General features: G+C 72.8%; 55 protein-coding genes and 2 tRNA genes (2 of these 57 only partly in view). 33 read left to right on the top strand and 24 right to left on the bottom strand.

All coding sequences use genetic code 11. The annotated features are described in order from the left end of the window. From HOP40_RS07005 to HOP40_RS06990, 4 genes are all read right to left on the bottom strand, one after another. Positions 1–479, bottom strand: partial view of a dienelactone hydrolase family protein gene (locus HOP40_RS07005; protein ID WP_172167996.1) — the 5' portion only. Its footprint begins 250 nt before the window's first position; the window shows 479 of its 729 coding nt (coding positions 1–479); it begins with the start codon at positions 477–479; the stop codon falls past the left edge of the window. A 60-nt stretch (positions 480–539) separates the two neighbouring features. After that, positions 540–3,152 carry a rifamycin-inactivating phosphotransferase gene (gene rph / locus HOP40_RS07000; protein ID WP_172155792.1) on the bottom strand — a complete coding sequence of 871 codons (2,613 nt, stop codon included), beginning with the start codon at positions 3,150–3,152 and terminating at the stop codon, positions 540–542. Positions 3,153–3,263: 111 nt separating this feature from the next. Next, a complete protein-coding gene (locus tag HOP40_RS06995; RefSeq protein ID WP_205347117.1) occupies positions 3,264–3,758 on the bottom strand; it encodes a GNAT family N-acetyltransferase in 495 nt (164 codons plus the stop codon). A gap of 14 nt (positions 3,759–3,772) precedes the next feature. Next, on the bottom strand, positions 3,773–4,375 hold the full coding sequence (locus HOP40_RS06990; RefSeq protein ID WP_172155790.1) for a QsdR family transcriptional regulator: 603 nt from the start codon (positions 4,373–4,375) through the stop codon (positions 3,773–3,775). Between the two features lie 140 nt (positions 4,376–4,515). Between HOP40_RS06990 and HOP40_RS06985 the strand changes: the two genes are divergently transcribed. Then, positions 4,516–5,631, top strand: coding sequence for a lipase family alpha/beta hydrolase (locus HOP40_RS06985; protein ID WP_240157558.1), 1,116 nt, complete (start codon positions 4,516–4,518; stop codon positions 5,629–5,631). Here the strand turns inward: HOP40_RS06985 and HOP40_RS06980 are convergent. Further along, positions 5,613–6,533: an EamA family transporter gene (locus HOP40_RS06980; protein ID WP_240157557.1), complete on the bottom strand. Its 921-nt coding sequence runs from the start codon at positions 6,531–6,533 to the stop codon at positions 5,613–5,615. The genes HOP40_RS06985 and HOP40_RS06980 overlap by 19 nt on opposite strands. 73 nt (positions 6,534–6,606) lie before the next feature. Here HOP40_RS06980 and HOP40_RS06975 point away from each other — a divergent pair, with 73 nt between their 5' ends. From HOP40_RS06975 to HOP40_RS06955, 5 genes are read left to right on the top strand one after another with little or no spacing between them, the layout of a single operon-like run. Next, a complete protein-coding gene (locus HOP40_RS06975; RefSeq protein WP_172155788.1) occupies positions 6,607–7,506 on the top strand; it encodes a LysR family transcriptional regulator in 900 nt (299 codons plus the stop codon). 10 nt (positions 7,507–7,516) lie between these two features. After that, positions 7,517–7,879, top strand: coding sequence for an ArsR/SmtB family transcription factor (locus HOP40_RS06970; RefSeq protein WP_172155786.1), 363 nt, complete (start codon positions 7,517–7,519; stop codon positions 7,877–7,879). Next, the gene (locus HOP40_RS06965) at positions 7,876–8,433 is read left to right on the top strand and encodes an SRPBCC domain-containing protein (protein ID WP_172155783.1); all 558 of its coding nucleotides are present in this window, start codon (positions 7,876–7,878) and stop codon (positions 8,431–8,433) included. The genes HOP40_RS06970 and HOP40_RS06965 overlap by 4 nt, the downstream gene beginning before the upstream one ends. After that, positions 8,430–8,699, top strand: a complete 270-nt coding sequence (locus HOP40_RS06960; RefSeq protein WP_172155781.1) for a YciI family protein — start codon at positions 8,430–8,432, stop codon at positions 8,697–8,699. The genes HOP40_RS06965 and HOP40_RS06960 overlap by 4 nt, the downstream gene beginning before the upstream one ends. A gap of 59 nt (positions 8,700–8,758) precedes the next feature. After that, on the top strand, positions 8,759–9,364 hold the full coding sequence (locus HOP40_RS06955) for a class I SAM-dependent methyltransferase (protein ID WP_172155779.1): 606 nt from the start codon (positions 8,759–8,761) through the stop codon (positions 9,362–9,364). Here HOP40_RS06955 and HOP40_RS06950 read toward each other — a convergent pair. Genes HOP40_RS06950 through HOP40_RS06940 form a run of 3 tightly spaced genes read right to left on the bottom strand, consistent with a single transcriptional unit; the run spans position 9,361 to position 12,073 of the window. Beyond that, a complete protein-coding gene (locus tag HOP40_RS06950; RefSeq protein ID WP_275691341.1) occupies positions 9,361–10,752 on the bottom strand; it encodes an amidase in 1,392 nt (463 codons plus the stop codon). The two genes, HOP40_RS06955 and HOP40_RS06950, sit on opposite strands and share 4 nt — an antisense overlap. Then, positions 10,753–11,310, bottom strand: a complete 558-nt coding sequence (locus tag HOP40_RS06945; RefSeq protein WP_172155777.1) for a hypothetical protein — start codon at positions 11,308–11,310, stop codon at positions 10,753–10,755. It abuts the gene before it with no gap. A gap of 7 nt (positions 11,311–11,317) precedes the next feature. After that, complete coding sequence (locus tag HOP40_RS06940) at positions 11,318–12,073, bottom strand: response regulator (RefSeq protein WP_205347116.1); 756 nt, start codon at positions 12,071–12,073, stop codon at positions 11,318–11,320. Between the two features lie 353 nt (positions 12,074–12,426). Here HOP40_RS06940 and HOP40_RS06935 point away from each other — a divergent pair, with 353 nt between their 5' ends. Continuing rightward, positions 12,427–13,548, top strand: coding sequence for an MFS transporter (locus HOP40_RS06935; protein ID WP_240157556.1), 1,122 nt, complete (start codon positions 12,427–12,429; stop codon positions 13,546–13,548). Here the strand turns inward: HOP40_RS06935 and HOP40_RS06930 are convergent. The 4 genes from HOP40_RS06930 to HOP40_RS06915 all read right to left on the bottom strand — a co-directional run bounded on the left by HOP40_RS06930 (position 13,538) and on the right by HOP40_RS06915 (position 16,474). After that, positions 13,538–14,359, bottom strand: a complete 822-nt coding sequence (locus HOP40_RS06930; protein ID WP_172155773.1) for an oxygenase MpaB family protein — start codon at positions 14,357–14,359, stop codon at positions 13,538–13,540. The two genes, HOP40_RS06935 and HOP40_RS06930, sit on opposite strands and share 11 nt — an antisense overlap. Positions 14,360–14,387: 28 nt before the next feature. Next, positions 14,388–14,720 carry an ArsR/SmtB family transcription factor gene (locus HOP40_RS06925; RefSeq protein ID WP_172155771.1) on the bottom strand — a complete coding sequence of 111 codons (333 nt, stop codon included), beginning with the start codon at positions 14,718–14,720 and terminating at the stop codon, positions 14,388–14,390. Then, positions 14,717–15,136, bottom strand: a complete 420-nt coding sequence (locus HOP40_RS06920) for an SRPBCC domain-containing protein (protein WP_172155769.1) — start codon at positions 15,134–15,136, stop codon at positions 14,717–14,719. Before HOP40_RS06920 ends, HOP40_RS06925 begins: the two co-directional genes overlap by 4 nt. A gap of 69 nt (positions 15,137–15,205) precedes the next feature. Next, complete coding sequence (locus HOP40_RS06915) at positions 15,206–16,474, bottom strand: M18 family aminopeptidase (protein WP_172155767.1); 1,269 nt, start codon at positions 16,472–16,474, stop codon at positions 15,206–15,208. A gap of 9 nt (positions 16,475–16,483) precedes the next feature. Here HOP40_RS06915 and HOP40_RS06910 point away from each other — a divergent pair, with 9 nt between their 5' ends. Then, positions 16,484–17,806 (top strand): GMC family oxidoreductase, encoded by a 1,323-nt coding sequence (locus tag HOP40_RS06910; RefSeq protein WP_172155765.1) that lies wholly within the window; start codon positions 16,484–16,486, stop codon positions 17,804–17,806. 98 nt (positions 17,807–17,904) lie between these two features. Here the strand turns inward: HOP40_RS06910 and HOP40_RS06905 are convergent, their stop codons facing one another. After that, the gene (locus tag HOP40_RS06905) at positions 17,905–18,297 is read right to left on the bottom strand and encodes a nucleotide triphosphate diphosphatase NUDT15 (RefSeq protein ID WP_172155763.1); all 393 of its coding nucleotides are present in this window, start codon (positions 18,295–18,297) and stop codon (positions 17,905–17,907) included. A gap of 33 nt (positions 18,298–18,330) precedes the next feature. Between HOP40_RS06905 and HOP40_RS06900 the strand changes: the two genes are divergently transcribed. Beyond that, positions 18,331–20,316: a M3 family metallopeptidase gene (locus HOP40_RS06900; protein WP_172155761.1), complete on the top strand. Its 1,986-nt coding sequence runs from the start codon at positions 18,331–18,333 to the stop codon at positions 20,314–20,316. A gap of 48 nt (positions 20,317–20,364) precedes the next feature. Further along, positions 20,365–20,916 carry a TIGR03086 family metal-binding protein gene (locus HOP40_RS06895; RefSeq protein ID WP_172155759.1) on the top strand — a complete coding sequence of 184 codons (552 nt, stop codon included), beginning with the start codon at positions 20,365–20,367 and terminating at the stop codon, positions 20,914–20,916. A 51-nt stretch (positions 20,917–20,967) separates the two neighbouring features. Here HOP40_RS06895 and HOP40_RS06890 read toward each other — a convergent pair whose 3' ends face one another. Continuing rightward, entirely contained in the window at positions 20,968–22,116 is a 1,149-nt protein-coding gene (locus HOP40_RS06890) for a benzoate/H(+) symporter BenE family transporter (protein ID WP_172155757.1), read from the bottom strand. 50 nt (positions 22,117–22,166) lie between these two features. Here HOP40_RS06890 and HOP40_RS06885 point away from each other — a divergent pair, with 50 nt between their 5' ends. After that, entirely contained in the window at positions 22,167–22,718 is a 552-nt protein-coding gene (locus tag HOP40_RS06885) for a helix-turn-helix domain-containing protein (RefSeq protein WP_172155755.1), read from the top strand. 114 nt (positions 22,719–22,832) lie between these two features. Here the strand turns inward: HOP40_RS06885 and HOP40_RS06880 are convergent, their stop codons facing one another. Next, positions 22,833–23,804 carry an MsnO8 family LLM class oxidoreductase gene (locus tag HOP40_RS06880; protein ID WP_172155753.1) on the bottom strand — a complete coding sequence of 324 codons (972 nt, stop codon included), beginning with the start codon at positions 23,802–23,804 and terminating at the stop codon, positions 22,833–22,835. Between the two features lie 197 nt (positions 23,805–24,001). On the opposite strand from HOP40_RS06880, the gene HOP40_RS06875 reads away from it, so the two are divergent. The 3 genes from HOP40_RS06875 to HOP40_RS06865 all read left to right on the top strand — a co-directional run bounded on the left by HOP40_RS06875 (position 24,002) and on the right by HOP40_RS06865 (position 26,482). Next, positions 24,002–25,420 carry an APC family permease gene (locus HOP40_RS06875; RefSeq protein ID WP_240157555.1) on the top strand — a complete coding sequence of 473 codons (1,419 nt, stop codon included), beginning with the start codon at positions 24,002–24,004 and terminating at the stop codon, positions 25,418–25,420. Beyond that, positions 25,417–26,163 (top strand): IclR family transcriptional regulator, encoded by a 747-nt coding sequence (locus HOP40_RS06870; RefSeq protein WP_172155751.1) that lies wholly within the window; start codon positions 25,417–25,419, stop codon positions 26,161–26,163. Before HOP40_RS06875 ends, HOP40_RS06870 begins: the two co-directional genes overlap by 4 nt. Before the next feature lie 112 nt (positions 26,164–26,275). After that, the gene (locus tag HOP40_RS06865; RefSeq protein WP_172155749.1) at positions 26,276–26,482 is read left to right on the top strand and encodes a hypothetical protein; all 207 of its coding nucleotides are present in this window, start codon (positions 26,276–26,278) and stop codon (positions 26,480–26,482) included. Positions 26,483–26,532: 50 nt separating this feature from the next. Here the strand turns inward: HOP40_RS06865 and HOP40_RS06860 are convergent, their stop codons facing one another. Continuing rightward, entirely contained in the window at positions 26,533–27,291 is a 759-nt protein-coding gene (locus HOP40_RS06860) for a hypothetical protein (RefSeq protein ID WP_172155747.1), read from the bottom strand. Positions 27,292–27,597: 306 nt separating this feature from the next. On the opposite strand from HOP40_RS06860, the gene HOP40_RS06855 reads away from it, so the two are divergent. After that, the gene (locus HOP40_RS06855; protein WP_240157554.1) at positions 27,598–28,266 is read left to right on the top strand and encodes a response regulator transcription factor; all 669 of its coding nucleotides are present in this window, start codon (positions 27,598–27,600) and stop codon (positions 28,264–28,266) included. Positions 28,267–28,487: 221 nt separating this feature from the next. Continuing rightward, entirely contained in the window at positions 28,488–28,763 is a 276-nt protein-coding gene (locus tag HOP40_RS06850) for a GlsB/YeaQ/YmgE family stress response membrane protein (protein ID WP_172155743.1), read from the top strand. A gap of 131 nt (positions 28,764–28,894) precedes the next feature. On the opposite strand, the gene HOP40_RS06845 is transcribed toward HOP40_RS06850, so the two are convergent. Both HOP40_RS06845 and hisC read right to left on the bottom strand, forming a co-directional pair. Further along, positions 28,895–29,296 (bottom strand): DUF4870 domain-containing protein, encoded by a 402-nt coding sequence (locus HOP40_RS06845; protein ID WP_240157553.1) that lies wholly within the window; start codon positions 29,294–29,296, stop codon positions 28,895–28,897. Positions 29,297–29,333: 37 nt separating this feature from the next. Then, positions 29,334–30,398 (bottom strand): histidinol-phosphate transaminase, encoded by a 1,065-nt coding sequence (hisC, locus tag HOP40_RS06840; protein WP_172155741.1) that lies wholly within the window; start codon positions 30,396–30,398, stop codon positions 29,334–29,336. Positions 30,399–30,446: 48 nt separating this feature from the next. On the opposite strand from hisC, the gene HOP40_RS06835 reads away from it, so the two are divergent. The 7 genes from HOP40_RS06835 to HOP40_RS06805 all read left to right on the top strand — a co-directional run bounded on the left by HOP40_RS06835 (position 30,447) and on the right by HOP40_RS06805 (position 37,129). Then, positions 30,447–31,145, top strand: coding sequence for a dienelactone hydrolase family protein (locus tag HOP40_RS06835; protein WP_172155739.1), 699 nt, complete (start codon positions 30,447–30,449; stop codon positions 31,143–31,145). A 129-nt stretch (positions 31,146–31,274) separates the two neighbouring features. After that, on the top strand, positions 31,275–33,239 hold the full coding sequence (locus HOP40_RS06830; RefSeq protein ID WP_240157552.1) for an acetoacetate--CoA ligase: 1,965 nt from the start codon (positions 31,275–31,277) through the stop codon (positions 33,237–33,239). 44 nt (positions 33,240–33,283) lie between these two features. Beyond that, positions 33,284–33,373, top strand: a tRNA-Ser gene (locus HOP40_RS06825). 45 nt (positions 33,374–33,418) lie between these two features. Further along, positions 33,419–33,494: transfer RNA gene (locus tag HOP40_RS06820), tRNA-Arg, on the top strand. Positions 33,495–33,605: 111 nt separating this feature from the next. Further along, a complete protein-coding gene (locus tag HOP40_RS06815; RefSeq protein ID WP_172155735.1) occupies positions 33,606–34,910 on the top strand; it encodes a site-specific integrase in 1,305 nt (434 codons plus the stop codon). A gap of 82 nt (positions 34,911–34,992) precedes the next feature. Further along, positions 34,993–35,904 (top strand): phosphotransferase family protein, encoded by a 912-nt coding sequence (locus HOP40_RS06810; protein ID WP_172155733.1) that lies wholly within the window; start codon positions 34,993–34,995, stop codon positions 35,902–35,904. A gap of 610 nt (positions 35,905–36,514) precedes the next feature. Then, positions 36,515–37,129: a hypothetical protein gene (locus tag HOP40_RS06805; RefSeq protein WP_172155731.1), complete on the top strand. Its 615-nt coding sequence runs from the start codon at positions 36,515–36,517 to the stop codon at positions 37,127–37,129. Positions 37,130–37,230: 101 nt separating this feature from the next. On the opposite strand, the gene HOP40_RS06800 is transcribed toward HOP40_RS06805, so the two are convergent. Both HOP40_RS06800 and HOP40_RS06795 read right to left on the bottom strand, forming a co-directional pair. After that, the gene (locus HOP40_RS06800; protein WP_172155729.1) at positions 37,231–38,631 is read right to left on the bottom strand and encodes an NsdA family TPR-like regulatory protein; all 1,401 of its coding nucleotides are present in this window, start codon (positions 38,629–38,631) and stop codon (positions 37,231–37,233) included. Between the two features lie 143 nt (positions 38,632–38,774). Further along, positions 38,775–39,107 carry a helix-turn-helix domain-containing protein gene (locus HOP40_RS06795; protein WP_172155727.1) on the bottom strand — a complete coding sequence of 111 codons (333 nt, stop codon included), beginning with the start codon at positions 39,105–39,107 and terminating at the stop codon, positions 38,775–38,777. A 188-nt stretch (positions 39,108–39,295) separates the two neighbouring features. Here HOP40_RS06795 and HOP40_RS06790 point away from each other — a divergent pair, with 188 nt between their 5' ends. From HOP40_RS06790 to mobF, 10 genes are all read left to right on the top strand, one after another. Next, a complete protein-coding gene (locus HOP40_RS06790) occupies positions 39,296–39,610 on the top strand; it encodes a helix-turn-helix domain-containing protein (protein ID WP_205347114.1) in 315 nt (104 codons plus the stop codon). Continuing rightward, positions 39,610–39,831, top strand: coding sequence for a hypothetical protein (locus tag HOP40_RS06785; protein WP_172155725.1), 222 nt, complete (start codon positions 39,610–39,612; stop codon positions 39,829–39,831). The genes HOP40_RS06790 and HOP40_RS06785 overlap by 1 nt, the downstream gene beginning before the upstream one ends. Next, a complete protein-coding gene (locus HOP40_RS36730; protein WP_172155723.1) occupies positions 39,828–40,427 on the top strand; it encodes a WhiB family transcriptional regulator in 600 nt (199 codons plus the stop codon). The genes HOP40_RS06785 and HOP40_RS36730 overlap by 4 nt, the downstream gene beginning before the upstream one ends. Continuing rightward, positions 40,427–40,870, top strand: coding sequence for a hypothetical protein (locus tag HOP40_RS06775; protein ID WP_172155721.1), 444 nt, complete (start codon positions 40,427–40,429; stop codon positions 40,868–40,870). The genes HOP40_RS36730 and HOP40_RS06775 overlap by 1 nt, the downstream gene beginning before the upstream one ends. After that, on the top strand, positions 40,867–41,241 hold the full coding sequence (locus tag HOP40_RS06770) for a hypothetical protein (RefSeq protein WP_172155719.1): 375 nt from the start codon (positions 40,867–40,869) through the stop codon (positions 41,239–41,241). The genes HOP40_RS06775 and HOP40_RS06770 overlap by 4 nt, the downstream gene beginning before the upstream one ends. After that, positions 41,238–43,175: a type IV secretory system conjugative DNA transfer family protein gene (locus tag HOP40_RS06765; protein ID WP_172155717.1), complete on the top strand. Its 1,938-nt coding sequence runs from the start codon at positions 41,238–41,240 to the stop codon at positions 43,173–43,175. Before HOP40_RS06770 ends, HOP40_RS06765 begins: the two co-directional genes overlap by 4 nt. Then, positions 43,172–43,852, top strand: a complete 681-nt coding sequence (locus HOP40_RS06760) for a hypothetical protein (protein ID WP_172155715.1) — start codon at positions 43,172–43,174, stop codon at positions 43,850–43,852. The genes HOP40_RS06765 and HOP40_RS06760 overlap by 4 nt, the downstream gene beginning before the upstream one ends. Then, entirely contained in the window at positions 43,849–44,514 is a 666-nt protein-coding gene (locus tag HOP40_RS06755; protein WP_172155713.1) for a hypothetical protein, read from the top strand. The genes HOP40_RS06760 and HOP40_RS06755 overlap by 4 nt, the downstream gene beginning before the upstream one ends. Next, positions 44,430–45,374 (top strand): hypothetical protein, encoded by a 945-nt coding sequence (locus HOP40_RS06750; RefSeq protein WP_172155711.1) that lies wholly within the window; start codon positions 44,430–44,432, stop codon positions 45,372–45,374. The genes HOP40_RS06755 and HOP40_RS06750 overlap by 85 nt, the downstream gene beginning before the upstream one ends. 235 nt (positions 45,375–45,609) lie before the next feature. Next, positions 45,610–50,016 carry a MobF family relaxase gene (mobF, locus tag HOP40_RS06745; RefSeq protein ID WP_240157551.1) on the top strand — a complete coding sequence of 1,469 codons (4,407 nt, stop codon included), beginning with the start codon at positions 45,610–45,612 and terminating at the stop codon, positions 50,014–50,016. Between the two features lie 22 nt (positions 50,017–50,038). Here the strand turns inward: mobF and HOP40_RS06740 are convergent, their stop codons facing one another. The 4 genes from HOP40_RS06740 to HOP40_RS06725 all read right to left on the bottom strand — a co-directional run. Further along, positions 50,039–50,512: a hypothetical protein gene (locus HOP40_RS06740; RefSeq protein ID WP_172155709.1), complete on the bottom strand. Its 474-nt coding sequence runs from the start codon at positions 50,510–50,512 to the stop codon at positions 50,039–50,041. A gap of 267 nt (positions 50,513–50,779) precedes the next feature. After that, positions 50,780–54,202 (bottom strand): DEAD/DEAH box helicase family protein, encoded by a 3,423-nt coding sequence (locus tag HOP40_RS06735; RefSeq protein WP_172155707.1) that lies wholly within the window; start codon positions 54,200–54,202, stop codon positions 50,780–50,782. A gap of 37 nt (positions 54,203–54,239) precedes the next feature. Further along, positions 54,240–55,478, bottom strand: coding sequence for a restriction endonuclease subunit S (locus tag HOP40_RS06730; RefSeq protein WP_172155705.1), 1,239 nt, complete (start codon positions 55,476–55,478; stop codon positions 54,240–54,242). Further along, positions 55,475–56,194 carry the final stretch of a type I restriction-modification system subunit M gene (locus HOP40_RS06725; RefSeq protein WP_172155703.1) on the bottom strand. It continues 798 nt past the right edge of the window, so only the last 720 of its 1,518 coding nucleotides appear in the window; its start codon lies off the right edge, out of view; its stop codon occupies positions 55,475–55,477. Before HOP40_RS06725 ends, HOP40_RS06730 begins: the two co-directional genes overlap by 4 nt.

The following is a 56,194-nucleotide window of genomic DNA, read 5'->3' as shown; positions in this document are numbered from 1 at the left end:
GTGATGCGCGGCTCCACCACCGCCAGCCGCACGCCGATCGAGACCACCCCGCCGGAGTAGCCGACAGGTCCGCCGAGGCCCGGTAGCGGGAGGAGGGCGTCCAGGGCGGCCCGCCACTCCGGCACCGCCTGCTCGACGAGCGGCAGGACGAGCCGGTCGACGATCCCGTCGTCCACCCGATCACCTGCCGCCAGGGCTCGCTGCAGGTCGGCGCGGGCCTGCTCGGCGTCGGCGGAGCGGGGTCGCTCACCGGCCCCGGGCAGCTCGAGGGTGGCCGAGGCGAAGCCCTCCCTCGCCGCGTGCCGGGCCCGAGCGGCCAGCCGAGGGTGCATCCTGTCCAGCCCGCCGGGGTGGCCGACCAGGATCAGCGGGGCCGGGGCGGACGCGGGACGGGGCGTCCACAGGATCCCCGGGACGTCGCCGAGGGTGAAGCGGCGCTCGAGGACGTCGTCGAGGTGCTGTTCGGAGGTGAAGCGCAGGGTCGTGGGCACAGTGGCGCGAACGTAGCCGTGCCCCGGCGGACGGCCAACGGGTTTGCGTCAGGCCAGCACCTCCACGTACCCGTCCGTCCCGTGCACGCGGATCCGCTGCCCGTCGACGAGGATCCGGGTGGCGTCGACGACGCCGACCACGGCGGGCAGGCCGTACTCCCGCGCGATCACGGCGCCGTGGGTCATCAGGCCGCCCACCTCGGTGACCAGGCCGGCGATCGTCACGAACAGGGGCGTCCAGCTGGGGTCGGTGAACGCGGTGACCAGGATGTCGCCCGGTCCGAGGTCGGCCTGCGCCATGTCCAGGACGACGCGGGCCCGCCCCTCGACGACGCCGGCGGAGACCGGCAGCCCGACCAGCGCACCGGGCGGGGCGTCGTCGCGCCGGTAGGACCCGGTGAGGACCTCGCCGTCGGAGGTGAGCACGCGGGGCGGGGTGAGCGCGGCGTAGGACCGGAACGCCTCCCGGCGCCGCGCGAGGAGCCCCTCGTCGACGTGCCCGGTGCGCACGACGTCGCGCAGCTCGGAGAACCGCAGGAAGTGGACGTCCTCGACGGCGCGCAGCACGCCCGCCCGCACGAGGCGCTCGGCCTCGTCCACCAGCGCCCGCCGGTAGACGGCGTAGCGGCGGACCATCCCGAACTTCGGGTACTCCCGGTACCCGATGAAGGTCCGCACGCGGTCGATCATCCGCTGCGTCTCCTCGGCCTTCTCCGCACCGCCCGGCAGGGCGCGCAGGCGCTCCAGCACGTCCTGCTCCTTCGCCCCGGCCTCCTCCAGCCCCTGCTCGAAGCGCCGTGCGGCGGCGCCCGGCTCGGCGTTCCGGACGTGGCCGAGGATCACCGGCACGAGGGCGGAGGGGCGCTCGCTCCACCGCGGCCGGGTGATGTCGATCTCGCCGACGCAGCGCGCGCCGTACTCGTCGAGCCACCCCTCGAGGGCGTCGCGCGCCTCCTGCCCGCCCGGGAGCACGGCCAGCTCGTCGAGGAAGTCGTCGTCCTCGACGTGCTCCAGGAGCGCCACCACCTCGGGGTGCGGGCGGATCGCGTCGGCGACGTCCAGGAGCGCCAGCCCCATCTCCGAGGTGACGTTGTGCGGGACCGACTGCGTGAGCACGTCGGCCGCGTTCCTCTCGCCCAGCCACTCGTGCAGCCGGTCGTTCAGCCACCACGCCGCCTCCATCGCGGAGAGGAAGACCTGGGCGCTGCGCGGGTCGAACAGGATCCGCCGCAGCTCCTGGAGGTCGGTCTCGACGACGTCCAGCAGCGCCTCCCCGGACTGCCCCGCGATGGCCCGCTCGGCGGCGGCGACGGACTCCCGGTTCTGCTCGATCAGCCCGGTCACGATCGCCGGATCGGTCTCCGGGGGCTCCGGGGTGCCGCTGCCGGGCAGCGGCGCGGGGGTGGGCGCGTCCGGGAGCGGGCGGAGGAAGCCGTCGCGGGCGAGGAGGGTCCGCAGGGCGTCGCCGGTCAGCGGGTCGGACCGGCCCACCGCCTCCACGAGTCCGTCCCGCGCCGCCGGGGAGGCCAGCCGCTGCGTGACGTCGACGAACAGCCGCCCGCCCGCCTCGGCCATGGGCGCGGGGGTCGTCATCTGCCAGAACGAGAGCCCGAGCGGCGTCATCGGGTCGGTCATCATCTGCTGGTGCCCGACGGAGAGGTACACGTGGTTCTCGTCGTCGGTGGTCTCGGGCACCGGGAACAGCGTCGTGATCGGGCGGCTCTGGACGATGGCGAACCGGCCGTCGACCAGGCACCACTCGACGTCCTGCGGGCTCCCGACGTGTGCCTCGATCCGCCGACCGAGCTCCGCGAGCGCCACGACCTGCGCGTCCGTCAGCACCGGCCGGTCCTGCAGCGCCGGGTCGACCGCCCGCTCCTGCGTCCCGCCCCCGGGCGAGGCGGTGACCACGACCTTCTTCGTGCCGACCGCCCGCGTGACGACCGCGCCGTCGCGCACGGTGTGGACGTCCGGGGTGACCAGGCCCGACACCAGCGCCTCGCCGAGGCCGAGGGTGGCCTCGACGGACGTGGTCCGCCGGTCGGACGTGACGGGGTCGGCGGTGAACAGCACGCCCGCCGCCTGCGGGAACACCATCCGCTGCACGACCACGGCCATGTCGACGGCCCGGTGGTCGATCCCGCGGCGCTGCCGGTAGGCCACGGCCCGCTCGGTGAACAGCGACGCCCAGCACCGGCCGATGTGGCGTAGGACCTCCTCCGGGCCCACGACGTTGAGGTACGTGTCCTGCTGGCCGGCGAACGAGGCCGTCGGCAGGTCCTCGGCCGTCGCGCTGGAGCGAACGGCGCAGGCCGTGTCCGCACCGAGCCCGGCGAGGGAGCGCGTGACCGCCGCCGCGAGGTCGTCGGGGACGGGCACCTCCTCGACGGCCCGGCGCACCTCGGCGCTGAGCGTGCGCACCGCCTCGCGGTCGTCGGGAGCCACCCGCGACAGCCGGTCGAGCAGGTCGTCGAGCGAGGGGGCCACGATCGTCCGGAACGCCGCCGTCGTCACGCAGAAGCCGGGCGGCACCTCGACGCCCGCGATCCGCGACAGCGCACCCAGGTGCGCGCCCTTGCCGCCGACGAGCGCGACGCGGGTCTCGTCGACCTCGTCGAGCCCCACCACCCACGGGCCCCGCGCGCGTTCCGTGTCCGGCATGTCCGCACCTCTCACCGCTGGCCCCGACCGATCGGCCGCCGATTCTGCGGGCCGACCGGGGTCTTGCCGCAAGCCCCGGGGTCGGCTATACGTTGAAGAGGGCGAGAACGATCACTGCTCCCGCAGGTCCTTGAAGTACCGGGCGACGGGCCACGGCACGAAGCCGAGCGACTCGTACGCCGCCCGCGCGGGGGCGTGCCCGGCGTCGCCGCCGGTCTCGACCATCACCATCCGCAGCCCGGCCGACCGGACGCGGTCGAACGCGCGGGCCGTCAGCGCCGCCCCGACGCCCTGTCGCTGGTGCGCCGGGTCGACGGCGAGCACGTGCACCTCGCCCATGTCGTCGCCCGGGTGCAGCCGCGTGCAGATCCACCCCGCGACCACGCCGTCCACGAGGGCCACGTCGACGTTCCCCGGCTCGTCGTCCAGCACGGCGGCGAGGTCGGTGAGCTGCCGCGCGCGCCAGCCGTCGGGGTAGAACGCGTCGTGGACGAACCCCGGCACCGCGTCGCGGACCTGCGGGAACACCGGCTCCCAGGCCCGCAGCGACAGGTCCAGGACGGCCCGGCGGTGCTCCTCGGCGTACGGCGCGATGGTCACGGGCACGGGCGGTGCCTCCTTCAGCGGAGCAGCGCGCGCAGGACGCGGGCGTTGCGGGCCGGGTCGGGCGCCCCGCCCGTGATCGCGGGGGTGTGCACGAAGGACTCGACGAGCCGGACGGTGGCGTAGGCGAGCTCGTCCGCGGTCAGGTCGATCGTCACGCGGCCCGCGGCGAAGTCCTCCTCCAGGAACTCCGCGACCCGCTCGATGAGCCGGCGCTGGAACTCGCTGGCGTCGTGCGTGAGCAGCCGCGCGATCAGCTCGGCCTCGTCGGACTGCATCTTGCGGATGCCCGGGTGCGCGATCACGTCCTCGGCCCACCGGCTGAGCACCTCGGCGGTCCGGCTGCCCGCCCCCTCCGCGGCCCGCACCGACGTCCACAGCCGGGCCAGGGCCCGGTCGGCGCTCGCCCAGAGCACCTCGACCAGCAGCTGCTCCCGCGTGCCGACCCAGCGGTGCATCGTCACCCGGCTGACGCCGAGTTCCCCGGCCAGCGCCTGGATGTCGAGGCGGCGGCCCTGGTTGAACCACTCGCGGGCGAGGTCGAGAGCGTCGAGCGGGGTGGCCCTGGCGGGCCCGCGGCCGTGCGCGAGCTCCCGCTGAAGGGGGGTTGGTGGCGCCACCACTACTCCGTTCGTCGCAGTGGACGTACCGCTGGACGCGCCGTCGTCACTGTTTCGGCCCTCCTCGCGTTGAAGCGGTTACAGCGCTGGCTACGAGTGTCGCGCTGTTACACATCGGTGTGTCTGTAACGGAGGATGGCATGGGTGCAGGCAAGTCGCGTCGCGTGATGGCGACGCTGGCAGTGGTCGGCGTCGCCGGGTTCGTGCTCGCGGGGCAGGCGCTGGCCGCGCCCGCGCCCCTGCCTCCGCTCACGCCCTCGCCCTTCCCGGTCGTCGCGCCGTCGTCACTGCCGCTCCCGCCGCCCACGATCCCGGACGAGGAGTTCGCCCCGCTCGACCGGCCCGGGCCGGAGCTCGAGGTGCCCGGGTCCGCCCTCGACGCCGCGCTGCGCTGCACCGCGAACGCCGTCGACGCCGACACCGAGGTCGTGCTGTTCGTGCCCGGCACGACCCTCACCCCGACCGACGACTTCGGCTGGAACTGGTTCCCGGCGCTGGACGAGCTCGGCCGACCCTACTGCTCGGTGGCCCTGCCGAACCACGCCATGACCGACACGCAGGTCTCCGCCGAGTACGTCGTCCACGCCATCCGGGCCGTGCACGGGATGAGCGGCCGGCGGGTCGACGTCGTCGGGCACAGCCAGGGCGGCACCGAGCCCCGGTTCGCCCTGCGGTTCTGGCCGGACCTGCGTCCGATGGTCGACGACTACGTCGCCCTCGCCGCCACCAACCACGGCAGCATCGCGATCAACGGCGCGCTGTGCACCCCGGCGACCGGCTGCTCGGAGGCGCTGTGGCAGCAGACGCTGAACTCGCACTACACGCAGGCGATCAACTCCCGGCAGGAGACGTTCGCCGGGATCTCCTACACGCAGATCTACACCCGCACCGACGAGTTCGTGCAGCCCAACCTCGACGACACCGGCACCACCTCGCTGCACACCGGCGACGGCGACATCACCAACGTGGCGCTGCAGGACGTCTGCCCCACCGACGTCACCTCCGAGCACCTCGCCGTCGGCACCTACGACCCGGTCGCCCACGCCCTGGCCGTCGACGCCCTCGACCACGACGGGCCCGCCGACCCCGGCCGCATCGACCCCGCCGTCTGCGCCCGGCTGTTCATGCCGGGCGTCGACCCGGTGGCCTTCCCCGGCGACTACGCCGCGCTCGTCGCCACGATCGCGCAGCAGCTCGCGCTGCACCCCAAGGTGGCGGCCGAGCCCGAGCTGAGGTCCTACACGCTCGCGGACTGAACCGGTCGGCCGCCGGCTCCCGACCCCGGGGGACCGGCGGCCACCCGCGCCCCCGTCCGCTCGGCCCCGATCCCGGCCGCCACCACGAACGCGATGCCCACCACCGCGCTCCACCCCGGCACCTGCCGCAGCGCGACCAGCCCCACGAGCAGGGCGATCGCGGGCTCCAGCGCCATGAGAGTGCCGAAGGCCGCGGCGGTGAGGCGGCGCAGCGCGAGCATCTCCAGGCTGAACGGCACCACCGGCAGCAGCACGGCGAGACCGAGCCCGACGAGCAGGAGCTGCGGGTCCAGCGCCTCGAGGACGGCGGGCGCGTCGGTCAGTGCGACGAACGCCGTGGCGGTGAGGCCCGCGACCGGCATCGACACCGCGAGGCCGCGCAGCCCGGTCGCCTCGTCGCCGACCTTCTGCGTCAGCACGATGTAGCCCGCCCAGCAGACGGCGGCGGCGAGCGCGAACCCGACGCCGGCGGGATCGACCGCGCCGCGCCACGGCTCGGTCAGCAGGAGCACCCCGACCGCGGCGACGCCCGCCCACAGGCGCGCGGGCCCCCGCCCCCGGGCGACCGCGACGCCGAGCGGGCCGAGGAACTCCAGCGCGCTCGCGGTGCCCAGCGGGATCCGGGCGACGGCGGCCATGAACAGGAACGTGAGCGCGGCCGTCACCACCCCGAGCAGGACGCAGGTCAGCAGGCCGCGGCGGGTGAACCCGCGCAGGCGGGGCCGGACCAGGACGGCCAGCAGGAGCCCGGCCCACGCCAGCCGCAGCCAGGCCGTGCCGTCGGTCCCGAGGCGGTCGACCAGGCCGACGGAGACGGCGAGACCGAGCTGGACGCAGAGCATGGCGACGACGGCGAGAGCGGTGCCGGACCGCGCGGATGCAGTGGGGGCGGAGGTGCTCACGCGGACCAGTAGAGGCGATCGTGACCGTTCGCGTCCACGTGACTTCCCTGCACGTACCGTTCATGATTCGTGGATGGATACGCGCCGCTTGGAGCTCCTCGTGGCCCTGGCCCGTCTCGGCTCGATGCGCGAGGTGGCCGACGAGCTCGGCGTCACGACGTCGACGGTCTCGCAGCAGATCGCCGCGCTCGCCCGGGAGGCCGGCACGGCGCTGCTGGAGCCGGTCGGGCGACGGGTCCGGCTCACCCCCGCCGGCCGGCGGCTCGCCGACCACGGCGTCACGATCCTGGCCGCGGTCGAGGCGGCGCGGGCCGACCTCGACCCGGACGCGGAGCCCGCGGGCTCGGTGCGGGTCGCCGGCTTCGCCACGGCGATCCGGCGCTCCCTGGTGCCGCTGCTGGCCTCGCTGCGGAGCACGCGGGTGCAGATGCTGATCGCCGAGCACGAGCCGGCCGAGGCGCTGGACCTGCTCGCCGACGACGCCGTCGACCTCGCCCTCGTCTACGACTACGCCCTCGCCCCGCGCACCGTCGACGACCGCTTCGAGGCCACCCCGCTGTGGACCGCCCGCTGGGGCCTCGCGGTGCCTGCCGACTCGGCCCACGAGGACGGCACCGCCCACGCCGTCGTCGCCCGCCACCGGCACGACGACTGGATCGTCAACTCCCGCAACGACGCCGACGAGCGGGTGGTCGCCGCCCTGGCCGCGCACTCCGGGTCCGCGCCGCGGATCGTGCACCGCGCCGACAGCCTCGACCTCGTGCAGGACCTCGTCGCGGCCGGGCTCGGGGTGGGCCTGCTGGCCGAGTCCGTGACGGTGCGGCCGGGCGTGCGGCTGCTCCCGCTGCGCGAGCCGGACGTCCTGCTGCGCGCGTTCGCCGTCGTCCGCCGGGGCCGGGCGGCGTGGGCGCCGCTGGCGCTGGTCGCGGGGCGGCTCACTTCGACAGTGGACACTAACGGAAGTAGGCGCTAACGTAACGGCCATGCCGGAAGAGGAACGACAGGAGAGCGCCACCGACGAGGCGCTGCGGGCGCTCGCGGAGCCGCGGCGCCGGGCGATCCTGCGGCTCGTGGCGCACGACGAGCTGCCCGCGGGTCGCATCGCCGAGGAGTTCGACGTGAGCCGCACGGCGGTGAGCCAGCACCTCGGCGTCCTCAAGGCCGCCGGGCTGCTGCACGAGCGCCGCGACGGGACGCGTCGGCTGTACCGGGCGCGGCCCGAGGGGCTGGCCGGGCTGCAGGTGTTCCTCGACGAGATGTGGGCGACCTCGCTGGACACCGCGCGGCGCCTCGTCGAGGCCGAGCGGGGCCTCCTCGACGAGGCGCCGGGGAGCGCGGTCGGATGAGCGCCGCGGAGCAGACGACGAGGGCGGCGGGCGCGGTGCCGCACCGCCCCCCGATCCGCCGGGCCACGCTGGTGCGCTCCGACGTCGACCACACCTTCGACGTCTTCGTCCGCACCATCGGTGCCTGGTGGCCGGTGCGGCCCTACTCCGTCGGGGGCGAGCGCGTCCGCGACGTCACCCTCGAACCGCTCCTCGGCGGCCGCCTGGTCGAGACCTGGGCCGACGGCACCGTCGTCGAGTGGGGCCGGGTGCTGGCCTGGGAGCCGCCGCACGCACTCGTCCTGAGCTGGGACTGCACGCCGGCCACCACGGAGGTCGAGCTGCGCTTCGCGGCACTCGGCCCGGCGCTGACGCGCGTCTCCGTCGAGCACCGCGGCTGGGAGGCGCTCTCCGAGCAGCAGCTCGGCCAGGACTGCGCGCAGCCCGGCGGGTACGCCGCCGGCAGCTTCGCGACCGGCTGGAGCACGATCCTCGCCGCGCTCGCCGCGGCGGCCGACCACGAGCACGACCACCACACCGACACCGACACCGGACAGGGGACGGACACCCGATGAAGCACGTGCTGCTCTACGACCTCGCCGACGACGCCATGCCGCTCGCGCAGGAGCACTACCCCGCACACCGCACGCGGCTCGACGACTTCCACGCCCGCGGTCTGCTGCTGATGGTCGGCACCTTCTCCGACGCCCCGGTGGGCGCCATGGCAGTGTTCACTACCCGGGAGGCCGTGGACGAGTTCATGTCCGACGACCCGTTCCTGCACCACGGGGTGGTCGGCGCGCACCGCGTCCGCGAGTGGGACGAGGTCCTGCAGCCGTAGTTTGCCGGTCCGGCAACGGCAGTTGCGTATCTCGCCGGGTCAGGAGCACGCTGGTGGGCATGACGGAGACGGACATGTTCAGCCGGGCGGCCTGGGAGGAGCGCTACGGCTCCCGCGGGATGTGGAGCGGGCAGCCCAACGCGCAGCTCGTCGCCGAGGTCGCGGACCTGCCGCCCGGTCGCGCGCTCGACGCCGGGTGCGGCGAGGGCGCCGACGCGGTGTGGCTGGCCGGGCAGGGCTGGCGGGTCACGGCCGTCGACTTCTCGGAGGTCGCGCTGGGCCGCGCGCGGGAGCGGTCGGCCGGTCTCGACGTCGAGTGGCGCCGGGCCGACCTCACCGCCTGGACGCCGGAGCTGGGCGCCTACGACCTGGTCAGCGCCCAGTTCGTGCACCTGCCGACGCTGGTCGAGATGTACGCCCGGCTCGCCACCGGCGTGGCCCCGGGCGGCACCCTGCTGCTCGTCGGTCACGACCCCACCGACGACGCCGGCCACCACCGCCCGCAGATCCCCGGGATGTTCTTCACCGCCGACGAGGCCGCCGGCCTGCTCGACCCGCGCGACTGGGACGTCGTCGTCGCCGGCACCCGGGAGCGGCAGGCGCACGGTCACGAGGGGGCGCACCTGACCGTGCGCGACGTCGTGGTGGTCGCGAGGCGCCGTTAGAGCTCCGGTCGGCGCAGCCCGACCTGGGTGGCGCCCTCGAACGCGTGCCCGACCTGCAGCACCAGCAGGTCGGCGCGCGGCGGGCCGACGACCTGCAGCCCGACCGGCAGCCCGTCGGGGGTGAAGGCGGCCGGCACCGACAGCGCGGGCAGTCCCGCGGCCGAGACCAGGTAGGCCGAAGCCATCCAGTCGAGGTAGTGCGGGTGCGGGACGCCGTCGATCGCGGTGGGGTGCTCCAGCGCCGCGTCGAACGGCGGCACCTGCGAGACCGGTGCCAGCAGCACGTCGTAGCGGGTGAAGAACTCCCGGACGCGGTGGAAGAGGGCGGCGCGGGCGAGCTCGGCGCGGGCGAGGTCGTCGCCGGTGAGGCGCCGGCCGTCGTCGATGTTGGCGGCCAGCGCGGCCTTCACCCGGTCGCGCTGCGGGCCCATCGTGGCGGCGAACTGCCAGGCGCGCAGGGTGCGGAAGACGTCGTCGGCGCCGGTGAGGTCGGGACAGGCGGGCTCGACGTGCGCGCCCAGGCGCGTGAACACCTCCGCGGCCGGGGCGAGCGCGGCCGTCACCACCGGGTCGACGGTGACGGCGCCGCCGAGGTCCGGGGCCCAGGCGACGCGCAGGCCGGTGAGGTCGCGGTCGAGCGGGGCGGCGAACACCGACCCCGGCTCGTCGAGGGAGATCGGGGAGCGCGGGTCCGGCCCGGCGAGCACCGACAGCAGCAGCGCGGCGTCGGCCACCGTCCGCGCCATCGGCCCCTGCACGGCCATCGTCGCCCACGGCAGGGCCGCCGGGTGCGTCGGGACGCGGCCGGGGGAGGGTCGCAGCCCGACGACGTTGCAGAACGACGCCGGGTTGCGCAGCGAGCCGCCCATGTCGGAGCCGTCGGCCAGCGGGTGCATCCCGGACGCCAGCGCGGCCGCCGCGCCGCCGCTGCTGCCGCCCGCGCTGCGGCCGGGGGCGTAGGGGTTGGCGGTCGTGCCGAACACCGGGTTGAACGTGTGCGAGCCCGCCGCGAACTCGGGCACGTTGGTCTTGCCGATCGTGATCGCCCCGGCCCCGCGGATCCGCTCGACGACCAGCTCGTCGGCGTCGGGGACGAAGTCGGCGAGCAGCGGCGAGCCGAACGTCGTGCGGACGCCGGCCGTCAGGTGGGTGTCCTTGTGCGCGATCGGCAACCCGTGCAGCGGACCGACCGGCTCCCCGGCGGCGAGGCGGGCGTCGGCGCGGTCGGCCTCGGCGAGCGCCCGTTCCGGCACGCGCGTGACGACGGCGTTCACCCGCCCGTCGACGGCCTCGATCCGGTCGAGGTGGGCCTGCACCAGCTCGCGCGCGGAGATCTCGCGGGCGCGCAGGGCGCGCGCCATCTCCCGCGCGGTGTCGTGGACGGGCACTCAGTCGAAGTGCGGGTGCGGGTCGCGGCCTGCGGTGCGCAGGAAGCGGTCGCGCCACGACACGTGCGGCGGCATGGGCAGCAGCGGCTCCCCGAAGATGCCCCGCTCGCGGAACTCGGCCGACCGCGGGTCGGTGATCTCCCACAGCGGCCGCGCCAGCTCCTCGGGCAGCGGGCACGCGGTGGAGCCGAGGTGGAAGGCGACGTCGTGGGCGAGGAAGCAGCGGTCGATCGTGGCGAGGAGCAGCTCCTCGGCGTCGACCCCGCCCCCGCGGACCGCGGCGACGGCGGCGTCGGACAGCCGGACGACCGTGGCCTGCGGGTCGCTGCCCAGCTCCACGTCGTCGGGGATGCCGGCGAGGCGGGCCTCGTCGCGCACGTGCCGGGCGACGGACTCGCGGATCGTCGCGGGTGCGCCGGCGGGGCGCAGCGGCGGCAGGACGATCTTCCCGTCGCCGTGCCGGATGCGCCCGAGCACCTCGACGAGCATCCGCTCGGCCATCACGAACAGGTCGGTGACCAGCGACAGGTCGGTCGCGGAGGTCGTCGTCGGCGCCACGTGGTCATCATCGCCTCCCGATCACCCGCGTGGCAACGTCCGCGTGCCCGTTGCGGCGGCACCAGCTCAGGATGTAGCGGGCGTGCTCGCCGCACCAGCGGTAGACCACCGAGGCGGGCACCGTCGGCTCGACGTGCTCGCCGCGCCTCCAGATCAGCTCGCCGAGGTACTCGCGGCCGACCTTCGCCGCCGTGTCGTAGCGGACGTTCGCGGCCTCGGCGAGCGTCGCGTGGCTGACGGCCCGGCCGGACGCGATCGCCCCCGCCATCCGGGCCGCCGTGCGCCCCCGGCCCCGGGAGAACCACTCGTGCAGGTGCGGGACCGCGGGCAGGTCCAGCGGGGGGCGGACGATCGGCGCCCCGCCCGCCCCGGCCCCGCCGGCCACCTCGCGGACGATCTCGAACAGCGCCTGCGGCCCGGACGACTTCCGGTAGACCCCGCGGACCTCCTCGTGCGCCAGCACCTCCTCGAGGTGGTCCTGCTCGGCCCCGTGGCCCTGGGTCGCCATGACGACGGGTGCGGGTCGGTCGGCGTCGCGGAGGATGCCCAGCACGTCGAGGCCGTCGAAGGAGAACTCGTCCGCGGAGTTCCACATGAGGTCGGAGATGACGATGTCGTGCCGCAGCCGCCCGCGGACCGCGCCGACGACCTGCTCCCGGTCCTGGGCGACGGTCACGGTGCCCGCCGGGAACCGCCCGGCCAGCGCGGGCTCGATGATCAGCGCGAGCGGGGACGCCACCAGGATGCGCAGGGGCTCGTCCACGTGCAAGATCTTGCACGGGCGTCGCCGACGACGGCAAGAAGGACGCCGATCCGCCGCCGGTCCGGCCAGTTGACCTCTCTCCCCGACGGCACCACCGGGAGCACGATCGGGGCGTCCGACAGCAGCACCTCCCGCCGCACGGCCCGTGCCCGGGCCGGGAGGCGGGTGGTGGCGAACCCGGAGGGGGTGGGGACGCGGGGGCCGTCGCGAGCGGCCCCCGTCGCCCCGTCAAACGCAGCCCCGTCCGACGCAGCGGGATCCGACGGCGCAAACCCGTTGACGCTGCTCGCTAGCCTTCGTCCGTGCCCGGTTGACGCTCCCTCCCCGCCCCTGCCCGTCCGCTCGCCCGCCGCATGCTCGGCTGGGCGATGCTGGCCGACACCGTCGCCCTCTACCCGCTCTACGCCCTGCTGTTCGCCGACACCGGGCTGTCCGACGCCGAGATCTCGCTGCTGCTCGCGGTCTGGTCGATCGTCGGGATCGTCGCCGAGGTGCCGACGGGTGCGGTCGCCGACCGCTTCTCCCGCCGCAGCTGCCTCGTCGCGGCCGGCGTGCTGCAGGCGGCCGGGTTCGCGTGCTGGACCGCCGCGCCCGGGTTCGCCGCGTTCGCCGCGGGCTTCGTCCTGTGGGGGCTGGGCGGGGTGCTCGCGTCCGGCGCGCAGGAGGCCCTCCTCTACGACGGGCTCGTCGCGGCCGGTGCGCGCGAGCACTACGCCGCGGTCAACGGGCGGGTCGGCGCGGCCGAGCTGGTCGCGCAGGTCCCGGCGGCGGGCCTGGCGACGCTGCTGTTCCCGCTCGGCGGCTTCGTCCTCGTCGGCTGGGTGAGCGTGGCGACCTGCCTCGCCGCCGCGGTCGTGGCGTCGACGATCCCGGAGGCGCCGCGCACCGGTGACGACGACGAGGACGACGGGCTCGGCTACCTCGCCACGCTGCGCGCCGGGCTGCGCATCGCGGCCTCGCGCCCGGGCGTGCCCGGGGTGGTGGTCGCGGCCGCGCTGGTCACGAGCATCGACGCGATCGAGGAGTACTTCCCGCTGATCGTCGCGGCGTGGGGGGTGCCGGTCGCGCTCGTGCCCGTGGCCGACCTGCCGATCGTGCTCGGCGGCGTCGTCGGGGCGGGCCTCGCCGGTCGCGCGGCCGGGTTGAGCAACGGGTGGCTCGCGGCGCTGCTGGCGGCGTCGGTGCTGCTGTTCGCCGGGGCCGGGCTGGTGGGGCAGCCGGTCGCGATCGTCGGGGTCGCGCTGTTCTACGGCGGCTACCGCGCGGTCCTCGCCGTCACCGACGCGCGGCTGCAGGACCGCATCGACTCGTCGTCGCGGGCCACCGTCACGTCGGTCGCGGGGATGGGTTCGGACGTCGCGACGATCGGGCTCTACGCGCTGTGGGCGCTCGGCGGGATCACCGCGGTGGCCGGGCTCGGCCTGCTGCTCGCGGTGCTGCTGCCGGTGCTGCTGCGCGTGCGGGTCAGGCGCTGAGGCCGCGGACCAGGCGCCGCGCCCGCTCGATGTTCGGCGGGGCCGGCACGTCGGGGAGCACGCCGGTAGCCGTGCGCAGGGCGCGCAGCCCGAGCGTGACGCCCAGGTCGGTGGTGGGCAGGCCGGGCAGCCCGTAGCAGCGGCGGGCCCAGCGGGGCAGCGTGCCGAGCGCGAGGGTGGCGATCGTCGGGACCGCGATCTTCACCGCGCGCGGGGCGCGGCCCTTCGGCGCGAACAGGTTCATCGTGGCGCGCCGGGCCTCGTCGGTCATCCGCATGTCGGGGCGGCGGCGCTCGATGTAGGCGTCCATCTCCGCACGCGACGCCGGGGCGTCGATCAGGCCGATCACGCGCGCCGCGCGGACGCTCTCGGCCAGGTACCGGTCGGCCCCCGCCCCGTCGATCAGCCCGGCGCGCTGCGCGATGTGCGCGTACGACCCGACCTCCGTGGCGTGCACCCAGAGCAGGTTCTCGGGCTCGTCGAGGCGGAAGGTCTCGCCGGTGTCGGGGTCGAAGCCGCGCAGGGTCGCGTGGAGCGTGCGGACGCGGGCGGCGACGCGCTCGACCTCGGCGGTGGACCCGAACGTCCGCGTGCCCACGAACTCCACCGTGCGCTGGAACCGCGACCACGCCTTCGCCGGGTCGAACAGCGCCGAGTTCTGGTAGGTCCCGCGCATCACCCGAGGCTCCAGCGACTGCAGCAGCAGCGCCCGGAACCCGGCCACCCACATCACCGGTTCGATGTGCACCCGCCAGGTGACGGAGTCGGGACCGAAGAGGCCGAGGTCCTCCTCGACGAGCGCTGTGGTCATGGCTCCATGATGCGTCGCGCTCGGCGGATCAGCGCGGCGAGCCGCCGGACTCCGCGGCCCGCTTGACGGCGAGGAGCCTGCGGTCCCACGTGGCGGCGAGCTCGGTCAGCCAGCGGGCCGAGGCGTCGAGCGGAGCGCGCTCGACGCGGTAGCGCACCTCGCGGCCGCTCCGGGCGCCGGTGACGAGCCCGGCCGCCTCCAGCACCTGCAGGTGCTTGACGACGGCCTGGCGCGACACCGGCAGCCCGGTCGCGAGCACGGTGGCGCTTGCCTGTCCGGCGTCGGCCAGCGCGTCGAGCAGCAGCCGGCGGGTCGGGTCGGCGAGCGCCGTGAGGACGTCGCCGACCTGCGCGTCGATCATGCCAGGACGCGCTCCGCCCGCTGCTTCGCCGCCCGCAGCTCCTGCTCCCAGCCCTCGATGCTGCCCGCGGTGTCGCAGGGGACGGTCAGCGCGTCGTACCCGCTCTCGACGACGCGCAGCAGCGTGCCACCGTCCTGCTCGGTCAGCGTGAACTCCACGAGCGTCGAGGTGCCCTCCACCGGCTCCATCCCCGGATAGGCCGAGCGGAAGGAGGCGTAGCGGGGCGGGTCCTGGGCGATCGGCAGGACGGGGAAGCTCATCCCGTGCGCGGGGAGCTCGACGACCGTCAGGTCGCCCTCCCTCGTCACGGTGCGCTCCGGCCCGTCCTCGATCCACCAGCCGGGTTCGCTGACCAGCGCGAACACGCGCCCGATCGGGGCGTCGATCCGGATCTCCCGTTCGATGCGGTCGGTCATGGGTTCCTCCTCGTGGTCGACGTGCTACCGCAGGGTTGCACGCCGGACCCGCAACTGTCCAGTTGCGGATCAGGCGGGATCGACGAGGAACGCCGTGGCCGCGGCGGCGAGGTGGCCGGGGTCGTGCACGCCGCACAGCTCGCGGGCGGAGTGCATCGACAGCACCGGGATCCCGACGTCGACGGTCCGGATGCCGAGCCGCGTCGCCAGGATCGGGCCGACGGTCGTGCCGCACGGCACCGTGTTCTTGCCGACGAACACCTGCGTCGGCACGCCGGCATCGCGGCAGGCGCGGTGCCAGGCCGCCGCGCCGGGGGCGTCGGTGGCGTAGCGCTGGTTGGCGTTGACCTTCAGCGCGGGCCCGCGGTTGGGCACGCTGCGGTGGCCCGGGTCGTGGTGGCCGAGGTAGTTGGGGTGCGCCGCGTGGGTGACGTCGACCGAGAGGCAGCGCGAGCGGGCGAACGCGGCGCCGCGGGCGTCGAAGCCGCCGGCCAGCCGCGTCAGGACCGTCTCCAGCAGCGGACCCGCCGCGCCGGTGGCCGAGCCGCTGCCGATCTCCTCGTGGTCGAAGCCGACGAACACCGGGATGACGCCCGGGGTGCCGGCCGCGGCGAGCAGCGCGCCGATCCCGGCGTGCACCGAGGCGAGGTTGTCCAGCCGCGGCGCCGCGAGCAGCTCCTCCTCCTCGCCCAGGCGCGCGGGCGGGACGACGTCGTGGACGACGAGGTCGTGCGCCGCCACCTCCCCGGCGTCGACGCCCGCCTCGACGGCCAGGAAGTCGAGCAGGTCGCCCTCGGCGGGGGCGCCCAGGCCCCAGATCGGGAGCAGGTGGTGCTGGGCGTCGAGGTGCAGGCCCTCGGAGTTGACGCCGCGGTCGAGGTGGATCGCCAGCTGCGGCACGCGCAGCAGCGGGCGGTGGACGTCGACGAGCACGGTCGAGCCGTCGTAGAGCGCGAGGCGCCCGGCGAGGCCCAGGTCGCGGTCGAGCCAGGAGTTCCACAGCGCCCCGCCGTAGACCTCGACGGCGACCTGCCGCCACCCGCCCGCGCCCACGTCGGGGTTCGGCTTGACCTTCAGCGTCGGGGAGTCCGTGTGGGCGGCGAAGATCCGCATCGGCGTGCCGGGCGCGGCACCCTCGGGCACCGACCACGCCAGCACCGTGCCGTCGCGGACCAGGTACCGCCCGCCCGGCCCGTCGGCCCAGGGGCCGGCCTCCGGCTGCTCGACGAACCCGGCGGCCGTCAGGCGGCGGACCGCCTCGGCCACCGCGTGGTACGGCGTCGGCGAGGCGACGATGAAGTCGGCGAGATCCTGCGCGAGATCGTCCACCGGGTGCATCCTGCCCGGGTGCGGGACGTCGTGGTGGTCGGGGGCGGGTCCGCCGGCTGCGCGCTGGCCGGGCGGCTCGGCCCGCGGGCGCTGCTGCTCGAGGCCGGTCCGGTGGCCCCGCTCCCGGAGCTGCGCGACGCGGCCTCGCTCGTCGCCTGCACCCCCGGCCACCCCCGCAACTGGGCCCATCCCGTGCTCCTGCGGCCCGGGCACGCGGCCGTGGTGCCGCGGGGGAGGGGGCTGGGCGGGTCGAGCGCGATCAACGGCGCCAACTGGGTCCGCGCCACCCGCGCCGAGGACTGGGGACCCGGCTGGACCTGGGACGACCTGCTCCCGCACTACGAGCGCTCCGAGTCCGACCCGTGGCACGGGACGACCGGCCCGGTGCCGGTGCGGCGGCCCTCGGGTGCGCTGCTGCACCCGGCCGCGGAGCGGTTCCTCGACGCCGCGCAGCGGCTGGGCTTCGCGGCCGAGCCGGACAAGAACGCGGGCGGCGCCCCGGGGGCCGGGCTCGTGCCGAGCAACAGCGTCGACGGGGTCCGCGTCAGCGCGGCGATGGCCTACCGGCCCGGGCACGTCCGGGGGGACGCGCCCGTCGCCCGGGTGCTCTTCGACGGCGCGCGGGCGCGCGGCGTCGAGCTGGAGTCCGGCGAGGTCGTCGAGGCGGGGGAGGTGGTGCTGGCGGCCGGGGCGGTCGGCACGCCGCGGCTGCTGCTGCGCTCCGGGATCGGCCCCGGGCTGGGCGTGGACCTGCCGGTCGGGCAGGGCTTCTCCGACCACCCGTCGGTCTACCTCCCCTTCGCCGACGACGACCCGCCCGCGCACCCGCACGCCCCCGGCAGCCAGGTCGCGCTCAACTGGGACGCCGGCGCCGACCCGGCGGGCGACGTCGAGGTGCTGGCGTTCGTCCGGCCGTTCGCGCCCGGCGGTCCACTGCACCTGATGTGCGCGCTGCAGCACCCCGACAGCCGCGGCGAGCTGACGCTCGACCGCATCGAGTACCGCTACCTGCGCACCGAGCACGACCGCCGCCGCCTGCGCCACGCGATCCGCACCGCCGCCGACCTGCTCCGCGCCGGCGTCGGGCGCCGCGTCGGGCCGGGCGGTGACGTGCTGGGCAACGACCGCACGCTCGACGCCTGGATCGCCGACCACCTCACGACCTCGGTGCACCTGTGCGGCACCGCGGCGATCGGGCGGGTCGTCGACGCCGACCTGCGGGTGCTCGGCGTCGAGGGGCTGCGGGTGGCGGACACGTCGGTGCTGCCGACGGTCCCGCGGCGCGGCCCGTCGGCCACGGCGGTGGCGATCGGGGAGAAGGCGGCGACGCTGCTGACCTGAGGCCCCACCCCCCACCCCCGCGAGTCGGGCTCTCGTGGCGCGCGAGTCGGGGTCCGGCTGCGCGCGAGTCGGGCTCTCGTGGCGCGCGAGTCGCGGTGTCAGGCGTCGAGGAAGCGGCGGAGCGGAGCGAACAGGTCGCCGCGGGCGCGCAGCTGCTCGGGCGTGAGCCAGGCGAGGGCGGTGGCCTTGTCGGGCTCGGCGATCCGCGCCGACCCGCCGACGACCCGGCACCGCACGAACAACGTGACGTAGTGCCGCCCGATCTCGGGCATCGGGTCGTCGGTGAACCCCAGCCGCGCGTCGGCGACGACGTCGAGCCCGGTCTCCTCCGCCACCTCCCGCACGGCCGTGTCCTCCGGCGACTCCCCGAACTCCTGGTGCCCGCCGGGCAGCCCCCAGGTGCCGGCCCCGTGCGCGCCGGCGCGGCGCAGCACCAGCCAGCGCGTGCCGTCGGAGACGACCGCGGCCACGCCCACCCGCACCTGCGCCATCCCGCCAACCTAGATCGCGCCTAGCGTGGGGGCATGACGGCCGACCCGTTCCGCGCCCCCAGCCCGCTGCCCCACGGCTACCCCGATCTCGACGCGATCCGCGAGGAGCACTTCCTCCCCGCGTTCGAGGCGGGCATGGCGCAGCAGCGGGCCGAGGTCGACGCGATCACGGCCGACCCCGCACCGCCGACGTTCGACAACACCGTCGTCGCGCTGGAGCGCTCCGGCGCCGCACTGCGCCGCGTCTCCGCGGTGTTCTCCACCCTCGTCGGCTCGTGCAGCACGCCCGGGATCCGGGAGATCGAGGCCGAGGTCGCGCCCCGCCTCGCCGCGCACGGCGACGCGATCACGCTCGACCCGGCGCTGTTCGCGCGGCTGGAGGCGATCTCGCCGGACGGGCTCGACGAGGAGTCGCGGCGGCTGCTCGAGCGCCGGCACCGCGACGCCGTGCGCGCCGGGGCCCGCCTGGGCGCCGACGAGCAGCAGCGGCTGCGCGCGCTGAACGCCGAGATCTCGACGCTGTCGACGGAGTTCGGCTCGCGGCTGCTGGCCGGCGCCAACGCGGCCGCGGTGCGCGTCGACGACCCGGCCCGGCTCGACGGTCTGTCGCCCGACGCGGTGGCCGCCGTCGCCGCCCGGGGCGACCGGCTGAGCCTCGTCCTGCCCACCGGGCAGCCGGCGCTGGCGTCGCTGACCGACCGCGCGCTGCGCGAGGAGCTCCACACGGCGTCGGTCACGCGGGGGGCGCTGGGCGACGAGCACGACACCCGCGACATCGTGCGCCGGCTCGTCGCGCTGCGCGCCGAGCGGGCCGCGCTGCTCGGGCACCCGCACCACGCGAGCTGGGTGGTCGAGGTCGGCACCGCGGGCACCGTCGAGGCGATCGACGCGATGCTGGGCGAGCTCGTGCCGGTGGCCGTGGCGAACGCCCGGGCCGAGGCCGCCGACCTGGCCGCGCTCGCGGGCCACGAGATCGAGCCGTGGGACCGCGCCTACTACGCCGAGCGCCTGCGCAAGGAGCGCTACGACCTCGACGCCGCCTCCCTGCGCCCCTACCTCGAGCTGGAGCGCGTGCTGCACGACGGCGTGTTCTTCGCCGCGCACCGCCTCTACGGCCTCACGTTCAGCGAGCGCCACGACCTCCCGCTCCACCACCCCGACGTGCGCGTCTTCGACGTCGCCGACGAGGACGGGCCGCTCGGGCTCTTCGTCGCCGACCTGTTCGCGCGCGACTCGAAGCGCGGCGGGGCGTGGATGAACAGCTTCGTGGTGCAGTCGCACCTGCTGGGGACGCGGCCCGTCGTCCTCAACACCCTCAACATCGCCCGCGGCGAGCCGACCCTGCTGACGATCGACGAGGTCCGCACCCTGTTCCACGAGTTCGGGCACGCGCTGCACGGCCTGCTCTCCGACGTGCGCTACCCGACGTTCTCCGGCACCGGCGTGCCGCGCGACTTCGTCGAGTACCCGTCGCAGGTCAACGAGATGTGGCTGGACGACCCGGAGGTCCTGCGGAACTACGCCCGCCACCACGTCACCGGCGAGCCGTTGCCCGCCGTGCTGGTGGAGCGGCTGCACGCGGCCCGGCGGTTCGGCGAGGGCTTCGCGACCACGGAGTACCTCGCCGCCACGCTGCTGGACCTGGCCTGGCACCGCCTCGGCCCGGACGACTCCGTCGACGACGTGCCGGCGTTCGAGGCCGACGCGCTGCGGGCCGCGGGGGTCGATGTCCCGAGCGCGCCGCCGCGCTACCGCTCGACCTACTTCAACCACGTCTTCGGCGGCGGCTACAGCGCGGGCTACTACTCCTACATCTGGAGCGAGGTCCTCGACGCCGACACCGTCGACTGGTTCGCCGAGAACGGCGGCCTGACCCGCGCGAACGGCGACGCCTTCCGCCGCGCGCTGCTCTCCCGCGGCGGCGCCGTCGACCCGATGGAGGCCTACCGCGCCTTTCGCGGCCGCGACCCGGAGCTGCGCCCGCTGCTGGAGCGCCGGGGTCTGGCGGTCCACCGATGAGTCGTGGGCGCCGCGGGCGTCTCAGTTCCACCGAGCAGAGGAGATCTGATGGGTGACGCGGCCGACCGGTACCGCTGGATCGCGGCGGGGTTCACGGAGCGGGTGGAGGCGGTGCCCGCGGGCGCCTGGGAGCGGCCGGCGCCGTGCGAGGGGTGGGTGGCGCGCGACGTCGTCGGGCACCTCGTCGCGTGGCTCCCGGCGTTCTTCGTGGAGAAGTGGGGGCTCGACGCGTCGCCGCTGCCGTCCGTCGACGACGACCCGGTCGCCGCCTGGCGCGCCCTCGACGCCCTGCTCGCCGGGGCGCTGGCCGACCCGGCCGTCGTCGACGCCGTCCGGGAGACGCCGATGGGTCCGATGCCCTTCGGCGCCGCGCTCGACATGATCGGCACCACCGACGTCTTCCTGCACACCTGGGACCTCGCCCGCGCCACCGGCGGCGACGAGCGGCTCGATCCCGACGAGGTGCACCGGCTGTACGAGGGGATGCTGCCGCTCGACGAGGTGCTGCGCAGCAGCGGTCACTACGGGCCGCGGACGCCGGTGCCCGAGGACGCCGACGAGCAGACGAAGCTGCTGGCGTTCATCGGGCGGGTGCCGTAGCCGACTTGCAGGAAAGCCACGTTCACGCCATCCGGCTGCAGGAACGTGGCTTTACTGCAACGCCGGTTCCCGCACGCGCCGCCGCCGGTGCAGCAGCGTCATCGCCGCCCCGGCCAGCAGCCCCCAGAACGCCGATCCCAGCCCGAGGAACGCGACGCCCGCCGCCGTCACGACGAAGGTGACGGCCGCGGCCTCCCGCCCCTCGACGTCGGCCACCGCCGCCGCCAGCGACGACGCCAGCGCCCCGAGCAGCGCCAGCCCGGCCACCGCCTCGATCAGCACCGGCGGCGAGGCGACGACCACGGCCGTCGCGAGCCCGGCGCCCAGCCCGAGCACCGCGAGCCCCACCCCGTTGACGACGGACGCGACCCACCGCCGCTCCGGTGCGCCCGCCTCCGGCCCCGCGGCCAGTGCGGCGCTGATCGCGGCCAGGTTGACGGCGTGCCCGCCGAACGGGGCGCCCGCGAGCGTCGCGAGCCCGGTGGCGCCCAGGATCGGCCGCAGCGGCGGGCGGTAGCCGAACTGCGCGAGCACGGCCATTCCCGGCACGTTCTGCGAGGCCATCGTGACCAGGAACAGCGGCAGCCCGATCCCGACGAGCGCGGGCACCTCGAACGCCGGCGGCGTCCACACGAACGTCGGCGCCGCCCCGACGACCGCCGGCCCGGTGAGCACGATCAGCCCGACGGCCACCACGAGCGCCGCCGGCACGGCCCAGGCCCGCGCGAACCGCCCGACCAGCACCCAGACGACCACGACGGGCGCGGCGAGCAGCGGCACCTCCGCGACGGCCCGCACGGGCGCCAGGCACAGCGGCAGCAGCACCCCGGCGAGCATCGCGCCCGCCACGTGCGACGGGATCGCGGCGACGAGCCGGGCGAGCGCGGGCACCAGCCCGGCGACGACGATCAGCGCGCCGCACAGCAGGAACGCCCCGACCGCGGCCGGGAACCCGCCCGCCGGTGCGCCCGCGGAGATCAGCAGCGCGGCGCCGGGCGTCGACCAGGCGATGCTGATCGGCATCCGGTACCGCAGCCCGAGCACCACGGCCACGACCCCGGACGCGAGGCACACGGCGAGCAGCCCGGACGCCGCCTGCGCCTCGTCGGCGCCCGCGGCGCGCAGCCCGGCCAGCACGACGGTGAACGCGCCCGCGAACCCGACCAGCGCCGCGACGATCCCCGCCAGGAACGGTTGCACCTGCCACCTCCACCATCGTTCCGTTTACGGAACGGTGCGACGATAGCTGGATGCCGGACGCCGCGGAAGGCCGCCCCGCCCTCACCGAGAGCACCGGCATCGGCGCGCGCGTGGCGGCCCTGCGCGCGGAGCGCGGCCTGTCGCTCTCCGAGCTGGCCCGCCGGGCGAAGGTCGGCAAGGCGACGCTGTCCGGGCTGGAGGCCGGGACCCGCAACCCGACCCTGGAGACGCTCTACGCCGTGACGAGCGCGCTGGGCCTGCCCCTGACGGCGCTGGTCGCGGGGCCCGGGCCGGTGCGCGGGTCGGCCGCGGAGATGGCCCTGCTCAGGGTGTTCGACGACGGGCCGGTCACCTACGAGCTGTACCGGATGCACCTGCCCGCGGGCGCCGCGCAGACCTCCCCGCCCCACCACGCGGGCGTCACCGAGCACGTCACGGTGTTCGCGGGCGTGCTGGAGGCCGGCCCGTCGGCGGCGCCCCGGCGCGCGGGGCCGGGGGAGCACCTGGAGTGGGCGGCCGACGTGCCGCACGGGTACGCGGCGGGCCCGGACGGCGACGTGCACGCCAGCCTGCTGATCCGTTACCCCCGCCCGACCCACTAGGACCTCCGGCGAGTTCGCCGCCCCGGTACGGGGTCGTGGCAGTCCCTGCGCGAGCGCCGACGGCACACTCGCCGGGGGGATCGGCACACTCGCCGGAGGGGGGAGGGGACGGCGTCAGGTGCGGCGGCGCCAGAGCGCGGCCAGGCGGGTGTCGGACTCCCGCAGCGCGTCGAGGTCGAAGGTCGAGGTGGAGGCCAGCAGCTCGTCGGCGCCGGTGCGGGCGAACAGGTCGTCGAGGGCGTCGGCGACGGTCGCCTCGTCGCCGTGCACCGTCCGGCCCACCGCCGCGTCGACCCGCTCGCGCTGGCGCTGCGTCATCGGGCGGCCGCCGTCGACCGGCTCCAGGGCCGGGAACTCGCCGGTCGCCCGGGCCGCCGCGAGCGCCCAGGCCTCGGGCACGGCGAGCTCGCGGGCGGCCGCCACGGAGTCGGCGACGAGGACGTCGAGCGAGACGACCACGTACGGCGCAGCGCCGGCCGCCCGCGCGCGGGCGCGGTAGTCGGCGAGGCGCTCGCCGAGCGTGTCGTCGTCGAGCACCGGCCCGCCGAGCACGACCGGCAGCCCGGCGTCGCCGGCCACGGCCAACCCGCGGCCGGTGGCCAGCACGAACAGCGGCGGCGGCCGGTCGAGCCGGGGCCGGGCCGTGACGGGGGCGGTGCCGTCGAGGTAGGAGCGGAGCTCGGCGAGGTCGTCGGCGAAGGTGTCGGCGCCGGTGCTGCGCAGGGCGTGCCGGACCGGCCCGGTGAACCCGAGCGAGCGCCCCACCCCGAGGTCGACGCGCCCGGGGAACAGCGCCTCCAGCATCGCGAACTGCTCGGCCACGACGAGCGGCTGGTGGTTGGGCAGCATGACGCCGCCGGAGCCGACGCGGATCCGCGACGTGCGGGCGGCGACCGCGGCCACCAGCACCGGCGGGCTGCCGCTCGCGATCCCCGGCACGGCGTGGTGCTCGGCGACCCAGAACCGGTGGTGGCCCAGCTCCTCGGCGTGCACGGCCCGCTCGACGGTGTGCCGCAGCGCGACGGCGTCCGGCTCCCCGGCGCGCGTGCGGGAGCGGTCGAGGAGCGAGAGCCGGGCGGGTGTCATCACCGGCTCGAACGCCCTCCGGACCACCCCCATTCCGGCCGCGACCCGGCGGTGGGACGCGCGACCGGCACCGTTCCCGTGCGGTGGGAAGGCGCCCGGCAGTTTTCTCGTTCGGGACGCCGCTGCTGTTCGCAGGGGCTCGGTAGCGTCCTACGCTGCGCCGACCACGCCGCTCGCTCCCGAGGGAGGACCCGCCCGTGCCCCTGCCGAAGCTGCGCCGCCGCTCGCCGGTGCACGGCCTCGACCGACGCAACCTCGGTCCCGCCGAGGTGCTGGCCCAGTCGGTGGCCGGTGCCGCGCCCGCGGCCGCGATGGCCACCGTGCCCGCGATCGTGGCGGCCACCGCCGGGCCGGGGACGCTGTGGGCGTTCGTCGTCGCGACGGTGGTGGCCCTGCTCATCGGGAGCTGCATCGGGCAGTTCACCCGGCGGATGGCCGCGGCCGGTTCGCTCTACAGCCTCACGGCGCAGGGCCTCGGCCCGGCCGCCGCGTTCAGCTCGGGGGTGGCGCTGCTGGTCGGGTACGGGGTGCTGGCGATGGCGGCGCTGGCCGGCTCGGCGATCTACCTCGACGCGCTGGTCGCCCGGCTCGGCGGCAGCACCGAGGGCTCGCGTCCGGTGCTGGTGCTGGCCGTCTGCGTCCTCGCCGTGCTGGCCACCGCCGGGGTGCTCGTGCGCGTGCGGCTCTCGGCGCGGCTGGTGCTGCTCGTCGAGGCCGTGTCGATCACGCTGATGACCGTCGTGTTCCTCGCCCTGCTCGGCGCCGACGCCCCGGCGGGCCCGCCGCCGCCCGACCCCGGACCCGGCGGGATCGCCGCCGCGGTGCTCCCCGCGCTCGGCGCGTTCATCGGGTTCGAGGCGGCCACGGCGATGGGCGTCGAGGCGCGGCGCCCGTTCCGCACGATCCCCCGCGTCGTCTCCTGGACCGCGGCCGCCACCGGTCTCCTGTACCTGTTCGCCGCGTACACCCAGGTCAGCGGCTTCGCCTCCGGCGGCCTGACGACGGCGCCCCAGCCCGTGCTGACCCTCGCCATGGCCCAGGGGCAGGCCTGGATCGCCGTGGTGCTCGACCTCGGCATCGCCATGTCCTTCGCCGCCTGCACGCTCGCCACGCTGGGCGCGCTGGTACGTGTGGTGTTCTCGATGGCCCGCGACGGGATCGTGCCGGCCGCGCTGGGGGGCACGCACCCGCGGTTCCGGACGCCGCACGTCGCGATCGCGGTGGTGCTGCCCGTCGTCGCCGCGGTGCCGGCGGGCCTGCTCGCCGCGGGCGTGCCGGGGCCGCGGGTGCTGGCCGAGCTGCTCACCGTCGCGACCGCCGGGTACCTCGTCGCCTACCTGCTCGTCTGCCTCGCCGCGCCGCCGTTCCTGCGCCGGATCGGGGAGCTGACGGCGTGGCCGGTCGCCGTCACGGCGGTGGCGGCCCCGGTGCTGCTCGCCGTGCTCGGCGCGTTCGTCGTGTCCGCGTGGGGCGGCGCGGTGCCACTGGTGATCGCGCTGCTGGTGCTCGCCGGCGCGGTGTGGCTGGGCTGGCTGCGGTGGCGGCGACCGGCGGCGCTGGCGGGGATCGGGGCCTACGACGAGACGGTCGCCGACGACGTGCTGGTGGGGCCGTGACCGACCCCATCGCGCTCACCGGACGGCAGCCGCGCGCGGTGCGCAGCGCGCTGGCGGTGCTGGAGGAGGTCGTCGCGGCGGGGCCGGGCGTGACCGCGAAGGAGATCTCCGCGGCGCTGAAGCTGCCGCAGGCCACCACCTACCGGCTGCTGAACCTGCTGGTCGGCGAGGAGTACCTGGTCCGGCTGCCCGACCTGCGGGGGTTCGCGCTGGGCCGCCGCGCCGCCCGGCTCGCACTGCCGGTCGTGCCGCCGCCGCCCGCCGCGGCGCGGGCCGTCGTCGAGCACCTGCGGGGGATGGTGCGCTGGGGGGTGCACCTGGCGTCGTTCCGCGGCGCCACGCTGACCCTCGTCGACGCCGACCCGGACCACCCGCCGAGCGAGTCGGCCGTGCTGGCCCGCTACCCGCACGCGTCGGCGCTGGGGCGGCTGCTGCTCGCCGACCAGGCCGACTGGCGCGCACTGGCCCGCGACCTGCGGCCGCTCACCGCGCAGACCGTCACCGGGTCGGCGGAGCTCGGCGCGCGGCTGGCCGAGGTGACCGCGTCCGGGCTGGCGCGCCAGTGCGGCGAGCTGAACGCCGAGAAGGGCTGCCTCGCGGTACCGGTGCGCGATCCGGTCACCGGCGCGCTGGTCGCCGGGCTGGCGCTGTGCGGGCCGGCGTCCCGGGTCGCCGAGCCCAACGAGGAGCTCGTCCGGCTCCTGCGCGAGCACGCCGACCGTCTGGTCCCGCTGCTGGCCTGAGACGCTGCTGGCCTGAAACACGGAGGAGGCGCGGTGGCGGTGCGACTAGGCTCCGCGGGCGATCTCCTGATCCGCCGCCGTCGCCGTTCCCCCACTCCACCGGAGGTCAGCCGTGTCCGAGCCGAAGCCCCAGTCCCAGCCCGAGTCCGAACCCGTCGTCGACGAGGCCGGGGCGCCCGAGGAGCCGGAGGCGCCGCTCAACCGGGCCGCCCGGCGGGCCAAGGCGCGCAACCCCCGCCAGCCGGGCCACGTCGGCCCGCAGGGTGACGCCACCCGCGGTGGTCGCGGGCCGCGCCCGCACACCAAGCGCGCGATCTGAGGAGCGCCCCGTCCCGCCCGGTGGGGAGCGCCGGGCGGGACGGGGTGGGGTCAGTAGCCGTAGGAGGTGTCGGCGGGCGGCACGGCGCCGCCGGTCAGCCGGACGTCCGCGGCCGGTGCCTCCGCGGGGGCAGGGGCGACGTCGGCGGGTGCCGCGCCCACCGGCGCGGGGACCGTCGGGCCGGTCGGCGCCGGCTGCGGCACGACGCCGTTCGTCACGGCCGTGAGCCGGGCGGGGGCGTTCGGGGTCGTCCCGCCGAACCAGCCCGCCGCGGCCGCCCCGACGACGACCATCGCGACCGCCACGAGCGCGCCCATCACCAGCATCCGCACGGGCCGGCGGGGAGCCGGCGCGTCCGGGGCGACGAACTGCAGCACGGTCGTCGGGGTCTCGTCGGCCGCCGGGTCGAAGAGGACGTCCTCCTCGACGGGCAGGTCCCGCGGGTCGGCCTGCTCCTCGGCCCGTCGCCGACGCCCCGTCGCCGCGGGCACGGGCGGGCCGATCGGCCCGGTGCGCAGCAGGGACGGCTCGTCGTCGAGGGCCGGGAGGGGAGCGCGGGGAGCCGGGACGCGGGGAGCGGGCTCGAGGGCGTGCGGGCCGGTCGGGGGAGCGGCCGCCGGGCGGCGCGGGCGCCGGACCGTCGGCTCGGTGGTGGTGCGGGAGCGGGCCGTCGTCGTCCGAGGGGGAGCGGTGAGGACGGCGTGGCGCCCGGTGGACTCCACCGGGGCGTCGCGCTCGGCGCTGATGCGGGCGATCAGCTCGGCGGTGGTCTCCGAGCGACCGACCTCAGCGGAGGGTTTCCGTCGCATGGGCCGGAACAGTAGAAAATGACGGCGCGTGATCGCCGAACCTGAGAGCGCGGGTTGCGCGTGCGCGCCCACAGGTCGTTCCGGCGCGCCGGAGAGCGCGATGAACGGTCCCCTGTGAGTGATCAGTACTCCGTTCGGCGCAGCGCAGTTCTCAGCAGCGCGTCACGGCCGCTCCACCGACGGGTGATGTCGCCTCGTTAGCGGATTGTTACTCCGGTCGGGGGTGCGGCAGAGTGGTCGGCGATGCTCCCTGCTGCTCCCCCAGGGGGTGCGTCCACGCACGTGCCGGTCATTCCCCAGCCACGCGTGCCCGTACCCCAGGTCGATCACGTCCTGCTGGCGCTGCCCCCGACCGCGGCGTCGGCCTCCGTGCTGCGCGCTCTGCGGTCCGAGGGCGTCAGCGTCAGCCCCGTCGGCCACGGCATCGGGGTCCTCGACGCCGTCCGCGCCCGTGACCCTGCGCTCATCGTCCTCGACGTCGAGCTGCCCGGTCCCGACCAGGCGTCGGTGCTCGCGGCGGTGCAGAGCGAGTCGCCCGACACCCCGGTCATCGCGGTCACCCCGCGTGAGCGGCGCGCCGGGCTGCTGCACCTGCTGCGGGGCGACCGGGACGACTACGTGCTCCGCCCGTTCGCCGTCGACGAGCTCGCCGCGCGCATCCGGCTGCGCCTGCGGATGGGGCCGGCCGTCGACCACGCGGTGCTGCGGCACGGGGAGCTCGTCGTCGACACGGAGTTCGGCGACGTCACCGTCGACGGGCAGCAGGTCTCCCTGTCGCCCACCGAGTTCGCGCTGCTCAAGGCGATGCTCGGCGAGCCGGGGCAGGTCGTGTCGCCCGACCGGCTGGCGCGCGAGGTGTGGTCGGAGCCGGCGTCGGCCAACCTCGTGCAGGTCTACATCTCCTACCTGCGGCGCAAGATCGGCCCGGAGCGCATCCGCACCGTCCGCGGTGCGGGCTACGTGCTCGAGCCCTGACGCGCCGTCGTGCGGTCCACCACGGTCGTGCACCTGTTCGTGATCGCGCTGTGACCTGCGACGACAGCGCGGACGCAGCGGAACCTGAACGCCGGACGACGGTCCCGTAACGCTTCGGGTGGTATCCGCGCGTGACGGGATTGTTTCCGGGAACCTGCGTGCTATTCAAGGCGCACGCGGGCCGAGCGGGGTTCGGTCCGCACAACGATCAGGAGCTCGACATGACCGTCACCGGGATCATCACCGCCATCGTCATCGGCGCCATCCTCGGCTTCGTGGGCCGACTGGTCGCCCCCGGCAAGCAGAACATCCCGATCTGGCTGACCATCCTGGTCGGCATCATCGCCGCCTTCATCGGCACCGCCCTGGCCCGCCTGTTCGGCGTGGCCGCGACGAACGGCATCGACTGGATCGAGATCATCCTGCAGGTCATCGTGGCCGCCATCGGCGTCACCGCCGTGGCGGGCATCTACGGGCGCCGCGGCGTCCGCCACTGACCTCGTCCGGACGAACGGCCCGGCCCCCGCGGGGACCGGGCCGTTCGCGCGTCCGGGGGCAGAGCGTCCGGGGGCAGAGCGTCGGGGGCAGAGCGTCGGGGGCAGAGCGTCCGGGGGCAGGGCGTCCGGCGTCAGCGGATGAGGCGGATCGTGAGGGGGTAGCGGAAGTCCTCGCCCTGCGAGGCCTTGATCGTGGCCATCACGACCACGATGACGTAGAAGACGCCGTACACGGCCAGGATCGCGAACCCGATCAGCACGATGGCCAGCAGCCAGCCGATCGCGATGATGACGAGCGCGTTGATCTGGAAGTTGAGCGACTCGATCGCTTGGCGCCGCACGAAGGGCGACTGCCCCCCGCGCGCCAGCAGCACGATCAACGGCGCGATGAGGCCGAGGGCGACGTAGGCGGCGACGAAGCTGCCGATGTGGGCACCGACGGCCCAGTTGCGGTCCTCGGAGGGGACCATCGCGCCCGACGGGCCGGGCTGCTGCGGCCAGGACCCCGGTCCGGGCGGCGGGTAGGAGCTCATGGCTCCAGTGAACCGCAGATCGGGGGCCCTGCGGCAGTCAGTTCGGGAACGATCCGGCCGCGGCCAGGAACGCGTCGTTCTCGGCGGGGCTCGACACCGTCACGCGCACGCCGTCGGGGTGGAAGGGCCGCACCACGACCTTGTGGTCGAGGCAGTGCGCGGCGAAGTCGGCCGTGCGGTCGCCCAGTGCCAGCCAGACGAAGTTGGCCTGCGTCGGGGGAACGGTGAAGCCCGCGGCGAGCAGGGCGTCGCGGACCCGCACCCGCTCGTCGACGACCTCGGCGCACGCCGACAGGAGGTCCGCGGCGTCGTCGAGGGCGGCGATCGCGCCCGCCTGCGCCACCGAGCTCACGCTGAACGGGGCGCAGACCTTGCGCAGCGCGGTCGCGATCTCCGGCGCCGCGACCGCGTAGCCGACGCGCAGCGCGGCGAGCCGGTAGGCCTTGGAGAACGTGCGCAGGACGACCAGGTTGGGGTGCGCGTCGACGATGTCGAGCCCGTTCGCGGCGTCGGGATCGGTGACGTACTCGTGGTAGGCCTCGTCCAGCGCGACGACCACGTCCGGGCCGACCGCCTCCAGGAACCGCTCCAGCTCCGCGCGGGTGACGACGGTGCCCGTCGGGTTGTTGGGGCTGCACACCATCACCAGCCGCGTGCGCGGGCCGACGGCGGCGGCCATCGCGTCGAGGTCGTGGCGGAAGTCGTCGGTGAGCGGGACCGTGCGGGCGGTGGCCCCGCCGATCTGCGTGACGATCGGGTACGCCTCGAACGAGCGCCACGCGAAGACGACCTCGTCGTCGGGGTGCAGGCAGGTGGCCTGCACGAGCTGCTGGCAGATGCTCACCGAGCCGCAGCCGGTGGCGATCCGGTCGGCGTCGACGCCCAGGCTCTGCGCGAGGCGGGCCGTGAGGCCGACGACGGCGAGGTCGGGGTAGCGGTTGCCCGCCGCGGCGGCCTCGGCGATCGCGGCCAGCACCGGCGGGGTCGGCGGCAGCGGGACCTCGTTGCTCGCCAGCTTGATCGCGCCCGGCACCACGCGGCCGGGGACGTAGGCGGGAAGGGCCGCGAGGTCGGCCCGGATCGTCGTCACGCGCGTCACCATATGCCGCCCGGTCCCGTCCGTTCGGCGGAGTCGTGCCAGGCTGTGAGCATGACCGACATCCGCACGGAGACCGTACCCCTGGTCGACGGCAGCGCGTTGCGGCTCACCGTCGGAGAGCCGGTCAGCCCGGTCCGCGGGGGCATCGTCGTGCTGCACGAGGCGCGGGGGGTCACCGACACCGTGCGGGGCCTGGTCAGCGGCCTGGCCGCCGACGGATGGCTCACCGTCGCCCCCCACCTGTACCACCGCGACGGCGCCGACGAGGTCGACGGCGACGACGGCCAGGTGCAGCAGCAGGTCGACCGCCTCGACGGCGAGCAGGTCATGGCCGACACCGACACCGCCTTCGGCTGGCTGGCCGAGCGCGACATCGCGTCGGACCGGATGGGGGTGATCGGCTTCGACCTCGGCGGGTCCGTCGCCCTCCTGGTGGCGGCGCAGCGCACGCTCGGCGCGGCCGTCACCGTCGCGGGGGAGGGCATCGCCGAGAACCCGTCGAACGGGCTGCTGCCCCTCGTCGACGCCGCCCCGGGGCTCACCTGCCCGTGGCTGGGCATCTACGGGGAGAACACCGAGGGCGAGCGCGACCCGGAGATCGAGCAGCTGCGCGACGCGGCGGCGAAGTCGGAGCAGGCCACCGACCTCGTCGTCTACCCGCGCACCGGCTACCGCTTCGACTCCGATCCCGGCGCGGCCGCCGACGCCTGGCAGCGCACGCTCAACTGGTTCGACTCGCACCTGCGCTGACGGGAACCCCCGCGAGTCGGGGTGTCGTGGAGCGCGAGTCGCGGGCGTCGCCGGCACCCACACCCGCCGACCGTGATGTGTGCGCCAGACCCTGGCGCGCGGCGGCCCGGGGTTGCGATGCTGGCGCCCATGTCCGAGACCCCCGCCGTCCTGTGGGCTCCTGATCCCGATCACGCCGGCCCGCTGGCGGCGTTCACCGCCTGGGTGCGCGAGCACCGCGGCGTCGACGCCGACGACTACGCCGCGCTGCAGCGCTGGTCCACCGAGGACCTCGAGGGGTTCTGGTCGGCGGTCGCGGAGTTCATGCACGTGCGGTTCCGGACGGAGCCGACGGCGGTCCTCGGTTCGCGCGAGATGCCCGGTGCGCAGTGGTTCCCCGGCGCGACGCTCAACTACGCCGAGCACGCCCTGAGCGAGGGCCCCGGCCGCGCCGACGACGACGTGGCGCTGCTGTTCGCCCGCGAGGACGGTCTGGAGCGCACCGTCACCCACGCCGAGCTGCGCGAGGCCGTCGGCCGCGCCCGCGCCGGCCTGGTGCGCGCGGGCGTCGGCGTCGGCGACCGGGTCGTCGCGCTGGCCCCGAACTCCACCGAGACGCTCGTGGCGTTCCTGGCCGCGGCGAGCCTCGGCGCGATCTGGTCGTCGTGCTCGCCCGACTTCGGCGCGCGCGCCGTGCACGACCGCTTCGCGCAGATCGAGCCGACCGTGCTCGTCGCCGTCGACGGGTACGTCTACGGCGGCAAGCGCTACGACATCCGCCCCACCGTGACGGCGCTGCAGGCCCAGCTGCCGACGCTGCGCCAGACCGTCCTCGTGCCCTACCTCGACGAGTCGGCGACGCTCGACGGCACCACGCCGTGGGCCGAGTTCACCGCCGAACAGGGGCCGCTGGAGTTCGAGCCCGTGCCGTTCGACCACCCGCTCTGGGTGCTCTACTCCTCGGGCACCACCGGTCTGCCCAAGGGCATCGTGCACGGGCACGGCGGCATCGTGGTCGAGCACGTCAAGGCGCTCGGGCTGCAGATGGAGCTCGGCCCCGGCGAGCGGTTCTTCTGGTTCACCACCACCGGCTGGATGATGTGGAACCTGCTCATCGGCGGGCTGCTCGTGGGGACCACCGTGGTGCTCTACGACGGCAACCCCGGCCACCCCGACCTCGGCACCCTGTGGAAGCTCGCCGAGCGGCACCGCGTCACCTACTTCGGGGTGTCGGCGCCCTACATCCAGGCCTCGCTCAAGGCCGGTCTGCGCCCGCGCGACCAGTTCGACCTCTCCTCGCTGCGCGCCATCGGGTCCACCGGTGCCCCGCTGTCGGAGGACGGCTTCCGCTGGCTCGGCGACGCCGTCGGCGAGCACGTCCAGATCTGCTCGGTCTCCGGCGGCACCGACGTGTGCGCGGCGTTCGTCGGCGCCGCGCCGAACGTGCCCGTGTGGATGGGGGAGATCTCCTGCGCGGCGCTCGGCGCGAACGTCGTGGCCTTCGACGAGAAGGGCGAGGAGCTCGTCGACGAGGTGGGGGAGCTGGTCATCACCCACCCCACGCCCTCGATGCCGGTGATGTTCTGGAACGACCCCGACGGCTCGCGGCTGCGCGAGGCCTACTTCGAGGACTTCCCCGGCGTCTGGCGCCACGGCGACTGGGTGCGCGTCACCCCGCGCGGCTCCTACGTCATCTACGGGCGCAGCGACTCCACGCTCAACCGCGGCGGCGTCCGCATGGGCACGGCCGACTTCTACGCCGTCGTCGAGGCGTTCGAGTCCGTCGTCGACGCCCTCGTCATCGACACCACCGAGCTCGGCGCCCGCGACGAGGGCGCGCTCCTGTGCTTCCTGGTGCTCGCGCCCGGGGCCGAGCTGGCCGACGTCGAGCCGGGCCTGCGCAAGGCCCTGCGCACCGAGCTGTCGCCGCGGCACGTGCCCGACCGGTTCGTCGTCGTCGAGGCGATCCCGCGCACGCTCAACGGCAAGAAGTGCGAGGTGCCGGTCAAGAAGATCCTCGCCGGCGTGGCCCCGGACAAGGCCGTGAGCAGGGGCGCGCTGCAGAACCCGGACGCCCTGGCCCCCTTCCTCGCCCTCGCGGCCGGGGGGTCGTGAAGCGGCCCGGGAGGGTCTAGTAAGGTTGCCCAGGTACGGCTTCGGGAGGCTTCGCCTAGTCTGGTCTATGGCGCCGCACTGCTAATGCGGTTTGGGGTAACCCCCCATCCCGGGTTCAAATCCCGGAGCCTCCGCTCCGACGTGGCCTGTTAGGCTGCCGAGGTACAACTGAAGATCACGCGCCCGTAGCTCAACGGATAGAGCATCTGACTACGGATCAGAAGGTTAGGGGTTCGAATCCCTTCGGGCGCACCATCGTCACACTAGCCCTGACCAGCACCAACGGTCAGGGCTAGATCATTTCCAGGGTCGGCTAGTTGATCTCGATCCACGGTCTGATCCACGAACCTTGCTAGCTTCCGCGTCATGACCATTGTCCCCGAGCCGGCGAAGGCCCGATCCCGCGGCAACATCCGCCGGATGCGCGACCGCGTGCAGGTGCGCGTGTCGGCCGGCGAGGACCCGAGCACGGGCGAGCGGATCATCCTCACCGACAGCGTGCCGATCGAGGTCCCGGGCAACGCCCGCTCCGAGCGCGAGGCGCTCAAGGCCGCGGAGAAGCTCCGCACGAGGATGTTGGCCGACGCCGACGAGCTGAAGGTCGCCCGCACCCGCGCGACCGTCGGGGCACTGCTGGGGCGCTGGATGGCACAGCACGAGATCGACGCGACGACGCGCATGACCTACGAGTCGCAGATCCGGATGTACATCGTTCCGGCGATCGGTGACGTCCCGCTGGTCCTGTTCGTGCGCGACGCGTCGCAACGGCTGGAGACGCTATACAGCCGGCTTCGCAAATGCCGGATGCTGTGCAACGGCAAGACGTTCGTCGAGCGCCACGCCGAGAAGGGCCCGCACGACTGCGCGGCCGCTGGCTGCAAGCCGCATGTCTGCAAGCCCTACGCGGCTTCGAGCGTGCGCTCGATCCACGCCATCCTGTCCGGCGCGTGCAGCGCCGCCGTCCGGTGGGGATGGATCAGCTTCAACCCGATGCCGTCGGTCCGACCGCCGGCCAAGCCCCGCCCGCAGCCGCGCCCGCCGACCAGCGAGCAGATGGCGCGGATTGTGGAGGCCGCCTGGACGTCGTCGGCCGAGTGGGGTCTCTACGTCTGGCTCTCCGCGGTGCTCGGTGCCCGGCGCGGCGAGGTGGTCGCCCTGCAGTGGGAGGACGTCGACCTGACCGCCGGGGTCGTGCGCCTGGACGAGAACTACGTCCGTACGAACGACGGCATGGTCCTCAAAGACACGAAGTCGCACCAGATGCGGCGAGTGTCGATCGACGCGCCGACCGTCGAGCTGCTCCGGCAGCACCGCGAGGACTGCGCGGGCCAGCTCGCGCTGCTTGGCGTCTCCTTAACGGACCGAACGTGGGTGTTCTCCGCGCAGCCTGACATGAGCCGGCCCCGCGACCCAGCGTCGCTCACACGCCGCTACGGGCGCCTCGTGGCCAAGCTCGGCATCGACACGATGCTCAAGGAGCTGCGGCACTACTCCGCGACGGAGCTGCTCACCGCGGGCGTGGATCTGCGCACCGTGGCCGGCCGGCTCGGGCATGGCGATGGCACGACGACGTTGCGCCACTACGCCGCATGGGTCGGCTCGGCCGACACCGCGGCGGCCGGCGTCATCGGGGGCCGGATGCCCGTCCTCCGGCCGGTCGACCGCTCGTAGGCCCGGCAACCCGACACGGTCCGCGCGTACCCTGAGGCTCGATCGCTTCCCGGTCGAGCCGAAGGTGGGGACAGCGCCGAACATGGCCGAACTCGCGACCAGCTCTAGCGAAGCGCTCACGGAGACCACTGCCCGTCGGGCGTTGACCCATGCGTGTCAACAGGTCGGGCTTCCGCATGGCAATGCCGAGCTGATCCGCATCGGCTCCAACGCGGTGTTCAGGGTGGATGCGGCGTCCATCGCGCGGGTGGCGCCGTCGCTGGCACACCGCGAGAACGCGCAGAAGCAGATCGACGTCGCCCGCTGGTTGCGGGACATCGACTACCCCGCGACGCGCGCGCTTGACGTCGAGCAGCCCGTCGAGGCCGAGGGCCGGATCGTGACGTTCTGGGAGTCGATCTCCTTAGAGACCCGCTACGCCCCGATCCGCGACGTCGCGAGACTGACGCGCCGGCTCCACGACCTCCAGCTACCACCGAAGCTAGCTCTCCCGGCACTTCAGCCATTTGGAGCGCTTGAAGAGCCGTTTCCGGACCTTCCAGCCATTCCTAGAGCTGACGCGCAATTCCTGCGTGAGCGGCTCGAATGGGCACGCTCGCAGTTCCCGGTCCTCCCGTTCGTCCTTCCGCCCGGCGTCGTGCACGGCGATGCCAATGTAGGCAACGTCTTGGTCGACGATGAAGGTCGAGCAATCCTCATCGACCTAGACAGTTTTTCCACCGGCCCCCGCGAATGGGATCTTGTGCAGACCGCATTGTTCTACGATCGGCTCGGCTGGCACACGCGCGATGAGTACATGGAGTTCGTGGACGTGTACGGATTCGATCTGATGTCCTGGCCCGGTTACGGTGAACTTGCTGACATGCGTGAGATTGCGATGACAACGTGGCTGTGCAGAAAGGCCGGGGACTCGGCCAAGACTGCAGCGGAGGCCATGAAGAGAGTGTCGGCGATTCGGACGGGCTCGAGCAGACAGGATTGGGGCGCCTACTAGCCTTCGGAGTCGGTCAGCTATCGATTTCAGGACCCCGTCCGGGGAGTTTTTGCTTGAGTCCCGAACGGTGTCGCTGAGCTGGGCGGACAGGTCCGACGCCTACCGCGACGTTGGATGTCGTTCCTGGCCGTTACCGGTAGATAGGCGTGGGACGCGATCGTGACGCGACCAGCTCGGGGGCTGGCTCACACCGCCCCACCTCCCTCATCTTGGCCGCCCTGCTCGTCGCAGTGGTGGTGTCCAGGGTGGCGCAGCCATCGCGTAGCAACGCCGCGGGCCGCCCTGCACTCCACCCACGCACCGCTGCATGGACGATTCATGGCCGAGGGGTCGAAGTCGCAGCACCGTTGTCTCCCCTCCTTAACGGTGGTTGAATCTTGCAATGGCGCAACCAGTGCAGAGTTCGGCCCCGGTCGGCTCTTTCGTTCACGGTCCTCAATCATGCCGTGCGTGCTTTGACGGCCTCACTCCAGTTTGGAATGGCGAACCTCAGTCGTTTCGAGCCGCTGGCGAAGAGTGGCGCATACGGCCAAATCCCGGTTATTGGGGAAGCCCGGAGCCCAAGGTCTTAGTTCTCGGCTTCTCGAAGGGTCCGGGTCAAGTTGAGCGCGTGGAGAATTGGTCCGGCGGCGATGGCTTCGAGGACATACCGTTCAATGATGCGCGAGGGCGCATGCGTCCCAATCTGCATAGCCTCCTCTGTGCTATCGGACTAATCGACGCATCGCGGCCGGTCGAGACTCTATTCAAGTCAGACGAGAAGTTGCTGGGATTCGCGTCAATTGTGCGATGCTCAGTCGAGATTCTGACCGGGGGCGACTGGAAGGGTAGTGGTAGTCGCATCCTCTCTAGAACAGTCAGTGCGCGGCCCAGATTTCTTCGCGAGTGCGTCAATCGTCATCTTCGAGACGCGTTGCCGCAAAGTGTTGAGTTGATCATTCTGCTTGGTGCGGAGGTTGGCTACGTTCGGGAGATGCGCGAGTTTTTGGCGAGTGAGGTCATGCCGCCGAAGATTGAGTACGTCTATCAAGCGCTCGGTAGAACTGTCGTTCATCTCCCGCATCCGTCTGGTGAGGCGAGCGGCTTTGTAAAGGTGTTCTGCGGCGAGAAGGAGAAGCCTGGGCAGAACGAAGGGTCCATGATTGAGTGCAGGCGCCAGGTAGTGCCGGCGGTCGCCAAACTGCTCCCAAGCCTCGGTCGGCCGAACGATGCGGTTGGTCACTGACAAGGCGCAGAGGCGGACGCCTGCAGCGCGCGAAGCGCGCCTAGATGACGGAAGAGGTCCACGCGGCATTGGAGGCCACGCAGCCAGCTTGCAGGTCCCTGCTATAGCAGCGAACTCTCACTTCGCGACCACATCCGTGTCTCACGAACGCTGGCGGCGAACTCGCGCACGCTGGGCACCCGCCGATGACGCGCGAGCCGTTCTCGGAACTCGTTGACGTAGCTGTGGCAGCGCGCCGACTCCAGACCTTCGCCGACGGTGAACGCTTGCGCGGCAATCTGGCATCCCTCGTCGACGTCGCCGCGGTCGAGGTGCGCGTCAGCGAGGACCATCGCCACGAAGAAGTCACTGCGAACGTAGTCGCCCGACGCCGAGTCCAGTGCGCGCGTCGCAAACTCGATCGCTTGGTTCGGCCGGCCGAGGTCGCGGTGACAGTGACCCAGCTCTGCCGCAAGTTCGGCGTCGTCGAAGTAGTCGAGCCACGCAGGTCCGTCGCCCGGAGTGTGCCGCTCGAAGTGCTCGATCGCGGCGCCCATCGCTCGGTCGCATGCCGTCGCGTCGCCGAGTCGGGCGAGTGCGCGCGCTTCCATCGCGTAGAAGTGCGACGTCAGGATCGCGACGCCTGTTGACTCCGTCCCGAGTCGTGCCGCTCGGGCCATGTTCGCTGCTTCCCGGTACCGGCCGAGGAAGCTGGCTTGGTGGCTCATCGCGTCGAGGATGCTCGCCGCGAGCAACCGGTCTCCTCCGGCGTCGGCGAACCCGAGTGCCTGGATGAAGTAGCGCTGCGCGAGTCCGTGGTGCCCGGCGTCGTACGACATCCACGCGGCGAGCTGCGTCGACTCGCCGGCTGCAGAGAAGAGGGTGGCGCGGACGTCGGCGGTGCACTGCGCGCGTAGGAGCTGGGGCAGCTGGCCGCGGAGGTACTGCACGAGGGCGTTGCGCGCGTGCGCGCCGCCGAAGGTGCTGTCGATGCGGTCGAACGTCGATCGCATCGTGCGTAGCCGCTCGACGTCGGACGCGCCGACCTTCTTCGGGCCCGAGCCCGAGCCGAGCTGCTGTTGCGCATCCACCAGCCACGCCACCGAGGCGTCGTGCCAGGCGCCGACGTTGGCCGGGGCGTTGCTGAGAGCGGCGGTTCCCGCGAGATCGGCTTCGAGCAGCTCGGCGACGCTGCTCACGCCGTCGTCAGGGCGGTAGGGGTAGGCGAGGCCGACGTCCGGTGAGAAGGAGAGCGTCGACCGGAACCCGAGTTCGTCGGGCGAGACGCGCCGGCCGAGCCGGACGGCGAGGGCCTCCCGGATCGCGTTGCGGGTCGCGTCGTCCCGGGGAGAGACGCCGGACACCCAGCGACTGACGTAGGTGTGGTTGAACCGCTTCCCTGCGGCGCGCCCCGCCGCGGAGTCGTTGACGGCCCGCGCGAACCTCTTCCGGCCGACCTCACCGCGTCCGTCGAGGAAGCCGGCTTCGGTCATGAGTGCGACGAGGCGTTCGTTCGTCGGCACGACCGCTCACCCCCCTGACCTGCGCCCTGTGCGCAAGTGTGCCCCCTTCTGCGCCCTGTTGGAGGCCGTTCCGGAGAACCACGCTGGTTCCTGTGCGGGACAGCCACGGCGCCCGAAACGACAGGAGGCGAGAGATGCCACAGCTACGAGGGAGAGCCGTTCTCGCGTTCCAACGCCTCGACGCGGTGACGCAGGTCACGGAGGTCGCGTCGGATTGCGGCGAGGTCGTCGGTCGGGATGTCGTCGGTCGAGCGTCCGCGGAGAACTGCGCCGAGGTGATCGGCAGGCCAGTCGAGTGCGCTCGACAGCGACGCCAGCGTGCGTGGCTGCCGTCGGCGCTCGTTGAGAACGTGCACCAGTTCACGGACCGTCGTGAGCGAGACGCCGGACCGCGTGGCCAGCTCCGTCATCGTCATGCCGCGGTCGTCCAGCCGGGCGCGGATCGCCGCGCCGACAGCCGGCCAGTCCTGGCTCATGTGCTCTCCCGGGTCGAGGTCTGCCGAGAGTAGCTAGAGCGCGAAGCCGCGCGTAGGTCGCGCGTAAAACACCGTTTGACTGACTATCAATCTACGCTCAAACTGAGTGTGAAACTGACAGGAAGCGAGACGACGAGATGCACGGGCACCGAGACACAGGAGTGGCAGGACAACCTGAGGAGCGAGCAGTGAGCAACAACCGATCCGACCAGCCGGCCATGAAGCGGCCGTCCTTCTACACCGCGGCCGAGACCGCCGAGATCCTCCGGCTCGATGAGTCGACGCTGTACCGGCACCTCCGCAACGGAACGTTCCCCGGGCTCAAGATCGGCGGGCGTTACGTCGTGCCTGGGGCGGTGCTGGACCGGCTTGTCGACGACGTGCTCGTCACGGGCCGCTGCGTCGACCTGGGCGGCTGGACCGAACAGTGGCGCCACGACCAGATCGCCGCGCTCGCCCGCATCGCCGCGGCGAACGTGGAGCTTCCGGGCGGGGTGGCCTGATGGGAACCGTCGGCCTATTGATCTTCTTCGCCATCGTCGGTGCGGCGATCTGCGCGAAGGCCCGGGTCGCGGGCGGGGCGGTCGTGTTCGCGCTGCTGGCGCTGGTGCTGTTCATCGGCACGCCTGCCGGCGCGGGTCTGCCCGGCTTGGTCGCGGACTTCCTGTCCACGGTCGGTGCCGCGTCCGAGCCGCTGACCGAGGGTTCGGGAGCAGTGGGATGAGCGCCCCGGCGACGAGGACGACCCGACGTGAGCCGGTCGGCGGCCACGTGCGGCCGGAGGACTTCCGGCACCGCGCGGTCTGTCGGTCGGTCGATCCGGAGATCTTCTTCCCGACCGCGGTGGACGGTCCGGAGTTCGAGGCGCAGGTGTCGCTCGCCAAGACCGTGTGCGCAGGCTGTCCAGTGCGGGAGCAGTGCTTGTCGTGGGCGCTGGGACACCAGCCGGACGGCATCGCGGGCGGGATGACCGAGCACGAACGCCGCCACGAACTGGCCCGCCGCCGTGGTGGTCGGCGGCGGGGCCGGCTCCCGCGGCCACGGACCCCGCAGCGCCCGGTGAACGCAACACGGGCCGAGGTAGCCGAGGCGGGACGGGCCGCGATCGCGGCCGGGATGTCGGTGCGGGACGCGGCGGGGGAGTTCCTGGTCTCGCCCCGCACCGCGGGCCGCTGGGCCCGCGCCATCCACACCAGCACGACGTCGAGCGCTTGCTCGGCGGGCATAGGGGAGGGGAGCGCCGGCGGCCACCGGGCTCCCCTCCAGATCTCCCACACAGCAACCCAGGCAGGGACACGAGCGGAAGGGACCCGATCCTAATGAGTACCGAAGGCATTCACGAGCCCGACGACCGCCCCGAGGCGGTGCAGCAGGCCGAGGTCGGCGCCCGCGCCTGGCGTGCGGTGGTGCACGCGCAGCGTGGCGCCGCGCCCGATCACGCGGACTTCTACAACCTGGCCGGGCACCTGGTCGACACGTTCGCCGCGATCGAGTCGTTGGCCCGGCTGCTGGCCGACCCGGTGTGCAGCTACGCCGACCGGCAGCCGCCCGGGAAGCGGGTCTACGACGACGCGCGCGGGGTGGACCCGTGGCGAGAGGACCCGCGGGAGCGCCTCGCCGACGCCCGCTGCGACCTCGACCAGCTAGCGATCGCGGCCGGATGCGCGCTGGACGTGGCCAACCGGTTCTGGAGCGCGATCAGCCACATCGGCGTCGAGGACAACCCTTCCGCCGGCCGCGCCGACGGCGAGGTGTCCCGATGACCCGCCAGGTACGCGCCATCGGCGGCCCCGCCGCGGTGGTCGCCGGGCTGCACCGGTGGATCGATGGCCACGACGCGCACGTGCAGGCCGCGGTGTGGCTGCTGCTCGCCCACGAAGTGTGGCCGCGACGAACGGACTTCGTGGCGGCGTGTGTGAACCACAGCCCGGACGGCGGGTGGTGGATCGATTTCCGTGCCGCGCGGATCGCGTTCGACAACGGCCGGTTCGACACCGCGTCGTCGACGGAGCTCGCGGTCCTCGACCTGGCGATCACCCTCGGGACGGACCGGTTCCGGTTCCGGGCGATGGGCCCTGGCAACGCCCGTGCGGTCGCCACGGCGGTCGCCCACGCGGTGGGAGCGGACCGATGAACCTCCTCTTGCTGCTCGTCGTGCTGGGGATCGCGGCCGGGGTGCTGTGGCGGCGCGGCTCGTACGCCTACGCCCTGCTCTGCGTCCTGCTCGCCGGGTTCCCGGCGTGGGCGCTGCTGCGCCAACTCCCGTGGTGGGGATATCTGATCGCCGCCGTGTTCGGCGCCGCGGTGGGGTGGCATCACCTGTCCCGCTCGGCCGCGCTGGTGACCCGCTGGTCCAGCCAATCCCGGCGCAAGGCCGGCGTCGCCTCCACCCTCGACATCGTGCGCCACGCCTCCGCGCACGCGATGTGCCAACGGGCTGCGACCGTCCGCCCGTCTCTGGCCGAGCTGGGCCGGTGGGCGAGGTTCCGGTTGCCGGCGGTCGAGGTCGCGATCGAGCTGTGCCGTACGGGATGGCTCACGGTGTGGTCGCCGATCGAGGACGTCGTCATGATCTTCGGCGGTCCGCGCACCGGGAAGACCGGATGGTTGGCCGGCCGGATCCTCGACGCCCCCGGCGCCGTCCTCGTCACGAGTACCCGCACCGATCTCTACGAGCTGTGCGCACCATTGCGCGCCCGGCGCGGCCCGGTGTACGTGTTCAACCCGGTCGGGCTCGGCGGGAAGGCGTTCGCCTCCACGATCACGTTCGACCCCCTGACGGGGTGCACGGATCCGGTGACCGCCGCCGAGCGGGCCAGCGACTTGATCGCTGCGGTGTCCCGGGCCGGTGGGGGTGGGGATCGGGAGTTCTGGAACAGCCATGCCCGCCGTGTGCTGGCCGGGCTGCTGCACGCCGCCGCGCTGGGCGGGAAGTCGATCCAGGACGTGGGCCGCTGGGTGGCCGAGGTCGACGACGCCGTCCGCGAGGTTCCGCCGTTGCTGCGTCGCTCGACCGTGCAGGCGTTCGAGCAGGACCTGGCCCAGTTCCTGGGCACGAACACGAACACGCGGACGTCGATCACCTCGACCGTCGCACCGGCGCTGGGGTGGCTCAACCATCCCGACGCCGCCCGCTCGGCGAAGACCGGCGCCGGGGGCGGGTTCGACGTCGAGCGGCTGCTGGCCGAGCGGGCGACGGTGTTCCTGCTCGGCGGGGAGGAGACCCAGACCGGTCCGTTGGTGTGTGCGCTGACCGGGCACATCGCCCGGGAGGCCCGCGCGCTGGCCGCGGTCGCGCCGAAAGGCCGGCTGGACCCGAACCTGACGTTGGCGCTCGACGAGGCGGCGCTGATCTCCCCGGTCCCGCTGGAGTCCTGGACCGCGGACATGGGCGGGCGCGGGGTCACGATCATCGCCGCGTTCCAGTCCCGCGCCCAGCTGCTGGCCCGGTGGGGCGAGCACAACACCGCCACGATCCTGAACAACTGCGGCGCGGTCATGGTGTTCGGCGGCACCCGCGACCGCGACGACCTGCAATTCTGGTCCACCCTCGCCGGGGACCGCGACGAGCCGACGCTGACCACGGACATGCACGGCCGGGTCGCATCGCGGACTACACGCAGGGTGCCGGTGTTGCCGGCGGCGCAGCTGGCGAACCTGCCGTCGGGCCGGGTGATGTTGATCCGGCGCGGTCTGGCCCCGGTGATCGGGCGGGTGCAGATGGCGTGGCAGCGCCGCGACGTCCGCTGGCGCGCCTTCCAGATCGCGCACCCCGCGCTGGCCGCCCGGCTCGCCCGCTGGGCCGCGACGGCGCGTCGCTGGTGGTCGCGTTTGACCGGGCCCGTTGTCGCTGCACTGCGATGGATCGGCGCCCTCTTCGTCAGGTTCTGGCGCGCCGTCTGCGCGACCAGCGCACGGGCCTGGCACTGGATCCGGGATCACCTGACCCCCACCAGCACGCGCGACGTCCTGATCGACCTCGATCCGCCGACGGTCGAGCTGCCCGTCCAGGCCGCGCACACCAGCAACGGCCACACCCACGCCCGCACACCCGGAGGTGCCCCATGACCGCCCACCCCAGCGACCGCCCGGACGGCGCCCGGCCGTCGGTCGCCGAGATCGCTGCGCTGACCCGACGGCTGTGGGAGCTGTCCACGCCCGGCCGGGCGGTGGACCCAGGGGAGCGAGCGGCGTTCCTGGCCGACAAGGACGCCCTGATCACCCGCATCACCGACAGCAACGCCGCGACCGACACCGACGCGGCCACAGGCCGGGAGCGCCACCAGCACATCGCCCGAATCGGGCGCACCGACCAGAGCGCCGACCCGACGGTCCAGGCCGTCACGTTCGACGTGGCCGGCTACTACACCGACGCCCACCTTGCCGCGATCGCTCAGGCCCGCGCCGGAGGCGACACCGAGCGGTTGCAGGACGCGCCGTGGTCGGCCTCGGCGGAGGACGAGCGGGTGCCCGCGATGCCGGACTGGATGCGCGAGCAGGCCCGCCGCACCGAGGCTGCGATCCCTGATGGCACCTACGTGCCCGGCCCGCCCGATGACCTGGCGCGCTTCACTGATCGACTCGCTGCCCTGCGCGGGCAGACCGTCGAGGACGACCCGGCGCGCCGCGAGCAGCTCGCCCACTGGCACACCGACGACACGGCCGACACCCTCGATGCGGACGACGTGCACCAGGAGCCGGGTGGGCCGCGCTCCGCCACGGACGACGGGCCGGGTTTGCCATGACTGGGCCGAACCAGGACGCCGACTTCGCCCGCGCCGACGCCGTCGCCGGGCTGGCCCGCGATCTCGACGAACTACGTCGCGCCGTCGACCCGCTGCACGAGGTCGGAGGCCGGGTCAACGACCTGGCCCGACTGGTCGGTCAACTCGCCGACACCGTCGCCGCGATGACGAAGCGGCCCGCCGCGACCCCGACGCCGTCGTGGTTGCTGCTACCGGCCGACGAAACCGTGGTCGAGCAGGTGCTCGCCGAGTTGTGCGCCTGGCTGCACACGATCTACCTCCGCTACCCCGACGGCGCCACGACGCTGCCGGAGTGCTGGCTGTACCACCCCGACGTGGTCGAGGAACTGCTGTGGCTAATGCACGCCTGGTGCGCTGCCTACCAGGGCAAGGGCGCTTCCGTGCAGCTCGCGGGGGACTGGCACGACCGCCAACGCCCCGGCGTCGTCCGCCGGATCCGTTCGTCGGCGGGGTCGTGCTCGATCGAGCGCCACCAGACCCGCGCGGACTGGGACCAGCGCCCGACCGGTGCCGCCCCGGTCCCCGGCATCGACGCCGTCGAGGTGATCACCGCGTGGTGGGCCACCCGGCGCGACGATCCCGCGCCGGAACCGGCCGCGTCGCCGATCGGGGCGGTCCTGAACGGAGGGCCCCACCGATGACCAGCAGCACCGAGCAGAGCGCCCGGGTGATCCGGGCGGTGATATGGCTGCCCGGGCTCGCGGTCGCGCTCGGCGCCGCGGTCGCCACCGCGCACGGCCTCTACGAGGTCGCGCACGCCGCCCGCGTCCCGGCCGGGATCGCCTGGCTCTACCCGCTCATTACCGACGGGCTCGCGCTGGTCGCCTACGCCGCCACCGCCCGCCTGTCGGGATCGGCGGCCCGCTACGCGTGGTCGGTGGTCGTGCTCGCCGCCGGCCTGTCCGGGCTCGCACAAGCCGCGTTCCTGGCCTCCGGGTCGGCGGTCGAGGCATCGGCGGCGCTGCGGTTCGGGGTCGGGGCATGGCCCGCGATCGCCGCCGCGATCGTCGCGCACCTGCTCTACCTCCTCGCCACCGACGAAAACCCTGCGACGGGCACCGCGGACGATCCGGCCCCTGGTGGTGTTCAGCCGGAGCCGTTCAACCCGGCCCCTGTTCAACCCGAGCCGTCCATCGTTCAAGAGGTCACGGCCCACGCTGTTCAGCCCGCGCCGCCCGCTGCTGTTCACCGTCTACCCGAGGTCGCTGCCCCCGCGGGCCGTCCGGCGCTCGCCCCGGCACCGGTTGAACAGCCTGCCGTCGCTCCGGCTCGGGAGCGGGCGCGGGCGGCTGCGATGCGGCACGCCCACCGCCACGGCGCCCTCCCGACGGTCACCGAACTGGAAGCCGCCGCCGAGGTTTCCCGAGGAACCGCCTCCGCCGCCCTCAAGCACCTCCGAGCCCAGCCGACTCCGCTGCACCTGATCACCCGCAGCACTGATCAGCCCGAGCCGAGCGAGCACGAGGACGACCCGACCATCGAGAAGGCGACCCAGCCATGACCGACATGAGCCGCACAAGCAGCCCGAACACCACCAGCGAGCCGAACAAGAACACCGAGACCAAGCACTACGCCAGACAGACGAACGAAGACCAAGAACGAGACCCAAGAACCAGAAGATCAATTGCAGCACACCTTGGCATCCTGATCGACGGGTCCGGGCCGGCCTTCGGCCGGCCGCAACCGACGCTCCGCGCGGTTGATCTTGCTGCTGCGACTTTCACGATCGTTCCTGTGTGGCGGTGGTCCCCGTGGTGATGAGCATCGCGTCCGGCTACTCACCGGACTACCTGCTCCGGGAGGTGGCGACCGGCCGGGAGAACTACTACACCGGCGCCGTCTCGGAAGGAGAGCCTCCGGGGCGCTGGTGGGGTGCCGGAGCGGAGCGGCTGGGCCTCTCCGGGCTCGTCGACGCGCAGGACATGCGCGCGCTCTACGAGGGCTTCCTCGACCCGCGCGACCCCGGGTTCAAGGACCCGAAGAAGTGGGACGAGGTGGCGACCCTCGGCCACACCGGCCGCAAGTACGCCAGCGAGGACGACCTGTACGCCGCGGCGATTGAACAGGAGCCCGGCGCGAGCGCTGAACGGCGCGCTGAACTCCGTGTTCAAGCGGGCAAGTCCGCCCGGCACAACGTGGCGTTCTACGACATCACGTTCAACCTGCAGAAGAGCGTGACGCTCGTCCACACCGCGTTCGAAGCCAAGGAAGTCGCGGCCCGCCGGGCCGGGGACGAGGAGACCGCGCAGGCGTGGGCCCGGTGCCGCATAGCGGTGGAGGACGCGATCTGGGCGGGCAACAACGCCGGCCTCGCCTACATGGCGGAGAAGGCCGGCTACACCCGGATCGGGAAGCACGGCGGCGCGGCGGGGCGGTGGGCCGATGCCCACGAGTGGACGGTGGCGTCGTTCTTCCAGCACGACAGCCGCGACCACGATCCGCACCTGCACATCCACAACGCGGTCCTCAACCGGGTGCAGGGGCCGGACGGCAAGTGGCGCACGATCGATTCGCGCGCGCTGTTCAAGTTTCAGCGCGCGGGCGCCGCGGTCGCTGAGCGGACCACCGAGGAGCGGCTGACGCACGCGCTCGGGGTGGTGCTGGCGACCCGCCCGGACGGGAAGGCCCGAGAGATCGTCGGCGTCGCGCAGGAGGCAATGGACCTGATCTCGACGCGCAGGCGGACGCTGACCGCGAAGGCCGACGAGCTGATCAGCGCGTTCGAGGACCGGTACGGCCGCGCCCCGAACGGGCTGGAGCGCGACCGGATCGCCCAGCAGGCCACGCTGCTGACCCGACGGTCGAAGTCGCACACCGGGGAGACTCGCGAGCAGCTGCTCGACCGCATCGACGAGCGTGTGCGCGCAGACATCGACGGCGGCCTGGCCGGCGTCGCCGATGCCGTGCTTGCCGCCCGCGAGACCAGGCCGGCGCCGATGGAATGGTCGCCGCAGGCGGTGATCGAGACCGCACTCGCGGACATCCAGTCCCGCAAGGCGGGCTGGCACCGAGGAGACCTCAGCGGAGCGATCAACGCCGCGCTGCCCGACTACCTCGGCATCACCGACGGCGCCGACGTCGGCCGACTGGTCGACACGCTCACCGAGGAGGCGCTCAAGTACGCCATCGTGCTCGACGGCAACCGCCCCGGGGACGAACACCTCCCCGCCGAGCTGCGCCTGGACAACGGCTCCAGCGTCTACCAAGCCCCCGGAGCGATGCTCTACGCCACCCCGGACCAGGTCCGCACCGAACGCGCCCTGGTCGCGGCCACCGCCACGGGCGGTGGGACGGCGCTGCCGTACGACCGGGCGCAACGGTTCATCCAGGAGCTGGCCGAGTCCGGGATCGAACTCGGGGCCGACCAGGCCGCCGCCGTCCGCGGCGTGCTGACCTCCGGTGCGCGGGTCGAGACCCTGATCGGGCCGCCCGGGACCGGGAAGTCGTTCGTCGTCGGAACGATCGCCCGCGGCTGGACCGACCCCGCCCACACCGGCGGGGAGAGTCCGCGGCGGGTCTTCGGCCTGGCGACCTCGCAGATCGCGACCGAGGTCCTCAAGTCCGAAGGGGTGATCGCGAGCAACGTCGCCGCCTGGCTCGGTGCGCAGCGTCGGCTCGCCGCCGGCCCCGGCTCGGGCGGGCCGCGTCCCGTCGACGGGGATCAGGCGTGGCGGCTGCACGGCGGGGACCTGGTGGTCGTCGACGAGTCCGCGATGACCGACACCGCCGCACTCGCCGCCATCCACAGCCATGTGGACGCGGCCGGAGCGAAGCTGCTGCTGGTCGGGGACCACCGCCAGCTCGCCGCCGTCGGGGCCGGAGGCGGGATGGACCTCATCGCACAGTCCGGCGCCAGCTACGAACTCGCCGAGGCCCGCCGGTTCACCCACGCCTGGGAGCGGGAGGCGTCGCTGCGGCTGCGCGCTGGCGACGAGACCGTGCTGCGCGAGTACCACAAGCAGGGCCGGCTGATCGACTCCGGCACCGTCGAGCAGGCCGAGCAGGCCGCGATCCGCGGCTGGCTCGGCGACACCCTCGCCGGTCGGCAGTCGCTGCTCATCGTCGACACCAACGAACAGGCGGCCCGCCTGTCCGCGGAGGTCCGCGCCGAACTCGTCCGGCTCGGTCAGGTCGCCGAGAACGGGGTGAGGCTCGGGTTGCAGGGCACCTACGCCGGGGTCGGCGATCTCGTCGAGGCCCGCACCCTGGACTGGACCGTCCAGGGCGTGGAGGGCAACACCCGCCCCGCGATCACCCGCGAGCGCTACCGGGTCCACGTCGTGCGCGACGACGGCGCACTCGAGGTCGCGGTGATCCGCGGCCGCACCCCGGACGGTGACGTCCTGGGCGAACGGATGGTGCTCCCCGCCGGCTACGTCGCCGAGCACCTGGCGCTGGGATACGCCTCGACGAAGAACGCCGCCCAGGGCGCGTCGGTCGACACCAGCCACACCGTGGCCACCCCACGGACCAGCCCGGCCGGGCTCTTGGTGCCGATGACCCGCGGCCGCGACACCAACACCGCCTACGTCGTCACCCTCGCCGCGGTCGACGACGCCGCGCAGGGCAGCGACACCCACACGCTGCACCGCGACCCCGTCGCCGTGCTCGCCCAGGTGCTGAACACCACCACCGCGGCGGACGCAGCCAACCGGTCCGCGCTCGCCACCGCCACCCAGGCCGCCACCGACGCCGGCAGCACCCGGACGGCGGGCGACCTGCTCTCCGACGCCGCACAGCTCGCCGCGACGGAACGGACCGCGACCTGGCTCGACCAGCTCGCCCAGGACGGCGTCCTCGACCCGGCCGAGCGGTCGCGGATCGCGGCGGAAGACGGCGCCGCCACGCTGACCCGGATCCTGCGCCGCGCCGAACTCGCCGGGCACGACCCGAAGCAGGTGCTGCACGACGCGATCGCCGAACGCCCCTTCGACGGGGTGCGCAACGCGTCCAACGCGATCTACAGCCGCATCCGCACCGAGCACGCCGACCAGCTCGACCCGGTCGGCGACTCCTTCACCAGCTGGACACCCCGCGTCGACAACCCCGAGTGGCGCCGCTACCTCGCCGCGCTCGCCGAGACGGCCGACCAGCGCGCCGACCAGCTCGGCGCCGAACTCGCCGACACCACGCCCGACTGGCTCACCAGCGCCATCGGACCCGCGCCCACCGACAGCGACGCCCGTGCGGAGTGGGAACGCCGCGCCGGCCTGGTCGCCGCGTACCAAGAGATGCGCGGCCACGACGACCCCGCCGACGCGCTCGGCCCCGCCCCGAAGCCGGGGCAGGTCGAGCAGTACGCCGCCTACCGCGCGGCCTGGCGGACGCTAGGCCGACCGGAGATCGAACGCGAAGAGCTCGAGATGACCGACGGCCAGCTCCGGATGTGGATCCGCGCAGCCAAGCGGGAGGAGGCGTGGGCGCCCCGGTACGTCGGCAACGAACTCGCCGGCACCCGCCAAGCCGCGGCCACGCACCGCCAGACCGCCGAGCTACGCGCCACCGAAGCCGACGCCAACTCCGCCGAGCGCGAGCGACTGCAGACCGAAGCCGCGCAGGCCCGCGCGGTCGCCGAAACTCTCGACGCGCAGGCGGAGAAGCTCCAGGTCATCGACGACGCCCGCGCGCACTTCCTCGCCGACAACGCCCGCACCCTCGGCTGCGGGCGCCGCTGCGAGGCCGAGCTCACCCGTCGCCACATCGACGACACCGAGCCCGAGCAGCTCGTCACCGCCGAGGAATGGCTCGCTGCTGACCGCCACGCGACGATCGAGGACGACCAGCACCGCGCCGTCACCGAGGCCGACCTGATCGACGACTACGCCGACCACATCGCAGCCGCACCTCATGACGTGGTTGTGGAAGCACCGGACCGCGACCTTCGCGAGATCGCTGCCGACGAACCCGCGCCGGTGAACGAGGACACCGTCCGGATCCCGACTCCGGACGAGACCGCCGACGACTACGCGAATGCGACTCGCGCGCTCGCCGAGATCAACGCCCGCCGGGCCCTCGACCTGCAGCAGGAGACCGAGCACCGGGCCGCCGAACTCGACCGCTGGCACGCCGACGACGAGGCCGCCGAGGCCGCCGATGTCGACACCGACGACACGGACAGCTATGACGAAGCGATGCCTCGTTAAGCCGAGCCGGTGCGCCTGGCGGTCATCCCGCCGCGCGCACCGAAACGTCGATCGGAGGCGTCCCGGAGCCGCGCCACGCCCACCGCAGGGTGGCCCGGATCGCCTCACACCAGCCCGGACGCGACTCGACAAGATCCGGCCAGCGCTCGTCGAGCAGTTCCGCGGCCAGGTACTCCGCCTCGATCAACTCCTCGTAGGCGCGCTCGTCGTGACGGGACACCGGGGGCCGGGCCATCCGCCGCGGGCCCGACGCCGGCCGCACAACCGCACGCGCCATCCACCGGCACGTCACGATCACGCCGCCGGCGTACCAGTCCGTGACGCCCCGCTCGGCCTGCTCAGCGTTCCGACGCTCCGCCTCCGCCCACACCGTCACGAACTCGTTCAGGGGCACGCGAAGGTTGCGCAGCGGGATGCGCTCGACGTCCTTCTCCGTCACCTCCATGCGTTCACAGTTGCACGACATACCGACGATTTCGACGTCCGAGCGGGTCACTGGGCGCGACCCGGGAACCTGGCGAGCGTCGGCGTACATGACGACGCGGGCAGGACTTCCGCGCTGGCTCCGCGGGCCACCCCCTACCAACACCGCATTCCTGCCGGCCACAGCTCGACGCCACGGGGTGGCACCAGGACCTGCCGGACTCCTGCCCGGCGCCGCTGGCTTCTCAGCAGGGTGCGTGCCGCGCGGGAGCTGCTCGGCGAGGCCCGACCCGAGCAGTAGGCGTGGGGTACCACGGATCAGTGCGTGCGGTGTGATGTCCTACGCAGGAATCGCGGTGGCGTTGACCGCGTGCATCATCTCAGTCATCGCGTCGATGTCGATCTCGACGAACAGGTCCTCTGGTCCTCCAGGAGCAAGGGAGGTAAAGGGCGGTTGGTAGAGCATGTCGACCTCGATCCGGCCGTTGTGGGCCAGATAGTCGACGATCTCGTTTACGAATCGGAGCTGAGCCGAGTTCAAGGTCTTGCCCTGCTGAAATGACCCGAATGCCTCGGCGGCCGCTGCCCGGTCGAGCCCGACAAGTGAGCGGAGAAACAAACCGAGGCCGCCGGCCTCCTCCTTTGCCACGGCTATCTCGGCGTCCGTGCCAATACCGGACTCGATAAAGATGCCTTCCAGTTCGTCTAGGTCGGTGGTGGTGATCTGTCGATTGCGGCGGATCTTTTGAACGGCGAGCTGGTCCTCGTGGGTTCGCAGATAGATGCGCAGCTTCTGTTCGAAACGGGTGAGGTCGGCGCCGATCTCCATGCCGCGAAGCGACGCTGCGGACAGCTCGCCGAGCTCGTCCTCGAAGTCGGTGTAGACGATGCCGCGCCTGGTCTTCTCGATCAGCTTGACTAGGCTGCGGATGCGCCGGCGCATCGTCTCCAGCATCGGCAGCGTGATGTCGGTCCACCAGTCCTCACCGGCGATCTCGCCGAGCAATTCCTGTTGAGCGCGGACGGCCGGAATGGTGAGTTGATCGAGCAGTGCCGACGCAATCTCCTGGACCTGTTGCTGAAGCCGTGCGTATCCCGGTTCTGCGTTGATCTGGGCGAGCTGGAGGCGCAGCGCGAGCAGGTCGAAGCGCTTGGCCTCCTCACTGCTGTCGTCCTCGCGGAAGGCAGATGGGAGCCCGGCGAGGTGATCAACGACCTCGGCGTGAACCTCGGGGGTAAGCGTGAGCCAGGCGTCGAAGTCGGCGAACTTGTCGATCTGCTCGCGGTGCGGCCGGACCAGGAAGTTCTCCGTGTTCATAGCGCTCACTTCGTCGTGTAGGCGCCTCGCAAGGTCCTGCCGCAGTCCGCCGTCGCTCGTGGTGCCGTCGGCTCCGTCCTCGGCGGCCGGGACGTGCTGCTCATCCAGCGCGAGGAGTAGGTCGGCGCGGCGCTCGAACAGTCGCTCGCCCAACGACGGGGCGAGGCTGCCCTCTGCGGGCATGAGGTTCTGGTTGAAGAATTCGACGTTCTGGCAGAGGTCGAAGACGAGGAATCCCGTCTTGTCGCGGTTCGGGCCGAACAGGTCCGGAGCCAGCCGCGTACCGCGGCCGATCATCTGCCAGAACTTGCTCTTGGAACGCACCAACTTGAAGAAGACCAGGTTGACGACCGCCGGCACGTCGATGCCGGTGTCGAGCATGTCAACGGAGATGGCGATGTGCGGCGCCTTATCCGGGACGCCGAACGCCTCGATCATGCTGTCGGCATACGTCTTGGCGTAGGTGATGACCTGCGCGAACGAACCCTTGTGCTCGGGGTAGTTCGCTTCGAAGCGCTTCTCGATGAAGTCGGCGTGATGGGTGTTCGCGGCGAAGATGATCGTCTTGCCGAGCCGGTCACCGCCGGCGACTTTCAGACCATGCGTCATCAGGGTCGCCAGCGCCTTGTCGACGGTGTCGGCGTTGAACAGGTACTTGTTCAGCTCGTCGGAGGAGATCTCGGTCGGGACGCTGCCGTCGTCGTCCCATTCCAGCTCTTCCCAGCGCTGCTTGTCCTCCTCGGACAGGTCGTCGTACTTGATGCCTCCGCGTTGGAACTTCAGCGGGACGTCCACGACACGAGGTGCGACGAGGTAACCGTCCTCGACGGCCTCGTCGAGGCTGTAGACGTCGGTGGGGACACCGTCCTCGAGGTGGAAACGGCGGTAGGTGTTGCGGTCGATCTCGTCCTTGGGCGTGGCGGTGAGCCCGACGAGCAACGCGTCGAAGTAGTCGAAGATCGCGCCGTACTTCTGGTAAATCGAGCGGTGCGCCTCATCGATGACGATCAGATCGAAATATCCTGGCCCGAAGCGACGCAGCCCGCCGCCGTCGATGTCGTTGATCATGTTCATCAAGGTTGGGTAGGTCGAGACGAACACGCGTGCGCTGAGGTCCTTGTCCTCGACAAGGTTGACCACGGGCGTCCCGGGTAAGTGCGCCTTGAACGCACCTACGGCCTGGCGCACCAGAGCTTTGCGGTCGGCGAGGAAGAGGATGCGCTTGGCCCAGTTTGCCCGCATCATGAGGTCGGTCAATGCGATGACGGTACGGGTCTTGCCCGAACCGGTTGCCATGACGAGCAGGGCATCACGCTGTGCGTCGTTCTCGAACGTCTCGGCGACACGGCGGATCGCATGGGACTGGTAGCTGCGTCCGGCGATCTGCTCGTTGATCGGGAGTGTCGCGATCGTCAGTCTGCTGGCGCGGCGCTGGATTAGCAGTCGCAGCTCGTCCCTGGTGTAGAAGCCCTGGATCTCGCGCGGCGGGTAGTTGAGGTTGTCCCAGATGAACGTCGTGTATCCGTTGGTGTAGAAGATGATCGGACGCTGCCCGAACCGCTCTTCCAGGCGGTTGGCGTAGAGCTGGGCCTGGTACTTGCCCGACTGTGCGTCGCGGGTGGTGCGCTTGGCCTCGACGAGCCCGAGTGGGCGCCCGTCGTCGTCCCAGAGGACGTAGTCGACTTTGCCTTTGCCGGACGGCGCGGCGGATACAGGCATCCCGGTGACCGGGTACTCGCGGTCCTGGGGCTGGTCGAGCGCCCAGCCTGCCTCTCTGAGGAGCAGGTCGATGATCAGCGATCGGGTCTGAGCCTCGTTGTAGTCGTGCGTGTCCGGCTGCGACTCGTTCGCGGCCTTCGCCGCCTTGATCTCCGCGCGTAGGGCCGCCAGCTCGGCGTCGAGGTCCTCGTTCTTGCGGCGCTGCCTGGCCAGCTCGGCGTCCTGCTGCGCGAACTTCTCCGCTTGTGCCTTGAGCTCGGCCTGCTTGGCCAGCCGCACCTCGGCAGGCAGCGGGCGAGGTATGACGGACTGGTCGAACGCCAGCCCGGGGGCGGGCAGGTCGTCGGGGTTGCGTGAGTACAGGCGGGCGACCCAGTACATGACGTGGAACAGCTCGGCGACCACACGGACCGCGTCGTTGGACGCCACCGAGCCGCTGCGATGCACGGCTGTGTTGCCCTGCCGGCGGATGACGTCCATCTTCGTGCGAATTGCAGGACCGGACAGCTTCACCAGCGTCGGCTCGGCGATCATCGCCGCCAGGTCGTCGCGGTAGGGGCGGCGAAGCGCGCTGTCGGCCTCAAAGAGCCAGGTGAGCGTGAGCTCCAGGGTGCGGCGGGCGTAGAAGCACGACGCCCGCGGGTCCGCCACGGCGAGGCGCTCGGCGTGCAGCGCCTCGGCGTGCAGGTTGGGCCACTCGGCCTTGAGGAAGCCGAAGTTGCTCACGGACGTGGCCCTTCCTGGAGGTGGACGATGTCGAGACTCAGGCTGCGGAGGTGTCCCATAGTTCGCCGCGGAACGCGCGGTATCGGACGGAGGCGAAGAGGGCGTCGAGTTCGGCGACGTGGAGGTGATGTGGCACGGACAACGTACTGAGCGCTTCAATTCGAGCCGAGAATTGTCTCTGGAGATCGCGAGGCGGGACGGGCACCTCGAGTGTGCGCAGTCTGCCCATACTGATCCTGATACGAGTCTGTCCGAGCATCAGAGGCTGTGCCATCGCCTTAATGCTCGATTGGTTCAACAGTGCGCAAAGAAACGTTGCGGAGGCCAACTCGGGGTTGACGCGAATCTGGACACAGTCCGCCTTATTCAATGCGACTGGGATCGATTGCGGTTGGATGCAGGCTCTGATATTCGGGTCCCCGAGGGTGGCAACCAGGATATCGTCAGGCAGGCAGGTGTGCTTCTTGAGCAAGCTGAAATGCTCCGGTGTTATAAAGGCTCGATCGTTGTCCACGAATGTGCCCACGCCAATATTCTGCAGTCGTACAACGCGGATGCCGGACTCGACGTAGTGAGAACTCTTAAGATTCGATCCGTATGGGCCGTCCGAGAATACGATAGCTAAACTGCCTAGATTGCGGGTTGGCCAGTCGTATGGGTTGGTCGCGGGATCACCGAACATGTCAAGAAAAATCGAGTTGGCGAGGTCATTGAGGAGGGATATAGCCTTGCGGCGTTGAGTCCGGAGAAGCTGCATGCTGTTCAGAACCGCTACAATGTTGCGCTGCTGATCAAGCGAGGGAATCGCGAGCTTGATTGCTCTGATCTTGCTTGCGCTGAGAGTGTGTAGTCCGCTTGTAGTGGTGGCAATCTGGCGCAGTTGACTGACTGTGGCTTCACTGTTCCAGAGGAATTCAAGGAATTCTGGAACGATACGGCCCCTCGGTCGCACTCGGATAAGGTGGTTCTGGTATACGCAGTTCTCGATCTTGTTGCGCCACATAGCGGCTCGCCCGACCTCATCGGGGCTTCCATTTCCTTCAACTACCAATAAGTCCCCTGACTGAAGCCTCAGCTTTGCGAGTTCTCCGTCGAAAAGCTCCACCTCGTGGATCTCTTGAAGGTGGAGGTTGCCACGTCCAACGTTGCCTACGCGCAAGAATGGATATCTGTTCTTGACGGGTCGCCGTATTGGCTGCTTCTGAATTCCACCTTGAACGTCGGCGATGTCGCCGACTGTGACGATGTCCCAGCCGCAGCCGGTCGAATTGTTCACCCGAGCATCGCCTTCAGCTCCGACATCCCCTGCTGAATTTCCGTTTCGATCCGCGCCAACTCGTCCAGAATCTCGCCCGGCGCCCGATGCTTGACCTGCTCATGCACGATCTCCTTGTACCGATTGAGGCTGAGGTCGTAGCCGTGCGCGACAATGTCCGCCTTCGGGACACAGAAGCTTTGCTCGGTCCGTGCCCGCTTCTGCTCGGCGCCGTTGCGCCGATTCCAGCGAGCCAGCGCGTCGGGCAGGTTGTTCGTGGCATGCTCGGCATCGTCGAGCGCCTCGGCTGGGATGGGTCCGAGCTTGTCTCCGGGCAGCAGCGGCGCGCGCTTGTCGTCCAGGCTCCACCCGTCGGCCGTGATTTCGTAGAACCAGACGTTGTCCGTGCCGCCGACCGTGGTCTTGGTGAAGATCAGAATCGCCGTCGATACCCCGGCGTAGGGCTTGAACACTCCGCTGGGCAGCTTCACCACGGCATCGAGCTTGTGCTCCTCGACCAGGATGCGCCGCAGCTCCTTGTGGGCCTTGCTGGAGCCGAACAGCACGCCGTCCGGGACGATGACCGCAGCCCGGCCGCCGAGCTTGAGGAGCCGCAGGAACAGGGCGAGGAACAGCAACTCAGTCTTCTTCGTCTTGACCACCACCTGGAGGTCCTTCGCGGTGACCTCGTAGTCCAGGCTCCCGGCGAACGGCGGGTTGGCGAGGATCATCGAGTA

Source organism: Pseudonocardia broussonetiae, from assembly GCF_013155125.1.
In the GTDB taxonomy this organism is placed as follows: domain Bacteria; phylum Actinomycetota; class Actinomycetes; order Mycobacteriales; family Pseudonocardiaceae; genus Pseudonocardia; species Pseudonocardia broussonetiae.
This window is presented reverse-complemented; position numbering and strand designations above follow the sequence as displayed.

Excerpts from the sequence above, each read along its gene's own strand:
- HOP40_RS06955 (WP_172155779.1), top strand. The coding sequence starts at position 8,759 with ATGACGGAGACGGACATGTTCAGCCGGGCGGCCTGGGAGGAGCGCTAC.
- HOP40_RS06985 (WP_240157558.1), top strand. The coding sequence starts at position 4,516 with ATGGGTGCAGGCAAGTCGCGTCGCGTGATGGCGACGCTGGCAGTGGTC.
- HOP40_RS06835 (WP_172155739.1), top strand. The coding sequence starts at position 30,447 with ATGACCGACATCCGCACGGAGACCGTACCCCTGGTCGACGGCAGCGCG.
- HOP40_RS06850 (WP_172155743.1), top strand. The coding sequence starts at position 28,488 with ATGACCGTCACCGGGATCATCACCGCCATCGTCATCGGCGCCATCCTC.
- rph (WP_172155792.1), bottom strand. The coding sequence starts at position 3,152 with ATGCCGGACACGGAACGCGCGCGGGGCCCGTGGGTGGTGGGGCTCGAC.
- HOP40_RS06920 (WP_172155769.1), bottom strand. The coding sequence starts at position 15,136 with ATGACCGACCGCATCGAACGGGAGATCCGGATCGACGCCCCGATCGGG.
- HOP40_RS06760 (WP_172155715.1), top strand. The coding sequence starts at position 43,172 with ATGACCGCCCACCCCAGCGACCGCCCGGACGGCGCCCGGCCGTCGGTC.
- HOP40_RS06795 (WP_172155727.1), bottom strand. The coding sequence starts at position 39,107 with ATGAGCCAGGACTGGCCGGCTGTCGGCGCGGCGATCCGCGCCCGGCTG.
- HOP40_RS06895 (WP_172155759.1), top strand. The coding sequence starts at position 20,365 with ATGGGTGACGCGGCCGACCGGTACCGCTGGATCGCGGCGGGGTTCACG.
- HOP40_RS06845 (WP_240157553.1), bottom strand. The coding sequence starts at position 29,296 with ATGAGCTCCTACCCGCCGCCCGGACCGGGGTCCTGGCCGCAGCAGCCC.
- HOP40_RS06860 (WP_172155747.1), bottom strand. The coding sequence starts at position 27,291 with ATGCGACGGAAACCCTCCGCTGAGGTCGGTCGCTCGGAGACCACCGCC.
- HOP40_RS06815 (WP_172155735.1), top strand. The coding sequence starts at position 33,606 with ATGACCATTGTCCCCGAGCCGGCGAAGGCCCGATCCCGCGGCAACATC.
- HOP40_RS06755 (WP_172155713.1), top strand. The coding sequence starts at position 43,849 with ATGACTGGGCCGAACCAGGACGCCGACTTCGCCCGCGCCGACGCCGTC.
- HOP40_RS06935 (WP_240157556.1), top strand. The coding sequence starts at position 12,427 with ATGCTCGGCTGGGCGATGCTGGCCGACACCGTCGCCCTCTACCCGCTC.
- HOP40_RS06830 (WP_240157552.1), top strand. The coding sequence starts at position 31,275 with ATGTCCGAGACCCCCGCCGTCCTGTGGGCTCCTGATCCCGATCACGCC.
- HOP40_RS06975 (WP_172155788.1), top strand. The coding sequence starts at position 6,607 with ATGGATACGCGCCGCTTGGAGCTCCTCGTGGCCCTGGCCCGTCTCGGC.
- HOP40_RS06810 (WP_172155733.1), top strand. The coding sequence starts at position 34,993 with ATGGCCGAACTCGCGACCAGCTCTAGCGAAGCGCTCACGGAGACCACT.
- HOP40_RS06785 (WP_172155725.1), top strand. The coding sequence starts at position 39,610 with ATGGGAACCGTCGGCCTATTGATCTTCTTCGCCATCGTCGGTGCGGCG.
- HOP40_RS06885 (WP_172155755.1), top strand. The coding sequence starts at position 22,167 with ATGCCGGACGCCGCGGAAGGCCGCCCCGCCCTCACCGAGAGCACCGGC.
- HOP40_RS06880 (WP_172155753.1), bottom strand. The coding sequence starts at position 23,804 with ATGACACCCGCCCGGCTCTCGCTCCTCGACCGCTCCCGCACGCGCGCC.
- HOP40_RS06965 (WP_172155783.1), top strand. The coding sequence starts at position 7,876 with ATGAGCGCCGCGGAGCAGACGACGAGGGCGGCGGGCGCGGTGCCGCAC.
- HOP40_RS06765 (WP_172155717.1), top strand. The coding sequence starts at position 41,238 with ATGAACCTCCTCTTGCTGCTCGTCGTGCTGGGGATCGCGGCCGGGGTG.
- HOP40_RS06900 (WP_172155761.1), top strand. The coding sequence starts at position 18,331 with ATGACGGCCGACCCGTTCCGCGCCCCCAGCCCGCTGCCCCACGGCTAC.
- HOP40_RS36730 (WP_172155723.1), top strand. The coding sequence starts at position 39,828 with ATGAGCGCCCCGGCGACGAGGACGACCCGACGTGAGCCGGTCGGCGGC.
- HOP40_RS06925 (WP_172155771.1), bottom strand. The coding sequence starts at position 14,720 with ATGATCGACGCGCAGGTCGGCGACGTCCTCACGGCGCTCGCCGACCCG.
- HOP40_RS06915 (WP_172155767.1), bottom strand. The coding sequence starts at position 16,474 with ATGCACCCGGTGGACGATCTCGCGCAGGATCTCGCCGACTTCATCGTC.
- HOP40_RS06775 (WP_172155721.1), top strand. The coding sequence starts at position 40,427 with ATGAGTACCGAAGGCATTCACGAGCCCGACGACCGCCCCGAGGCGGTG.
- HOP40_RS06770 (WP_172155719.1), top strand. The coding sequence starts at position 40,867 with ATGACCCGCCAGGTACGCGCCATCGGCGGCCCCGCCGCGGTGGTCGCC.
- HOP40_RS06960 (WP_172155781.1), top strand. The coding sequence starts at position 8,430 with ATGAAGCACGTGCTGCTCTACGACCTCGCCGACGACGCCATGCCGCTC.
- HOP40_RS06970 (WP_172155786.1), top strand. The coding sequence starts at position 7,517 with ATGCCGGAAGAGGAACGACAGGAGAGCGCCACCGACGAGGCGCTGCGG.
- HOP40_RS06905 (WP_172155763.1), bottom strand. The coding sequence starts at position 18,297 with ATGGCGCAGGTGCGGGTGGGCGTGGCCGCGGTCGTCTCCGACGGCACG.
- HOP40_RS06930 (WP_172155773.1), bottom strand. The coding sequence starts at position 14,359 with ATGACCACAGCGCTCGTCGAGGAGGACCTCGGCCTCTTCGGTCCCGAC.
- hisC (WP_172155741.1), bottom strand. The coding sequence starts at position 30,398 with ATGGTGACGCGCGTGACGACGATCCGGGCCGACCTCGCGGCCCTTCCC.